Origin of the sequence: Streptomyces sp. SID13666 (genome assembly GCF_010548325.1) — a bacterium.
Taxonomy (GTDB): domain Bacteria; phylum Actinomycetota; class Actinomycetes; order Streptomycetales; family Streptomycetaceae; genus Actinacidiphila; species Actinacidiphila fildesensis.
Genome location: NZ_JAAGLX010000056.1, coordinates 1 through 43,871 on the forward strand (window position 1 = coordinate 1; position 43,871 = coordinate 43,871).

A 43,871-nucleotide genomic window follows, 5' to 3' on the forward strand; every position below is an offset into this window, starting at 1 on the left:
CGGGGGCGGCCCGGCGCGGCCACAGGCTGGCGGTGCTGGCCGCCGCGGCGAGCAGCGGTACGGCGGCGAGCAGCGTCAGCGCGCCCGCGACGGGCAGCGGACGGTCCGAGCCGAACGCGTCGGGGGCCGTTCCGCCGCGCACCTCAAGGAAGACCAGCAGGGCGACGACACTGCCCAGCGCGCACGACAGTGCGGTGGTCGCGGCGGCCAGCAGCGGCACCCCGCCGCGGCCGAGACCGGCCGCGGCGAGCCCGGAGTGCAGCCGTCCGCTGGGCTCGGACCGGGACACGGCCACCGAGAGCTGCAGGGCGGCGGCGAACGGGACCACGCACCAGGCGAGCCGGGCGCCGGCCGCCGACGGGTTCCCGGGGTGCCCCATGGCGTAGCCGAGCGCGGCCAGCAGCAGAAAGCCGGTGCCCGCGGACGTGGCGGCGACCAGCAGCCGGCGGAGCAGGACCGTGGGGGCGGATCCGCGGGCTACACGGAGGCTGAGCACGACGCGGCACCCTCCCGGTCCTGGGCGGGCATGGCGGCCGCCGGCCGCCCGTCGACCAGGGTGATGACCCGGTCGGCCACGGCGGCGACCTCGGGATCGATGGTGGCGAGCACCACGGTGATGCCGTGCGAACGCGCGGCGCTGGTCAGCATCCGCAGGACCTGGGCGCGGTCCGCGCGGTGCAGCGGCGCGGTGGGCTCGTCGGCGAAGACGATTTCGGGGAGGGTGACCAGGGCGCGGGCGATGGCCACCCGCTGGCGCTGCGCCTGGAGCAGTTCTGCCGGCCGTTTGCGGGCCACCGAGCCGACGTCGAGGCGGTCCAGCCACTCCTGTGCGGTGGTCTTGGCCGTGCGGTGCGGAATGCCGCAGAGCAGCAGCGGCAGGGCGGCGTTCTCCCGGGCGGTGAGTTCCGGCAGCAGCTGCGGGGTGCCGCCGATCCAGCCGAAGCGGTCGCGGCGCAGCCGCTCGCGCGCGGCCAGCGGGAGGGTGTGCACCGGTGCGCTGTTGAACCACACCTCGCCCTGGTCGGGCAGCAACTGCCCGGCCAGGCAGCGCAGCAGGGTCGTCTTGCCGGAGCCGCGCGGTCCCAGCAGGCCGAGGATCTCGCCCTCGCGCACACCCAGCGAGACGCCGAGCAGCGCGGGAGAGCCCTGGAAGGAGTGGCGCAGGGCGCGGGCCCAGAGCACATCGTTGTCGGGCGGGGCCACCATTGCCGATTACCTCCGCGAGTCGTTCCCCCTGGCTCGGTCAACGAATGCGGGGGAGACCGGTCACTGCGTTGGCAGGCTAAGGATTTCCCGGACCCGATCGGGTGAGCCACGGCGCCGGGGTCGCCCGAACGGCCGCATATGACGTCTCGTCCCAGGAGCTGACCCCGGAAACGCGGCGGCGCGCCGGGCGCACCCCATGGGGGCCGCCCGGCGCGCCGGGGTGGATCACCGCGAAGCGGTCAGAGCTTGGTCCACGCCTCGGTGAGGACGGCGCGGAGGATGCCCTCGATCTCGTCGAAGGTCTCCTGGGTGGAGATCAGCGGCGGAGCGAGCTGGACGACCGGGTCGCCCCGGTCGTCGGCCCGGCAGTACAGACCGTTCTCGAAGAGCGCCTTCGACAGGAAGCCGTACAGGACGCGCTCGGTCTCCTCGTCCGTGAAGGACTCCTTGGTGACCTTGTCCTTGACGAGCTCGATGCCGTAGAAGAAGCCGTTGCCGCGGACGTCGCCGACGATCGGCAGGTCGTGCAGCTTCTTCAGCGTGTTGAAGAACGCGTCCTCGTTGTCGAGCACGTGCTGGTTGAGGCCCTCGCGCTCGAAGATGTCGAGGTTCGCGATGCCGACCGCCGCGGAGACCGGGTGGCCGCCGAACGTGTAGCCGTGCAGGAAGGTGTTGTCACCCTTGTAGAACGGCTCGGCCAGCTTGTCGGAGATGATGCAGGCGCCGATCGGGGAGTAGCCCGAGGTCATGCCCTTGGCGCAGGTGATCATGTCCGGGATGTAGTCGAACTTGTCGCACGCGAACATGGTGCCGAGGCGGCCGAAGGCGCAGATGACCTCGTCGGAGACGAGCAGCACGTTGTACTTGTCGCAGATCTCGCGGACCCGCTGGAAGTACCCGGGCGGCGGCGGGAAGCAGCCGCCGGCGTTCTGCACCGGCTCCAGGAAGACACAGGCGACGGTCTCCGGGCCCTCGAACAGGATCTCCTGCTCGATCTGGTCGGCGCAGTACCGGCCGTAGGCCTCCGGGTCGTCGCCGAAGATCGGGGAGCGGTAGATGTTGGTGTTGACCACCTTGTGCGCACCGGGGACCAGCGGCTCGAAGGGAGCCTTGAGGGCCGGCAGGCCGGTGATCGACAGGGCGCCCTGCGGGGTGCCGTGGTAGGCGACCGCGCGGGAGATGACCTTGTACTTGGTCGGCTCACCCGTGAGCTTGAAGTACTGCTTGGCGAGCTTCCAGGCGGTCTCGACCGCCTCACCGCCACCGGTGGTGAAGAAGACCTTGTTCAGGTCGCCGGGGGCGTAGTTCGCCAGCCGCTCGGCCAGTTCCACGGCCTTGGGGTGGGCGTACGACCAGATGGGGAAGAAGGCCAGTTCCTGGGCCTGCTTGTACGCGGTCTCGGCGAGCTCGTGGCGGCCGTGACCGGCGTTGACCACGAACAGCCCGGAGAGGCCGTCGAGGTACTTCTTGCCCTTGTCGTCGTAGATGTACGTGCCCTCGCCGCGCACGATGGTCGGCACAGGGGCGTTCTCGTACGACGACATGCGGGTGAAGTGCATCCACAGGTGGTCGTACGCGGTCTTCGAGAGGTCCGCGTTCATGGCTATCTGGTTCCCCAGGTGTAGGTCTGCTTCCGGAGCTTCAGGTAAACGAAACTCTCGGTGGTCCGCACGCCGGGCAGGGCGCGGATCCGCTTGTTGATCATTTCCAGCAGGTGGTCGTCGTCCTCGCAGACGATCTCGATCAGCAGATCGAAGGAACCCGCCGTGATGACGACGTACTCGACCTCGCCCATTTCGGCGAGGGCGTCGGCGACCGGTTCTATGTCGCCCTCGACGTTGATGCCGACCATCGCCTGCCGCCGGAATCCGACGGTGAGCGGGTCGGTCACGGCGACGATCTGCATGACCCCCTGGTCCTGCAGTTTCTGGACGCGCTGCCGTACGGCCGCCTCGGAGAGGCCTACGGCCTTGCCGATCGCGGCGTAGGGCCTGCGCCCGTCCTCCTGGAGCTGCTCGATGATCGCCTTGGAGACGGAGTCGAGCACTCCGGAGCCGGTGGTGCTCTTCGGATCCGTACTACGAGTGGCCACGAGTCCCACTGTGCAGGAGAGGTCGACGGTCCCGCAACCCCTGAACGATGAAATTCGTGGTTCTGGTGCTCGAATCTCACTGATTCCATCGTTCTGGGGATCCGGGTATGTCGAACACGGCAGTGATGCGACTAGGCTCGATTACTCTGGAAGCGTCTCACCCATCGGACACAGGACAGGAGAGGTGCAGTGAGCGAGCTCAAGCGTCTGCGCAACTACATCAATGGAGAGTTCCGCGACGCCGCCGACGGGCGGACCACGGATGTGGTGAACCCTGCCACCGGTGAGGTCTACGCCACCGCGCCGCTGTCCGCCGCCGCCGACGTCGACGCCGCCATGGCCGCCGCCGAGGCGGCGTTCCCGGCCTGGCGCGACGCCACTCCCTCGGTACGCCAGCGGGCCCTGCTGAAGGTCGCCGACGCGATCGAGGCACGGGCGGACGAGCTGGTCGCGGTGGAGAGTGAGAACACCGGCAAGCCGCTCGGCCTCACCGCCAGCGAGGAACTGCCGCCGATGGTCGACCAGATCCGCTTCTTCGCGGGTGCGGCCCGACTGCTCGAGGGCCGCTCCGCCGGCGAGTACATGGAGGGCATGACCTCCATCGTCCGCCGCGAGCCGGTCGGCGTCTGCGCGCAGGTCGCGCCGTGGAACTACCCGATGATGATGGCCGTCTGGAAGTTCGCCCCGGCGATCGCCGCGGGCAACACCGTCGTCCTCAAGCCGTCGGACACCACCCCCGCCTCGACGGTGCTGCTCGCCGAGATCCTCGGCGAGGTGCTGCCCAAGGGCGTGTTCAACGTCGTCTGCGGCGACCGCGAGACCGGCCGCGCCATGGTCGAGCACAAGGTCCCGGCGATGGCTTCCATCACCGGTTCCGTCCGGGCCGGCATGCAGGTCGCCGAGAGCGCCGCCAAGGACGTCAAGCGCGTCCACCTGGAGCTCGGCGGCAAGGCGCCCGTCGTGGTCTTCGGCGACGCCGACATCGCCAAGGCGGTCGAGGACATCTCGGTCGCGGGCTTCTTCAACGCCGGCCAGGACTGTACGGCCGCCACCCGCGTGCTCGTCCACGAGTCGATCCACGACGAGTTCACCACCGCGCTCGCCAAGGCCGCCGCCGACACCAAGACCGGCGCCGCGGACGACGAGGACGTGCTCTACGGCCCGCTGAACAACGCCAACCAGCTCGCCCAGGTCAGCGGCTTCATCGAGCGGCTGCCGGCACACGCCAAGGTCGAGGCGGGCGGCCACCGGGTCGGCGACAAGGGCTACTTCTACGCCCCGACCGTCGTCTCCGGCCTCAAGCAGGACGACGAGATCATCCAGAACGAGGTCTTCGGACCGGTCATCACCATCCAGCCCTTCACCGACGAGGAGCAGGCCGTCGAGTACGCCAACGGCGTCGAGTTCGCCCTCGCCTCCTCGGTGTGGACCAAGGACCACGGCCGCGCGATGCGGATGTCCAAGCGTCTCGACTTCGGCTGTGTGTGGATCAACACCCACATCCCGCTGGTCGCCGAGATGCCGCACGGCGGCTTCAAGAAGTCCGGCTACGGCAAGGACCTCTCCGCCTACGGCTTCGAGGACTACACCCGCATCAAGCACGTCATGACGTCCCTGGACGGCTGACCCGCCCCTGCCCCAGCGGCACCCCGGCCCCGGCCCCGGACGCGCACGCCGCGTCCGGGGCCGTCGCACGTCCCGGCCGCGAGACACAGTGTCAGGCAGTTGGGGGGTACGGCTGACGGATCGCTCGTTGCCCCGGGCATCCGGCGGAAGGGAGGGTGTGCCGCATGAGTGATCTCTCCCGTCGTTCGGTGCTGCGTGGATTCGGGCTGGCAGGGCTGCTGGCAGCCGCCTCGGCATGCGGTGTACCGCCGGCGCACATAGACGCGGCGGACCGGGCGGCCCGCGACCGTTCGGCGCAGGACAAGAAGCTGAACTTCGCGAACTGGCCGCTCTACATCGACGTCGACGAGAAGAACGCGCAGAAGCGTCCGACCCTCGACGCCTTCACCGCGCGCAGCGGGATCAAGGTCCAGTACACCGAGGAGATCAACGACAACGACGAGTTCTTCGGGAAGATCAGCCCGGCCCTCATGAACCACCAGGACATCGGCCGCGACCTGATCGTCGTCAGCGACTGGATGGCCGCGCGGTACGTACGCCTGGGCTGGGTGCAGCAGATGGACCGCTCCCGGCAGCCCAACGTCACCAAGTACCTCGACCCGCTGCTGCGGAACCCCGCCTTCGACCGGGGCCGCCGGTCCGCCGTGCCGTGGCAGTCCGGGATCACCGGCATCGCCTACAACAAGAAGGCGCTCGGCCGCGAGATCAAGCACGTGTCGGACCTGTGGGCCCCGGACCTCAAGGGGAAGGTGACGCTGCTGTCCGGGATGGACGAGGCGTTCGCGCTGCTCATGCAGGGACAGGGCGTCGACGTCACCAAGTGGACGGCGGACGACTTCCACCGGATGACGGACCAGGTGGCTTCTCTGGTGCGCAGCAAGCAGATCCGGCGCTTCACCGGCAACGACTACACCAAGGACCTGTCGTCCGGCGATGTGCTGGCCTGCCAGGCGTACTCGGGCGATGTCGTCCAACTGCAGTCCGACAACCCGGACATCGAGTTCGTGGTGCCCCAGGAGGGCGCGGAACTGTGGGCCGAGAGCCTGATGATCCCGAACCTGGCCGAGCACAAGAGCAACGCCGAGGCGCTCGTCGACTACTACTACGACCCCGAGGTCGCGGCCGAACTCGCCGCCTACGTCAACTACGTCTGCCCGGTGCCGGCCGCACGCGATGTACTCGCCTCGTCCAAGGACGAGGACACCGCAGCCCTCGCCGAGGACCCGCTGATCTTCCCGGACGACGAGATGCGCAAGCGGCTCGTGGTGGCCCGCGACATCACGCCGGAGGAGCGCCCGGAGTTCGAGAACCGGTGGAACCTGATCGTCGGCCTGTGATCAGGGCCGGTGATCCGGGCGGGCCGTCGAGGAGTCCGCGCAGGACGTCCAGGCGGTTGGTGGTGACCGAGTCGACGCCGAGGCCGAGCAGCCGCGCCATGGTGCGGCGCAGGTCGGCGGTCCAGGCCGCCACGAGCAGCTCCCGCTCGTGCGCCCAGCGGACCAGCGGTGGATCGATCAGCCCGAACCGCAGATTGATCCACCGCGGCCGGACGGCGTCGAGCAGTGCCTGCCCGGGCAGCGCCGAGGTCTTCCAGGTCAGGGCGATCTCGGCGGCCGGGTCGTGCCGCCGCACGGCGAGCATGGCGCCGGCCTCGCCGCAGTAGTACGCGCGGGACTCCGCTCCCGCCTCCCGTACGGCGGCCACCGAGGGCCCGGCCTGGTCCGCGGCGGTCAGGTCGAGCAGCGCCCGGCCGGTCCCGTGCCCGGTGACGGCGGTCAGCGCGTCGTGCAGCGTCGGCACGCCGCCGGCCGTGCGCCGCCGCACCTCCTCGGCGGTGAGTTCGGCGACGGCGTCCCGGTGCCCCCACAGCCGCTTCAGCGTCGGGTCGTGCAGGAGCACGGGGACGCCGTCGCGGGTGAGGCGCACGTCGATCTCCACCGCGTCGGCGCCCGCCCGCAGGGCGGAGCGCAGCGACGGCAGGGTGTTCTCGCGGTGGTGGAACGGGTCGCCGCGATGGGCGACGGCTAGGCCCTGTCCGACCCATCCCGCCTGGCCCGGAGCGCCTGGCACGCGCGCTCTCCCCCAGCTACCGCTGGGAGGTGCCCCCAGTTGTCGGCTCATCCACGTACGCCCGGTACGAGGATGACCCTCCGCCTTGCGATCGCACGCACCGGACGCCCCGGGCCCCGCCTTCCGGGCGGACGCCGCCATGTGTCGGACATGACCTAGCGCCACGCCGCCGTGTACGCGTCGATCTCGGCGGTGAGCCGCGTCTTGCCCGGCGCGTCGAGGAACGACGCCTCGACAGCGTTCTTCGCCAGCCCGGCGACGCCGGCCGCGTCCAGGTCCAGCAGGCGGGCGGCGATCGCGTACTCGTTGTTCAGATCGGTGCTGAACATGGGCGGGTCGTCGCTGTTGATGGTGACGAGCACACCGGCCTCGACCATCTGCCGCAGCGGGTGCTCCTCGAGCGTGCGGACCGCGCGGGTGGCGATGTTGGAGGTCGGGCAGACCTCCAGCGCGATGCGGTGCTCGGCCAGGTGCTCCAGCAGCCGCGGGTCCTGGACCGAGCTGGTGCCGTGCCCGATCCGCTCGGCGCCGAGCAGGTTGATCGCGTCCCAGACGGTCTCCGGACCGGTGGTCTCGCCGGCGTGCGGCACGCTGTGCAGGCCGATCGCGCGCGCCCGGTCGAAGTACGGCTTGAACTGCGGGCGCGGCACACCGATCTCGGGGCCGCCGAGCCCGAAGCTGACCAGCCCCTCCGGCCGCAGCTCGGTCGCGATCCGCGCGGTCTCCTCGGCGGAGGCGAGCCCCGCCTCGCCGGGAATGTCGAAGCACCAGCGCAGCACGACCCCGAGCTCGGACTCGGCGGCCTTGCGGGCGTCCTCGATCGCCTCGACGAAGGCGCGGTCCGGGATGCCGCGGTTGGTGGAGGAATACGGCGTGACGGTCAGCTCGGCGTAGCGGATGTTCTGCCGGGCCATGTCGCGGGCGACCTCGAAGGTCAGCAGCCGCACGTCCTCGGCGTCGCGGATCAGGTCGACGACGGACAGGTACACGTCGATGAAGTGCGCGAAGTCACGGAAGGTGAAGTACTCGGCCAGCGCGGCGGGATCGCTGGGGACCCGGGAGTCCCGGTGCCGGGCGGCCAGTTCTGCGACGATCCTCGGCGAGGCGGATCCGACATGGTGGACATGCAGCTCGGCCTTGGGCAGCCCGGCGATGAAGGTGTCGAGGCCGGGTACGCGTCCGGGTGCGGTGTCGGTCATGCGGATCCTCCAGGCAAGTCAGCGGTGGAGCCATCGTAGACGGCGCCCCGGGTCGTGCGAGGGCCTTCCCCCGCCGTACGCAGGCCATAGCATTGCCGGACGTAGTCAGAGGAAGGCCGCAATGTCCGACCAGCCCGACAGCCCCGCGCCCCGCAACCCCTGGGCGCCGCCCGCGGACGTCCCGCCGCAGGCCGGACCGGGGCCGAGCCCGGCGGACACCGGCCCGCCGCTGCCGCCGCTGGCACCGGGAACTGACCATTACGCCGCCGGCCCTCCGTACGACCAACAGGGTCCCCACCCGGGTCAGTACCCGCCGTACGAGCAGTACCCGGGCGCGGGCGGCGGCTACCCGGGCTATCCCGGCTACCCGGGGTACCCGATGGGCCCGTACGGCGGCTGGACCCCCTCGCCGCGCAACGGCTACGGCCTCACCGCGCTCGTACTGGGCATCGTCGGCGCTGTGCTGTCGGTCATGTGCTTCTTCGCGGTCCTCGGCGCTCCGCTGGGCATCGCCGCGATCATCTTCGGGATCGTCGGACGCCGGATCGCCAAGCGCGGCGAGTCGACCAATCCCGGGCAGGCCCTGGCCGGGCTGATCCTCGGCATCGTCGCGACCGTGCTGTCCGCCGGAATGCTGATCACCATAGGCGTGTCGATAGGGAACGGCTGGCTGGACGAGGGCGACGGGATGCGCAAGCCCGACCAGGGCAGCTACGGATCACCGCTGTCCGTCGGCGAGACCGCCGAGTACGACGGCGGGCTGCAGGTCACGGTCGCCGATGTACAGGACCCCGGCCCGGCGCAGACCGCCGAGGGTGCCGCGGGTGCCGAGGGCGGTGACAGCGCGCTGAAGTTCACCGTCACGCTGAAGAACACCGGCGGCGACACGCAGAACCTGGACTACGCGGACGTGTCCGCGTACGCGGACCAGGCGGGGGACAACCCGCTCAAGGACATCTCGGGACAGGACGGCTTCAGCGGCCAGCTCGCCCCGGGCGCCGAGCGGTCGCTGGACTTCATCGTCGTCGTCCCCGACCCCTCCACCGATTCCGTCGAGGTCGACGTGTCCCCGGGCGACTCCTACGACTACGCGTACTGGGACGTGCCCGTTCCCGTACCCGCCTCGTAGGTCCTGACGCGGACCGCGGTCAGCGGCGTACGGCCTCCAGGGCCAGCAGCGCGACGTGCAGTGACAGGCACGACTCCACCTGGTCGAGGTCGACGCCCAGGATCCGTTCCACCCGGTGCAGCCGGTCGTAGAACGAGGGGCGGGACAGGTGTGCGGCATCGGCCGCCGCCGACTTGTTGCGGCCGTTGTCCAGATAGACGGAGAGGATGCGGACCAGGTCGGAGCCGTGTTCCGCGTCATGGGCGAGCAGCGGGCCCAGCTCGCGCTCGACGTAGGTCTGCAGCCGTGCGTCGTCGCGCAGCAGGTGCAGCAGTCCGCGCAGCCGCACGTCGGGCAGCCGGTAGTACGTCCCGGCCCTGCGCCGCTCCGCACCCCCCGGTGAACCGTGCAGCGCCGCGTCGGCGACCTGCGCCGCTTCCAGCAGGGTGCGCCGCGCGTCGCGCAGCGAGCCCACCGAGGAGCCGGCCGCCATCACGAACGCGGGCGCCTCGGACGCCGGGTCGACGATCCGGTCGAGCGCGGCGGCGAAGCCTTCCAGCGACCGGTGCTCCTCGTCGTGCGGGCCCAGCGACACCAGGACGCCGACCGCGCCGTCGTCGAGCGCCCCGGTCAGTGCGGTCAGCCCGCGCTCGCGCACCGCGAGCGCCACGTTCTCGGTGAAGTCCCGCAGCCGGGACTGCGCCTCCAGTGCCGCCGACGCCGGCCCGCCGCGCAGCCGCAGCATGACGCCGACCAGCCGGCGCCCTTCGAGCGGCACGCCCAGCGCCCGAGCGCGCAGCGCCACGTCGGAGACGGTCAGCGCGTGGGTGAGGATCCCGGAGAGCAGGGTGCGGTGGGTCTGGCGTTCCAGCGATTCGCGGTCGCGCTCCAGCAGCCGGTTGAGGGCCAGGGTGGCGGCGCCCCGTTCGAGGAGGACCGCGTGCCGGTGCGGACCGGTCGTCGTGACCGGGCGGCCCTCGCCCGAGGTGCGCGGCGGCGGACCGGGCTCGCCCACCAGCACGAGCCGGCCCCAGTCGCGGCCGCGCGCGCCGACCGAGGTGACGAGCCAGCCGGCCCGCCGGTCGTACCCGGTCCTGCCGGCCGGGGCCACCCCGCGCGAGCGCCGTTCCCAGCCGTCCAGCAGCGCCTCCGGGTCGTGGCCGGCCGGGTCGAAGGCCAGCACCTGGTGCGAGAGGTTCTCCAGCACGACCGGCGCGCCCGCCATCCGGGCCACCTCCCGGACGACCTCGTCGGCCTCCGCGCCCTCGACGGACAGTTCGTTGAAGGTCTGGTGCACGGCCTCCGAGGCGCGCAACTCGGTCAGCTGCGCGTCCACCACATGGGCGTGCACCGCCTGGGTGACGCTCACGAACCGCACCTCGGTGCGCAGCGCCACCAGCGGGAGGCCGCGCCGCTCGGCGGCCCTGACCAGCGGCCGCGGCAGCACATCGGCATACCGCCGGCCCAGCTCCACCACCAGCCCGGCCGCGCCGACGTCCGCGAGGGCGTCGATGTACTGGGCCAGCGACTCCTTGTCCTCCGGGAGCATCACGCCGGTCGTCAGCACCAGCTCGCCGCCCTGCAGCATCCCCGCGATGTCGGCCAGCTCGCTGATGTGCACCCAGCGCACCGGCCGGTGCAGCCCGGCGGCGCCCGCGACGACCCGCGGCGCGCCGCGGCGCAGCGCGTCGAGTTCCAGGACCTGGGCGACGGTGGGAAACACGGTGTGACCTCCGGTCGGGACGGCGTCCGGCGTGGCCTGACGCCACTGCCGGGGGCAGAGTGTAAAGCTCTCCGCGCCACCGGTTGCGGTGTGACGGTTACGCCGCGCGCAGCGCTCCGGCATCGTGCCTCGGGACGCCGGGGAAAGCCACTGTGTGGCAGATCACGGAAGACAGATTTCGTCGCGTAACCAAAAGGCAACAACGGAATCCCTTGTTGGCCCAAGGCTACTCTGCCAGGATCAGCCATCAATCCAGTCTTCGGCCACGGCGCCAAGCGGATGCGAGGAGACACCATGGACCACCGTTTCGACGTGAAGAACCGGTTCGCGGACGGGGCCCAGTACATCGCCGGAGCCTCGCGGCCGGGCACCTCAGGCCACCAGCACTCCGTGGTCGACCCTGCCACCGGTGACGCGGTGTACACCTACGAGCTCGCCGGGGCCGCGGACGTGGACGCCGCCGTCGCCGCCGCGAAGGCCGCCCTCCCCGGCTGGTCCGGTGCCACTCCGGCTGAGCGCTCCACCGCGATGCACCGCTTCTCCGAGGTGCTGGCCGAGCAGGCCGACGACCTGGCCTTCGTGGAGTCGCTGCAGTGCGGCAAGCCGCTGCGGCTGAGCGCCGGGTTCGACGTACCGGGCACCGTCGACAACACCGCGTTCTTCGCGGGGGCCGCCCGCCATCTGGAGGGCAAGGCCGCCGGCGAGTACTCGGCCGACCACACCTCCTACGTGCGCCGTGAGCCGGTCGGCGTCGTCGGCTCGATCGCGCCCTGGAACTACCCGCTGCAGATGGCGGCCTGGAAGGTCCTGCCGGCCATCGCCGCGGGCAACACCATCGTGCTCAAGCCCGCCGAGCTGACCCCGCTGACCTCGCTGATGTTCGCCCGCGCGGCCACCGAGGCCGGTATCCCGGACGGTGTGGTCAACATCGTCAGCGGCGCGGGCAAGGAGGCCGGCGAACACCTCGTCGGCCACCCCGACGTCGCCATGACCTCCTTCACCGGCTCCACCGGCGTCGGCAAGCGCGTCGCCGAGATCGCCATCCGCACCGTCAAGCGGCTGCACCTGGAACTCGGCGGCAAGGCTCCCTTCGTGGTCTTCGATGACGCGGACCTGGAAGCGGCCGTGCACGGCGCGGTCGCCGGCTCTCTGATCAACACCGGCCAGGACTGCACCGCCGCGACCCGCGCCTACGTCCAGCGGCCGCTGTACGACGCGTTCGTCGCCGGGGTGGCCGACCTCTTCGCGGGCATCAGGCTCGGCGACCCGTTCGACCCGTCGACCGACCTCGGCCCGCTCATCTCGCACCTCCAGCGGGACCGCGTCGCGGCGATCGTCGACCGCTCCCGCGCGTACGCCACCGTCGTGACCGGCGGCGAGGCCCCCGGCGACAAGCTCGCGGCGGGCGCGTACTACCGCCCCACCCTCATCACGGGCGCCGCGCAGGACAGCGAGATCGTCCAGTCCGAGATCTTCGGCCCGGTGCTCGTCGTCCTGCCCTTCGACAGCGACGACGAGGGCCTGGCGCTCGCCAACGACACCCCGTACGGCCTGGCCGCGTCCGCCTGGACCCGCGACGTCTTCCGCGCCAGCCGGGCCACCCGCGAGATGAAGGCAGGCTGTGTCTGGATCAACGACCACATCCCGATCCTCAGCGAGATGCCGCACGGCGGCTACAAGGCGTCCGGCTTCGGCAAGGACATGTCCGCGTACTCCTTCGAGGAGTACACGCAGGTCAAGCATGTGATGTACGACAACACCGCGATCGTCCGCAAGGACTGGCACCGCACGATCTTCGGAGACCGATAACCCGGTCGGACCCCGGACTCCGGCCGGACCCCAGGCGGTTCCCGGCCGGCCTCCCGTGAAAGGGCACAGCGCATGGAGCAGTACGAGACACTCTCGCCGCCCCAGCTCGCGGCGATACGGCGCACCATGACCAACGGGCGTGGTGCCCTCGCCCGCCGGTCGCTGCTGCGCGCCGCCGGACTCGGCGCCGTGGCGACGGCAGGGCTGACCGGCCTCACCGGCTGCGGCATCCCCGCCGCGGGCGGCCAGAAGGACGCCGCCGCCACGACCGAGGACCACTCCGGGTCGGAGAAGACGGTCAACTTCTCCAACTGGACGGAGTACATCGACGTCACGGACGACGGGAAGCACCGTCCGACACTCGACGCCTTCGGCAAGCGCACCGGTATCAACGTCAAGTACACCGAGGACATCAACGACAACGTCGAGTTCTTCGGCAAGGTCAAGCCACAGCTCGCCGCCGGCCAGGACACCGGCCGCGACCTGATGGTGCTCACCGACTGGCTGGCCGGCCGCATGATCCGCCTCGGCTGGGTGCAGAAGCTCGACGCGTCCAACCTGCCGCACGCGTACGCCAACCTGGAGCAGCGGTTCCGCAGCCCCGACTGGGACCCGGGCCGCGCCTATTCGTACCCATGGACCGGTATCGCCACCGTCATCGCCTACAACAAGAAGGCGACCAACGGCCGTAAGGTCACCTCGGTCTCGCAGCTGCTGGACGACCCCACGCTCAAGGGCCGGGTCGGGATGCTCACCGAGATGCGGGACACCGTCGGCATGACGCTGATGGACATGGGCAAGAACCCCGCCTCCTTCACCAACGACGACTTCGACGCGGCGATAGCCCGGGTGCAGAAGGCCGTCGACTCCAAGCAGATCCGCCGCTTCACCGGCAACGACTACACCGCGGACCTCTCCAAGGGCGACATGGCCGCGTGTCTCGCGTGGGCCGGCGACCTCGTCCAGCTGAAGATCGACAACCCGGACATCGAGTACGTCTTCCCCGACGCGGGCTACCTCTCGTCGACCGACAACCTCGTGATCCCCAACAAGGCGCGGCACAAGAAGAACGCCGAGCGGCTCATCGACTACTACTACGAGCCGCCGGTCGCCGCCCAGCTCGCGGCCTACATCAACTACGTCTGCCCGGTGGCGGGGGTACGCGACGAACTCGCGAAGATCGACCCGGCGCTGGCCGCGAACACGCTGATCCTCCCGGACGCCGCGATGGCCGCCAAGACGCACTCCTTCCGCCTGCTGTCCTCCGCCGAGGAGACCGCGTACGAGCAGAAGTTCTCCAAACTCATCGGCGCCTGACCGCACCTGACGACTGACGACTTACGGGAAGCGACCCCATGACACACGACTCCTCCGGCGGCGAGGTCATCCTCTCCGGGATCAGCAAGCGGTACGGCGCCTTCACCGCCGTCCACCCGCTCGACCTCACCATCCCGCAGGGCTCCTTCTTCGCCCTGCTCGGAGCCTCCGGCTGCGGCAAGACCACGACCCTGCGCATGATCGCGGGCCTCGAGGACCCCTCCTCCGGCACCGTGTCCCTGTCCGGCGAGGACGTCACGGCCCTCCCGCCGTACAAGCGCCCGGTGAACACCGTCTTCCAGAACTACGCGCTCTTCCCGCATCTGGACATCTACGAGAACGTCGCCTTCGGCCTGCGCCGGCGCGGCATCAAGTCGGTGAAGAAGCAGGTCGAGGACATGCTGGAGCTCGTCGAACTGGGCTCGATGGCCCGCCGCAAGCCGAACCAGCTCTCCGGTGGCCAGCAGCAGCGCGTCGCGGTCGCCCGCGCTCTCATCAACCACCCCAAGGTGCTGCTGCTCGACGAGCCGCTCGGCGCCCTGGACCTCAAGCTGCGCCGCCAGATGCAGCTGGAGCTCAAGCGCATCCAGACCGAGGTCGGCATCACCTTCGTGCACGTCACCCACGACCAGGAGGAGGCCATGACCATGGCCGACACCGTCGCGGTGATGAACGGCGGACGGGTGGAGCAGCTCGGCGCCCCCGCCGACCTGTACGAGAACCCGGGATCGACGTTCGTCGCGAACTTCCTCGGCACCTCCAACCTCATCGAGGCCGAGGTCACCGGCACCTCGGGCGACGATCTGCTGCTCGTCGCGGGCGGCCAGAAGCTCGCGCTGCCCACCGCGCGCTGTTCGGCGAAGACGGCCGTGGGCGGCCGGGTGCTGGCCGGCGTGCGCCCCGAGAAGATATCCGTCGCGCACCGCGACGACGAGGACTCGATCGCCGACGGGCGCAACCGGATACCCGGCCGCATCGTCGACTCCAGCTTCATCGGCGTCTCCACCCAGTTCGTGATCGACAGCCCGGTCTGCCCGGAGCTGGAGGTCTTCGTGCAGAACGTCGACCGTGACTCGCGGCTGGTGCCCGGCGCCCCCGTCGTCCTGCACTGGAACCCCGCGCACACCTTCGGCCTCGACGCGGCCCAGGACATCGACGCCGGTGTGCAGGAGGTGGAAGCCGCATGAGCACCGTCACCGACCGGCCGCCCGCCGCGCCGGAGACCCCGGCGCCGGTCCCGGCCGCGATGCGCCGGGCCGCAGGGCGCAAGCGCCGGGTGCCGTACTGGCTGCTGCTGCCGGGCATCGCCTGGCTGCTGGTGTTCTTCGTGGCGCCGATGATCTACCAGGCGTCCACGTCCGTGCAGACCGGCTCGCTGGAAGCGGGCTTCAAGGTCACCTGGCACTTCGCGACCTACTGGGACGCGCTGACCGAGTACTACCCGCAGTTCCTGCGCTCGTTCGAGTACTCCGCCATCGCGACCGTGCTGTGCCTGGCGATCGGCTACCCGCTCGCGTACACCATCGCCTTCCGGGCCGGCCGCTGGCGCAACGTCATCCTCATCCTGGTCATCGCGCCGTTCTTCACCAGCTTCCTGATCCGCACCCTCGCCTGGGAGACGATCCTGGCCGACGGCGGATTCGTGGTGCAGACCCTCAACCAGCTGCACATCCTGGATCTGACGTCGTCGCTCGGCATCACGCAGGGCGACCGCGTACTGGCCACACCGCTCGCGGTGATCTGCGGTCTGACGTACAACTTCCTGCCCTTCATGATCCTGCCGCTCTACACCTCGCTGGAGCGCATCGACGGCAAGCTGCACGAGGCGGCCGGCGACCTGTACGCCAAGCCCTTCACCGTGTTCCGCAAGGTGACCTTCCCGCTGTCCATGCCGGGCGTGGTCGCGGGCACCCTGCTCACCTTCATCCCGGCGACCGGCGACTACATCAACGCCGAACTGCTGGGCACCACCAACCAGAAGATGATCGGCAACGTCATCCAGTCCCAGTTCCTGCGCGTGCTCGACTACCCGACGGCCGCCGCCCTGTCCTTCATCCTGATGGCGGTGATCCTCGCGATGGTCATGTTCTACATCCGCAAGGCCGGAACGGAGGAGCTGGTCTGATGCGCTGGATACGGAAGAACCTGGTGGTCTTCGCGGGTGTGCTCTGCCTCGCGTACCTGATCCTGCCGAACCTCGTCGTCATGGTGTTCTCGTTCAACAAGCCGAACGGGCGCTTCAACTACGAGTGGACACGCTTCTCCACCGACGCCTGGGAGCACCCCTGCGACGTCGCCGACATGTGCGGCTCGCTCGGCCTCAGCCTGCAGATCGCGCTGTACGCCACGATCGGCGCGACGGTGCTGGGCACGATGATCGCCTTCGCGCTCGCCCGCTACCGCTTCAAGGCGCGCGGCACGACCAACATGCTGATCTTCCTGCCGATGGCGATGCCCGAGGTCGTGATGGCCGCCTCGCTGGGGACGCTCTTCCTCAACATGCGCGTCCCGTTCGGCTTCTGGACCATCCTCATCGCGCACATCATGTTCTGCCTGAGCTTCGTCGTCACCGCGGTCAAGGCCCGCGTGATGAGCATGGACCCGCGCCTGGAGCAGGCCGCGCAGGACCTGTACGCCTCCCCGCTCCAGACCTTCCTGCGGGTTACCCTCCCGCTGGTGGCACCCGGTATCGCCTCCGGCGCCCTGCTGTCCTTCGCCCTGTCCTTCGACGACTTCATCATCACGAACTTCAACGCCGGCTCGACGGTGACGTTCCCGATGTTCGTCTGGGGCTCGGCGCAACGCGGCACCCCGGTGCAGATCAATGTGATCGGCACCGCGATGTTCGTGATCGCGGTCCTCGTCGTCGTCGCCGGGCAGCTGCTCGGCAGCCGGCGCAAGGCCCGCGCGTAACACCGCACGTCCGTACCCGATCGACCGGAACCGAACCGATCACCAAAAGGTGTGAGAACAGATGGACCCAGCCCGTTCGCTCGCAGACGCGCGGCCGACACCCTTCTGGCTGGAGGATCCCGGCAAGCCGCAGCCGCTCGGCGCGCTCACCGGTGACGAGCACTGCGACCTGCTGGTCGTCGGCGGCGGCTACTCCGGGCTGTGGACCGCCCTGCTCGCCAAGGAGCGCGACCCGTCGCGCGACGTGGTGCTGATCGAGGGCAACGAGATCGGCTGGGCCGCCTCCGGGCGGAACGGCGGCTTCTGCGCCGCCAGCCTCACCCACGGGCTGTCCAACGGACTCACCCGCTGGCCCGGCGAGTTCGCCCGGCTGGAGGAGCTGGGCAACCGCAACCTCGACGAGATCGAGGCGGCGGTCGCCCGCTACTCCCTGGACTGCGAGTTCGAGCGCACCGGTGAGATCGACGTGGCCACCGAGCCGCACCAGCTCGAGGAACTGCACGAGGCCGCCGGGCAGGCGATGGAGCACGGCATCGCACTGGAACTGCTCGACCAGGACCAGGTGCGCGCCGAGGTCGACTCCCCGACGTTCCTCGGCGGGCTGTGGGACCGCACCGGCGTCGCCATGGTGCACCCGGCCAAGCTCGCCTGGGGCCTCAAGCGCGCCTGCCTCGGGCTGGGTGTCCGCATCCACGAGCACACCCGCGCCACCGCGCTCACCGCGAACGGCGCCGGCATGGCCGTCCGCACCCCGTACGGCCGGGTCTTCGCCCGGCAGGTCGCGCTCGGCACGAACGTGTTCCCGTCGCTGGTCAAGCGGGTACGGCCGTACATCGTCCCGGTGTACGACTACGCGCTGATGACCGAGCCGCTCAGCGAGGAGCAGCTCGCCTCCATCGGCTGGAAGAACCGCCAGGGACTGGGCGACAGCGCCAACCAGTTCCACTACTTCCGGCTCTCGGCCGACAACCGGATCCTGTGGGGCGGCTACGACGCCATCTACCCCTACGGCGGCCGCCTCTCCGCCGAGCGCGACCAGCGCCCGGAGACCAACCTCAAGCTCGCCCAGCACTTCTACCGCTGCTTCCCGCAGCTGGAGGACGTGCGCTTCACCCACACCTGGGGCGGCGCCATCGACACCTGTTCGCGCTTTTCGGCGTTCTTCGGAACCGCCCACGGCGGAAAGGTGTCTTATGCGGCGGGATACACCGGCCTGGGCGTCGGTGCCACCCGCTTCGGCGCGGACGTCATGCTCGACCTGCTGTCCGGCGAACGCACCGAACGCACCGAACTGAAGATGGTCCGCAGCAAGCCGATGCCGTTCCCGCCCGAGCCGTTCACCTCGGTCGGGATCGGCCTCACGAAGTGGTCGCTGGACCGCGCCGACCGCAACGAAGGCCGGCGCAACCTGTGGCTGAAGGCGATGGACAAGGCGGGACTGGGCTTCGACAGCTAGGGACCGTCGTCGGATCATTCGACGACACGACCTGGGGGAGTGCGCCCGGGGGCACTCGTCGTGTGCGCCTCGCGCCCCCCAGGCGCACCCCTGCCCGGAAGCCGTGAGCCGCCGCACTACCAATCAGTAGCCGAACCCGCGTAATGATCCGCGCTTCCGGCCCTCTCTTCCGTGTCAGCAGTATCAGCTTCACGGAACGGAGGAACCGGCATGGGCAGCGCCGGTGCGAAGAGTGCGGTCGAATGGCTGGTATCCGCGGCACCCGATCCGGAGGCCTGCCGGTGGGACTGGGAACGCAACCCCCTCGGGGTGACGTTGCTGCCCGCCGGCAGGCTCTGGGACGTTCTGATCCTGGCGGGCGAGCTCGGCTATCCGACCCTGGACGTGCTCACCCGGCTCGTCGACCGGCCCGGGCCGGTCCTGTCCGACTTCGGGGACTCCCGCATGGGGTTCTTCGTACCTCCGGGAACGGCCGCCCGCTGGATCGCCACCGGTGTGCGCAGCGCGGGCCGCGGCACCTGGATCGTCGTCCCCTACCCCGGCCGGGCCACCGGCGGCGTCCGCTGGCTCATCCCGCCCGACGGCACCGGGCACCTCACCGATCCGGTGATTCTGGAACTGGCGATGCACGAGGCCGTCGCGCAGCTCGCGGGTGACGGCTGACCCGCCGGGATCCCCGGATTCCCCCCTGGGTTCCCCCTGGACTCCGCTCGGGTTCCCCCCGGAACCGGCCCGGAATCCTTCCGCGGACACCGGCTGTCCGACGATCTGTAAGGCCCCGCGACGCGCCGCCGACACGTTGCTGCTTGTACGCCTCGCCATGCCCTCGCAAGACTGGCAGCAGGCTTACGAGAGAAGGGTCCCCCCGTGTCCACCAAGAACATCACCCACTGGATCGCCGGCCAGGCATGGACCGGCACCGCGGAGCGGCGCGGCGATGTGTACGACCCGGCCACCGGGGCGGTCACCGGACAGGTGGACTTCGCGTCGATCCGTGAGGTCGACCAGGCCGTCAGCGCCGCCGTCGAGGCGTTCCCCGACTGGCGCAGCGCGTCGGTGGCCAAGCGCAGCCAGGTGCTCTTCGCCTTCCGCGAGCTGATCAACTCCCGCCGTGACGAGCTGGCCTCGATCATCGTCTCCGAGCACGGCAAGGTGCACTCGGACGCGCTGGGCGAGATCGCCCGCGGTATCGAGGTCGTCGAGTACGCGTGCGGCATCCCGCAGCTGTCGAAGGGCGGCTTCACCGAGCAAGCCTCCACGGGTGTCGACGTCTACTCGATCCGCCAGCCGCTCGGCCCGGTGGCGATCATCTCCCCGTTCAACTTCCCGGCCATGGTGCCGATGTGGTTCTTCCCCATCGCCATCGCCGCGGGCAACACGGTGGTCCTCAAGCCCTCGGAGAAGGACCCCTCGGCCGCCAACTTCATCGCGGGGCTGTGGAAGGAGGCCGGTCTGCCGGACGGCGTCTTCAACGTCGTGCACGGTGACAAGGTCTCCGTCGACCGCCTGCTGGAGCACCCGGACATCAAGGCCGTCTCCTTCGTCGGCTCCACGCCGATCGCCCGGTACGTGTACGAGACCGGCACCAGCTACGGCAAGCGCGTCCAGGCCCTCGGCGGCGCCAAGAACCACATGCTGGTGCTGCCCGACGCGGACCTCGACCTCGCGGCCGACGCCGCCGTCAACGCCGGGTTCGGCGCGGCAGGCGAGCGCTGCATGGCCATCTCCGTCCTCGTCGCCGTCGACCCGGTCGGTGACGAGCTCGTCGAGAAGATCAAGGAGCGCATCGCCGGTCTGAAGGTCGGCCCCGGCTGCAACGGCGACTCCGAGATGGGCCCGCTGGTCACCGGCGTGCACCGCGACAAGGTCACCTCCTACCTCGACGCGGGCCTCGCCGACGGCGCCACGCTCACCGTCGACGGCCGCAAGCACCCGATCTCGGGCGAAAACACCGCCGATGGCTTCTGGCTCGGCCCGACGATCTTCGACAACGTCAAGCCGGGCATGTCCGTGTACGACGACGAGATCTTCGGCCCGGTGCTGTCCGTGGTGCGGGTCGACTCGTACGACGAGGGTCTGGAGCTCATCAACAGCAGCCCGTACGGCAACGGCACCGCGATCTTCACCAACGACGGGGGCGCGGCCCGCCGCTTCCAGTACGAGGTCGAGGTCGGCATGGTCGGCATCAACGTCCCGATCCCGGTCCCGGTCGCCTACTACTCCTTCGGCGGCTGGAAGAGCTCGCTCTTCGGCGACACGCACGCCTACGGCGAGGACGGCGTCAAGTTCTTCACCCGCGGCAAGGCGGTGACGCAGCGCTGGCTGGACCCGAGCCACGGCGGCATCAACCTGGGCTTCCCGACGAACAGCTGAACCGCTCGCTGGCCGTCAGCGCCGGGCAGGTCCGTACTCCGGGCCTGGCCGGCGCTGCTGTCGGATGAGCCGGCCGGGGTCATGGCCACTCCCGACAGCAGCGCCGCGCACAGGCACCAGCTGCCCAGGACGTCCAGCGGCCAGTGGTACCCGCACCACACCAGCGACACCCCGACGGCGGCCACCACCAGCAGGACCGCGGCGGCGAGCAGCCGTCGCAGGGCGGCGTTCCGGACGAGCGGGAGTACGAGAAGAGCGGCGGCGCCGAGGGCGACCGACGCCGACGCCGTGTGCCCGGACGGGAAGAAGCCGGGGTAGGAGCCGGGGCCGAGGCGGCGGTGGCCGGGGGAGGGGCGGGCGACGAGGGTCTTGGTGACGCTGACGATCAGCGGGACCGCGGCCATGGCCAGCGCCGCGGCCAGCGGGCGCGCCCACCACCGCGACAGCCCGGCCCGGCGGCCGCGCCAGGCGCTTGCGCCGATGGCGGCGGCGAGGAGCGGCACCGCGATCTGCGCGTTGCCGAGGTCGCAGAAGAACTGCCCGGTGCCGTGCAGGCCCCGGTGCCGCGCGGCGGCGTGCTGGAAACGCCGGAGCAGCCACCGGTCGGCGTCCACCAACGGGCCACCGGCGACGACCTGCCAGGTGATCAGCGCGAAGAGCAGCAGGCTGACGGCCAGGACCAGGTTCAGGGCAAAAGTCGGCCGCCCCGGAACAGGGGGGAGAGTTCCGAGGCGGCCAGGTCGATCTCCGTGCCGCTCGGCCCGGGGGGTTTGGGACGAGCGGTCGATCGATCGGCGAAGAGTGCCGAAACGCTTCGTTCCGGCGCTGTCGTGCGCGAGGGCACTGCTGTGCCGGCAATGGGGGGTCGCCGGCGCGGTGTCGCCCATGGTCACCCACGAGCGGGATGGTGCGGTGTATCTGCGGAAACCGTACGTCACCGGCGAGGCTGCCGGGAGAGCGATTACCCCTCCGCCATCAGGCCCGCACACCTTCTTCACCGATGCCGCCCCCTTACCCAGAGTTACACCGGGAGTCACACCCGGGTGAGGGCCTCCTCGATGATGTCCAGGCCCTCGTTCAGGAGATCTTCGCCGATGACCAGCGGCGGCAGGAAACGCAGCACGTTGCCGTAGGTGCCGCAGGTCAGAACGACCAGGCCCTCGGCGTGGCAGGCCTTCGCCAGGGCGGCGGTCACCGCGGCGTTCGGGGTCTTGGTGCCCGGCTCCACGAGCTCGACGGCGATCATGCCGCCGCGGCCGCGTACTTCACCGATCACGTCGAACTTCTCCTGCATCGCGTGCAGACGGCCCTTCATGACCTCCTCGATGCGCCGCGCGCGGGCGTTGAGGTCGAGCTCCTTCATGGTCTCGATCGCGCCGAGCGCCGCGGCGCAGGCCACCGGGTTGCCGCCGTAGGTGCCGCCGAGGCCGCCCGCGTGCGCGGCGTCCATGATCTCGGCGCGGCCCGTGACGGCGGCGAGCGGCAGACCGCCCGCGATGCCCTTGGCGGTGGTGATCAGGTCCGGGACGACGCCCTCGTCGTCACAGGCGAACCACTGGCCGGTGCGGCAGAAGCCGGTCTGGATCTCGTCCGCGACGAACACGATGCCGTTCGCCTTCGCGAACTCGGCGATCTTCGGCAGGAAGCCCTTGGCCGGCTCGATGAAGCCGCCCTCGCCCGCGATCGGCTCGATCACGATCGCGGCCACGTTCTCGGCGCCGACCTGCTTGGTGATCATGTCGATCGCCTGGGCCGCGGCCTCCTCGGCGCAGTTCTCGGCGCCGGTCAGCCAGCGGTAGCCGTAGGCCAGCGGTACGCGGTAGACCTCGGGTGCGAACGGCCCGAAGCCCTCCTTGTACGGCATGTTCTTGGCGGTGAGGGCCATCGTCAGGTTGGTGCGGCCGTGGTAGCCGTGGTCGAAGACGACGACCGCGGTGCGCTTGGTGTACGAGCGGGCGATCTTCACCGCGTTCTCGACGGCCTCGGCGCCGGAGTTGAACAGCGCGGTGCGCTTGTCGTGGTCGCCCGGGGTCAGCTCATTGAGCTGCTCGGCGACCTCGACGTAACCCTCGTACGGGGTCACCATGAAACAGGTGTGGGTGAAGTCCGCGAGCTGCGCGGTCGCCCGCCGCACCACGGCCTCGGCGCTGTTGCCGACCGAGGTCACCGCGATGCCGGAGCCGAAGTCGATGAGCGAGTTGCCGTCCACGTCCTCGAGCACGCCGCCGCCGGCGCGCGTCACGAAGACGGGGAGGGTGACGCCGATGCCGTTGGGGACCGCGGCGACCTTGCGGGCCATCAGCTCCTGCGACTTCGGGCCGGGGATCGAGGTGACGAGCCGGCGCTCCTGGGACAGTTCGGTCATGGCGGGCGTACTCCTCTTATATGTCCACGGGCTTTTCCCGCAGGCTAAGCGGGGGCCGCGCGGACCCGCTTACTCCGATAGGGCGCAGTGGCGGGTGATCATTCGACACGGCGGACAGTCCGCTTCCCGGCAGACCGTAGTCCTGGCGGCCGATTTCGGCACCCGCGCCTCGCGAAGCGCCATGATCCTTATGGACCGGTGTCCGCTCCACTACATTGAGTTCCGTCGCTGGCGACGAGGCTGAGGGGCGGCCGGTAGTGGATATCGAGGGTACGCAGGGATTCCGGAAGGCCGCGCCCGCGACCCCGGTACCGAGGCCGGCGGGACCGCCGCCGATGCCACAGGCGCCACCGGTGTCCGCGCTGGAGACCTGGCTGCGCACCCCGCGCCACCACGACGCCCCGGGGATCTTCGCGTACGGCCACGTCCCGCGTCCCCCGGAGGACCCGGGCCGGCTCGCCGGCCGCCGGCTGATCGGCGGCGCGCTGCTGGCCCTGCTGTGCGGGCTGCTGGTCTGGTCGCTGCTCTGGAACTACTTCGGCAGCCTCTGGCTCAAGCCGATGTTCTGGCTCATCCCGGACGACTGGGCGTACACCGGCGACCGGGTCGCCTACACGATCGTCTCCAACACCTACTACCTGATCTGGATCGGTCTGCTGGCCTATGTGTTCGGCCGGGCCGGGCACTGGCCGGACGTCTGGCGCCGGTATGCCGCGCCCGCTCTGAGCCGGCTGTGGGACGAGCCGGCGCAGCCGGGGCTGCGGCCCGACGGGCAGCCCGTCGAGGACGATCCCGTCCAGTGGCCCGAGCTGCGGGCGGCCGGGCAGCACGCGGTGGCGGACCGGCTCGCGGGCGAGATCCGCAGCGGGCGGATGAACGACGTCGACTACACGCGGATCCAGCGGGCCTGGACGTCGGTACTGGCGGACCCGCGGCGGATCGACGCGTTCGCCGACACCGTGCTGCGGCAGGGCGCCGCGGCGTGTCTGCATCCTTCCGGCGCGCGCGATCTGCCGTTCCGCTCCGCGACGCACGATCTGCTCGGCGGCCAGGTGCGGATCGGCCTGGCACCGGCCGACGACCGCAATCCGTACCAGCACCGGGGCGCGGGGCTGGCGCTCGACCCGTCGCTGCTCGGCACCGGCCTGGTCGCCGTCGGCCCGCCCGGCTCGGGGAAGACCCGGCAGCTGGTCCGGCCGGTCGTCGAGTCGCTGTGCCTGCAGGCGCTGTCCGGCACCGCCGCGGTGATCGCCGTGGGCTCCGCGGGCACCGACCTGGGACCGGCCGACGCGTTCGACGTCGTCATCTCGCTCGGCGACCCCTCCTCGCGCTACGACCTGGACCTGTACGGCGGCAGCCCCGACCCGGACGCGGCCGGGAGCACCCTCGCCGAGGCGCTCATCGACGACGGCCCCACGCACGAGGCCGACATCCGGCGGGCCGCCACCGCGCTCTCCCAGCTGCTCGGCCCCTACCGCGCCGCCCACGGGCGCTTCCCCGCCGTGACCGAGCTGCGCGAGCTGCTCGACGGCATCCCGCACGCGTTCGCCGCGCTGCGCGGCGCGCTGGACCTGGCCGGGGAGCCGGGTCCGGTCCGTGAGCTGGAGGCACGGCAGCGGCAGGCGGGGCGGCCCGACGACATCGGCACCCTGCTCGCCGACCGGATCGCGCTGCTCGACCGGCCGGCCTTCGCGGGCTTCTTCGACGTCACCGGCCGGACCCGGCCGTTCTCCATGCACACCCTGGAGCACCCGCTGCGGGTCCGTATCGACCTGCCCGAACGCGGTCACGCCGAGGCGTCCCGGATCCTCGCGCGGCTCGTGCTGGCCCAGTTCACCGCCGCGGTCACCGGCCGCCGCGACCGGTCGCTCTTCGCCTGCCTGGTCCTCGACGACGCCGCGCACACCATCACCGGAGAGTCGGTGCGCGGACTGCAGCGGCTGCGGTCCGCCAACGCCGGGGCCGTGCTGGCGCTGCGGACGCTCGACGACGTCCCCGAGGCACTGCGCACCGCGCTGCTCGGCGCGGTCGGCTGCCGGATGGCGCTGTCCGGGATCACCACGTGGGACGGGAAGCGGTTCGCCGAGGCCTGGGGCACCACCTGGGTCGAGACCCGGGACGTGACGCGCACGCCCGACCAGTCCGGCGGTCTGCTGCGCCGCCTCAACCGCGGGGTGCGGCGGCTGTTCACCGGGGAGGCCGTCACCACCGAGTCGGTGACCGTCCGCAGCGTCGAGCGCGAGCGCTGGTCCGCCTCCGAGCTGGCCCATTCGGTGCCGGCCGGGCATGCCGTCGTCTCGCTCACCGCCACCGACGGCGAGCACGCCCCGCCGATACTGGTCGACCTCCGCGGCTGACGCCTGCTCCCGGCTGTCCGACACCTGATTCCTGACATCGCACGTGCGATATCGGACGGCTGATGCCGGGATCTGGACGGTGAGGCAGAATCGGAACCGGTCACCACTACCGGTCGGCCAAAACCCGAGTCCTTTGGGCCTTCCGGGCCCGGTGGGTCCCCGCGACCCCGCCGGCGCCGCCGGAAGCCCCCCGCCGGAGGCGACAGCGCGTCATGCCCCTCACTCTCGCCTCTCTCGTCCACCATTCGGCACTCAAGCTCGTGGTCCTGGCCGGCGGCGACCATCTGGACGCCACCGTGCGCTGGGTGCACACCAGCGAGCTGGACGACCCGGGACCGTATCTCGAAGGCGGCGAGCTGCTGCTCACCACCGGACTCAAACTCGCCGTCGACGACCCGGACAGCCTGCGCGGCTACGTGCGGCGGCTGGCGGACGCCGGGGTGGTCGGGCTCGGCTTCGGCGTCGGGGTGGGGCACGACGCGGTGCCGCCCGCGCTGGTCGACGCCGCGGCGGAACTGGATCTGCCGCTGCTCGAAGTGCCGCGCCGCACGCCGTTCATCGCGATCAGCAAGGCCGTGTCGGCGGCGGTCGCGGCCGACCAGTACCAGGCCGTCACCGCCGGCTTCGAGGCCCAGCGCGATCTGACCCGGGCGGCCCTCGCCCCGGACGGCACCTCCGCGCTGCTCGGCCGGCTCGCGCACCACCTCAACGGCTGGGCCGCGCTCTACGACGCGTCCGGCGCGGTGCTCGCCGCCGCCCCCGAGTGGGCGGGCCGCCGCGCCGCCCGGCTGACCGGCGAGATCGACCGGCTGCGGGACAAACCGGCGCCCGCCAGCGCGGCCGTGGCGGGCCCCGCGGGCACCGAGGACCGCGTCGAACTGCAGTCGCTGGGCACCGCGCGCCGGGCCCGCGGGTTTCTCGCCGTCGGCACCGAGGAGCGCCTCGACACCCCCGCCCGCTATGTCGTGCACGCCGCCGTCGCGCTGCTCACGCTCTCCCTGGAGCAGTCGCGGGCGCTCCAGGACACCGAGCAGCGGCTCGCGGCCGCCCTGCTGCGGATGCTGCTCACCGGGGAGAGCGAGCACGCCCGTACCGTCGCGGGCCGGCTCTACGGCGATCTGCTGGCGCAGCCGGTGCGGCTGCTCGTCGTGGAGCCCGCAGAACTCACCGCCAAGCCCGCGAAGGCGGCCAGGCCCGCCGCCCGTACCGGCCGCCCGGCGGTGGCGCTGGACTCGGTGGCGCTGCTGGCCGAGCGCGCGGAGGCCGCCGGCGCCCGCTCGGGCGAGCCGGTCATCGCCGTACGGGAGGGCCCCCGGCTGGTGGTGCTCGCCGCCGACGGTTCGGCCGTGCTCAAGGCCTGCACCGACTTCGCCGAGGCCGACGACACCCTGGCCGCCGGGCTGTCCGGGGCCGTCCCGGTGGCGGAGCTGCCGGACGCCAACCGGCAGGCGGAACGGGCGCTGGCTGTCGCGCTGCGGCGCGGCCGCAACCTGGTCGAGCACGGCGAGGTCGGTGCAGGATCGGTTCTCCCGCTGCTCGGCGACGACGCGGTCCGGGCGTTCGCCGAGGGGCTGCTGCGCCCGCTGCGCGAGCACGACGCGACCAGCCGCGGCGACCTCGTCGCCTCCCTCCAGGCATGGCTCTCGCGGCACGGCCAGTGGGACGCGGCCGCGTCCGACCTGGGCGTTCACCGGCACACCCTGCGCTACCGCATGCGCCGGGTGGAGGAGATCCTCGGCCGCTCGCTGGACGATCCCGACGTCCGGATGGAGCTGTGGCTGGCGATGAAGACGCTGCCGCCCGGCGAGTGACACAACGGAGTACCCGCCACGAGCGGTACTCCGCAGTGGACAAACGCCCCCGCGCCCCGCCCGGCCTACCGTGGACGTACGTGATCGATCACCACCCATCGGGATCACCACCCCATCGGAAGGGCCGGGCCGCTGTGAGCACCCCCACCGCATTCTGGCTCGCCGGCCGCAAGGCGACCGGCGAGGACAGCTTCGACGTCACCAACTCGTGGGACGGCCGGGTCGTCGGCACGGTCAGCGTTCCCACCGAGGCCCAGGTCGAAGAGGCCGTCGCGGCCGCCGAGGCCGTCCAGGCCGAGTTCGCCGCGACCCCGGCCCACGTGCGGTCCGCCGCGCTCGACCTCGTCGCCCAGCGGCTCGCGGAGCGCACCGAGGAGATCGCCCGGCTGATCACCGCCGAGAACGGCAAGCCGATCAAGTGGGCCCGCGGCGAGGTCGGCCGGGCCGTGTCGGTCTTCCGCTGGGCCTCCGAGGAGGCCCGCCGCTTCAACAGCGGCGAGGCGCAGCGGCTGGACACCGACGCCGGCGGCGTCGGCCGGCTGGCGCTGACCCGGCGCTTCCCGCGCGGCACCGTGCTCGGTATCGCGCCCTTCAACTTCCCGCTGAACCTCGTCGCCCACAAGGTCGCCCCGGCGATCGCGGTCGGCGCGCCGATCATCCTCAAGCCCGCCCCGGCGACCCCGCTGTCGGCCCTGGTGCTGGGCGAGATCCTCGCCGAGACGGGTCTGCCGGCCGGCTCCTGGAGCGTCCTTCCGGTCCCCAACGACCGGATGCCGGCCCTGGTGCAGGACAAGCGGCTGCCGGTGATCTCCTTCACCGGTTCCGACAAGGTCGGCTACCAGATCATGGATTCGGTGCCGCGCAAGCACACCACCCTCGAACTGGGCGGCAACGCCGCGGCCGTGGTGCTGGCCGACTGGTCCTCCGAGGAGGACCTGGAGTGGGCGGCCACCCGTATCGCCACCTTCGCCAACTACCAGGGCGGCCAGTCCTGCATCTCGGTGCAGCGGGTCATCGCCGACGCGTCGGTCTTCGACGTGCTCGCCGAGAAGGTCGTCGCCAAGGTCGCGGCCCAGGTCACCGGTGACCCGTCCGACGACGCCACCGACGTGGGCCCGCTGGTCGACGAGAACGCCGCGAAGCGCGTCGAGTCCTGGGTCGACGACGCGGTCGCCAAGGGCGCCAAGCTGCTCACCGGCGGCACCCGCGAGGGCGCCTCGTACGCCCCGACGGTGCTCACCGAGATCCCCGCGGACGCGATCCTCGCCACCGCGGAGGTCTTCGGCCCGGTCCTGTCGCTGCAGAAGGTCGACGGCGCCGACGAGGCGTTCGCGGCCGTCAACGACTCGAACTACGGCCTGCAGACCGGTGTGTTCACGCACGACCTGCAGACCGCCTTCCGGGCCCACCGCGAGCTGGAGGTCGGCGGCGTGATCATCGGCGACGCGCCCTCCTACCGCGCGGACCAGATGCCGTACGGCGGCGTGAAGGACTCCGGTGTCGGCCGTGAGGGCGTCTCGTACGCCATGGCCGACTACACCTACGAGCGGGTCCTCGTCCTGACCGGCCTGGACCTCTGAGACCGACGGACCACCCTCCACCGGCCGGGGCGCATGTGCGGTGCGCCCCGGCCGGTTTTTTCCTGCCCTGCCCTGCCCCGTTCCGGTCCGATCCGGTCAGGAAGGGATCGGTACGACCATCACCGGCGGTCCCGACGGGGTCGGTGAGCCGCCGGACGGTTCCACCGTCACCCCGACCGCGTCGGCGCCCCTCGGGCCGCCCGCCAGGAGCTGTGCGCCGTCGGTGCGGCCCGGAGTGACGAGACCGGCCGGGATCATCGAGCCGTTCTGGCTGTACCAGAGCTGGTAGACCCGCGCAGTGCCCAGCGGCGGCAGGTCGTGGTAGACGAACGCCGTCCGTCCGAGCCGCTGGGAGGAGACCACGGTCGCCCCACCGCCGCCCCGCATCGAGCCGGTCCGCAGGGTGGCATCGGGCGCCGCCATCAGCGTCTCCAGGTCGGAGGCGCGCTGCTCCGCCTGGATGTTGCCGTCCCGTGCCCGGTCGGCGTCCCGCTGGGCCTGGACGGCCCAGACCCCGGCGCCCGCGGCGATGGCGAGACAGGCCGCGGCGGCCAGATAGGGCAGCCGCTGCCGCCGGCGCGGGCCGCGCAACGGCACCACGACGGGTTCGACGACCAGCGGCGGCAGCTGCCGTACCTCGGGCAGCGACCACATGACGCGGTCCCGCAGCCCTGGCGGCGGCACCTGCGCCACCGCGAAGGCCAGCCGGGTCGCGGTCTCCCGCAGCTCACGCACCTCCTGGGAGCAGGCGGGGCACTCGGCGAGATGCCGGGCGAACTCCGCCGCCTCCGCGGGGGATAGGGCGTCCAACGCGTAGGCGCCGGTCAGTGTGTGCAGATCGGCGGAATCGTTCACGACGTCACCCCCAAGCAGTCCCGCAGACGGATGAGCCCGTCCCGGAGACGGGTCTTGACCGTGCCGAGTGCCGTTCCCAGCACATCGGCGGTTTCCCGGTAGGTATATCCCCGGTAGTAGGCCAGGTTCACCGACTCACGCTGGAGTTCGGTCAGCTGTCCCAGACAGCGGCGCACCTGTTCGCGCTCCAGCCGCCGCTCGACCTGCTCCGACACCTCGTCGAAGGCGGGGGAGTGGTCGCGGACCGCGGCCCGCTGCTCGCGGTCGGCGGAGGCCTGTGCCGAGCGCACCCGGTCGACCGCCCGCCGGTGGGCGAGCGTCATGATCCAGGCCATGGCACTGCCCCGGCCGGCGTCGAAGCGGGCGGCGCTGCGCCACACCTCGATCAGCACCTCCTGGGTGACCTCCTCGGACTGCGCGGGATCGCGCAGCACGCGGTGGGCCAGCCCGAGAACGGAACCGGCAACGGCCGTGTAGACGCTGTCGAACGCCTGCTGGTCCCCCCTGGAGACCCGTTCGAGCAGGGTCTCCAGGCTTCCGGGTCCCGGCGCCACGGGTCCGTTGTCGCGGGCTACCGCGTGCATGCGCACCTCCGAGCAATGGTTGTCACCATTGATTCGTAGCCGGGGCCCCGGCGGATTGGCCGTTCCGGTCAGGAAACCGGCGGCATCAGGACGGTGTCGATGATGTAGACGTTGGCGTTGGCGGTCTTGACGTTGCCACAGATCACGTTGGCGGTGTCATTGACCATGTACGAATCGCTGGAGCCCTTGGTCATGAGGGGCTCTTTCTCCAGGGTGGGGAACATACCGTTAGTGAGCTGGTTCGGGGTCAGCGGCTGTCCTACCACGTGGTAGGTCAGGATCTTGGTGAGCGTCTCCTTGTCGGCCAGCACCTTGTCCAGGTCCGCCTTCGGGATCTTGGCGAAGGCTTCGTTCGTCGGCGCGAAGACCGTGATGTTCTGCGCGCTGTTGAGGGTGTCGACCAGACCCGCCTGCGTCACGGCGGAGACCAGGGTGGACAGCGCGGGGTTGTGGGACGCGGCGGTGGCCACGGGGTCCTTGGCCATGCCCGCGAAGCTGCCCGCGCCGTCCTTGGGCACGCCGGCGCAGGCGTAGCCGAAGGGCGCGGACGCCTTCGTCGTGCCGTTGCCGGCGGCCGGTGCGACGGCGTTGCTGTTCGCCGCGTTGCTCTTGTCGCTGCCGCTGTCGGAACAGGCGGACGCGGTGACGGCGAGGACGGCGGCGGCGGCCGAGGCGAGGGCGGCACGACGGAAGCGGGTGGTGGTGTACATGACAGGTCTCCTCATGAGGGTTCCCGGTGGGACCGGGTGGTGATGGGTGGGGATGCCGGTGACGTGGTGCGCGGAGCTCACTCCACGGTGACCACCACCGAGTGCCAGCCCGTCGAACCGTCGGGCACGGTGCCCTGCCGGTCGCCGGTCTGGGTCCGGCCGGTGCGGTCCGTCGCGCGGACCTCGATACGGTGCGAACCGGGCTTGGCGTCCCAGAGGTACGACCACTGGCGCCAGGTGTCGGCGGTGTCCTCCGTGGCGGGCCTGGCGGCCTGCCACGCACCCCCGTCGATCCGCACCTCCGTCTTGTCGATGCCCCGGTGCTGGGCCCAGGCGACGCCCGCGACGGGCACGGGTCCCGCCTTCAGGGAGGCGAAGGGCCGGGGGGTGTCGATCCGGGACGACGTCTTGATGGGGGCCTGCGGGGACCAGCTGCGCCGGACCCAGTAGGCGTCGAAGTCGGCGAAGGTGGTCAGTTCCAGGTCGGTCAGCCACTTGCAGGCCGACACGTAGCCGTAGAGCCCGGGGACGAGCATCCGGACCGGGAAACCGTGGGTGAAGGGCAGCGGCTCGCCGTTCATCCCGACCGCGAGCATCGCGTCCCGGCCGTCGAGGACCGTCTCGACCGGGCTGCCGAGCGTCATCCCGTCCACCGAGCGCGCCACCAGCTGATCGGCGGGTCCGCCGGCGGACGGCGGACGGACCCCGGCCTCCTTCAGGAGTGCGGCGAGCGGCACCCCGATCCACCGGGCGTTGCCGGCGTACGGTCCGCCGACCTCGTTGGACACACAGGTCAGGGTGATGTCCCGCTCGATCAGCGGGCGCCGCAGCAGGTCCTGATAGCTGAACTCCAGCGGCTCGGTGACGCCCTTCCCATGGATCCGCAGCCGCCAGGTGTCGGCATTCACCTGGGGAACGGTGAGGGCGGTGTCCACCCGGTAGAAGGACGGATTGGGTGTCGTGAAGGGCTGCATCCCGGGGATCCGGAGATCGGCGCCCGCGGGTACCCGCCCCGCCGCCGACTGCGGGGCGGGCAGTTTCACGGAGTCGCGGGACGCGACGGCCGCGGCATCGGTGGAGTTCAGCCGCCGTCCGACGGTGCCGCCGACGGCGGAGAACGCGGCGGCCGCGGACGCGGCGACCAGGAACCCGCGCCGGTCGAAGGCACCGACGGGCCGCACTGGGCTCCCGGCGTCGTCCGTGGCAGGCGGGCCCTGGCCGTGGATCCGGCCGGCCAGCACCCACAGCACCGCCGCCCCGGCCAGTGCGCCGACGAGCGAGGGAAACGCGTCCGTCCACACCCCCACCGGCCGCCGGACCGCCGCCACCGCGCCGACCGCGCCGAAGACCGCCACACCGGCGACTCCCGCCGGCCGGTGGTGGACGGCGATCACGCCGATGACCGCGGCGAACAGCGCCAGCGCGGCCACGATGCCCAACTGCAGCACCAGCTTGTCCGAGGTGCCGAAGTGCCGGATCGCCCAGTTCTTCACCTCGACCGGAGTCGCGTCGATCGCCGTTCCGCCGATCGCCGTCACCGGCGACGCCTGTGGTCCGACGGCGATGGCCACCAGCTCGGCGGCGGCGAGCGAGACGGCAGCCGCCAGTTCTCCGCTCACCGCGCCGAGCAGCAGCTCGCGCATCCAGTTCCGTTTCACACAGGGCATTCGGAGCGGGTGGTGAGCCGGATTGGTCCCTCACCCGATCGGGTGAGCCGACGTGCCCGTGCTCCCGGCCGGTGCTGCGCGGGGGGTGGTGGCCGCACGGGAATTGGGGTAGATACGGGCAAGTAGCACCGATCGGTAACCCGGCGACCCCGGTAGCTCGCTGACCGGGTCTCCCGGCGGCCGACCGCGCCCGTACATCCCGACTCCGCGGCGAGGTGAGCCCTCTTGACCGCACCATCCGCACACAACGTTTCTGAACGCGAGGCCCGGCAGGTGGCCGAGGCCGCCCGCGAACAGGACTGGCGGAAGCCCAGCTTCGCCAAGGAGCTGTTCCTGGGCCGCTTCAGGCTCGATCTGATCCATCCCCATCCCATGCCGGCGCCCGACGACGTCCAGCGCGGCGAGGAATTCCTCGCCAAGCTCCGGGACTTCTGCGAGACGAAGATCGACGGGGCCCGCATCGAACGCGAGGCGCAGATCCCCGACGAGGTCATCAACGGGCTCAAGGAGCTCGGCGCCCTCGGTATGAAGATCGACACGAAGTACGGCGGCCTGGGCCTCACCCAGGTGTACTACAACAAGGCCCTCGCGCTCGTGGGCTCCGCCAACGCCTCGATCGGCGCGCTGCTCTCCGCGCACCAGTCCATCGGCGTACCGCAGCCGCTCAAGATGTTCGGCACCACGGAGCAGAAGGAGACCTTCCTCCCGCGCTGCGCGCGCACCGACATCAGCGCCTTCCTGCTCACCGAACCCGACGTCGGCTCCGACCCGGCCCGGCTGGCGACCAGCGCGGTGCCCACCGAGGACGGTTCCGCCTACGTCCTGGACGGCGTCAAGCTCTGGACGACCAACGGCGTCGTCGCCGACCTGCTGGTCGTCATGGCCCGGGTGCCGAAGTCGGAGGGGCACAAGGGCGGCATCACCGCCTTCGTCGTCGAGGCGGGCTCCGAGGGCGTCACCGTCGAGCACCGCAACGCCTTCATGGGGCTGCGCGGCCTGGAGAACGGGGTCACCCGCTTCCACCAGGTCACCGTCCCCGCCGACCACCGCATCGGCCCCGAGGGCGCCGGCCTCAAGATCGCCCTCACCACCCTGAACACCGGCCGCCTCTCGCTGCCCGCGATGTGCGTCGGCGCCGGGAAGTGGTGTCTGAAGATCGCCCGCGAATGGTCGCTGGAGCGCGAGCAGTGGGGCAAGTCCATCGCGAAGCACGAGGCGGTCGGCTCGAAGATCGCCTTCATCGCGGCGACCACGTTCGCCCTCGAAGCGGTTCTCGACCTGTCGTCGCAGATGGCCGACGAGGACCGCAACGACATCCGGATCGAGGCCGCCCTCGCCAAGCTCTACGGCAGCGAGATGGCCTGTCTGATGGCCGACGAACTCGTGCAGATCCGCGGCGGCCGCGGCTTCGAGACCGCCGCGTCCCTCGCCGCCCGCGGCGAGCGCGCCGTCCCCGCCGAGCAGGTGCTGCGCGATCTGCGCATCAACCGCATCTTCGAGGGCTCGACGGAGATCATGCACCTGCTGATCGCCCGCGAGGCGGTCGACGCCCATCTGTCCGTCGCGGGCGACCTCATCGACCCCGACAAGAGCCTCGGCGACAAGGCGAAGGCCGGCGCCAGGGCCAGCGGGTTCTACGCCCGCTGGCTCCCCAAGCTCGTCGCCGGCGCCGGCCAACTGCCCACGTCGTACGCCGAGTTCCACCCGGACGGCTACCCGGACCTGGCCACCCACCTGCGGTACACCGAGCGCAGCGCGCGCAAGCTCGCCCGTTCGACGTTCCTGGCCATGGCGCGCTGGCAGGGCCGGATGGAGACCAAGCAGGGCTTCCTCGGCCGCATCGTCGACATCGGGGCGGAGCTCTTCGCGATGAGCGCGGCCTGCGTACGCGCCGAGATGCTGCGCTCGTCCGGCGAGGAGGGCCGGGCCGCGTACCAGCTCGCCGACGCGTTCTGCCGGCAGTCCCGGATCCGTGTCGAGGAGCTCTTCACCCGGCTGTGGTCCAACACCGACGACCTGGACCGCAAGGTCGTCGACGGCGTGCTCGGCGGTACCTACACCTGGCTGGAGGCCGGCATCGTCGACCTCAGCGGCGACGGCCCCTGGATCGCCGACGCCACCCCCGGCCCCGCCACGACCGAGAACGTCCACCGCCCCATCCGCTGAGCCCATCCGCTGACCCGGCTCCCGCGTACCGCTCCGCCCGCGGACCCGCCCGGGACCCGGCACCCGCATCCCCTGTCCGAGCTGACAGGGGATGCGGCCACAATGGGGGGATGACGGACTCCCTCGCAGACCCGCATCACCGCGAATTCGTGGCCGCCGCCGACACCGACGGGCCCCGGGACATCGTGATCCTCGGCTCCACCGGTTCGATCGGCACCCAGGCCATCGACGTGGTGCTGCGCAACCCCGACCGCTTCCGCGTGGTGGCGCTGTCCGCCGCCGGCGGCCGGATCGAGCTGCTCGCCGAGCAGGCCCACCAGCTGCGGGTACGGACCGTGGCCGTGGCGGACGAGGACGCCGTCGAGCCGCTGCGGCAGGCGCTCGGCCGGCAGTACGGCGCCGGCGGGACGCTCCCCGAGATCCTGTCCGGCCCCGACGCCGCGACCCGGCTCGCCGCGAGCGAGTGCCACTCGGTCCTCAACGGCATCACCGGTTCGATCGGGCTCCGCCCGACGCTGGCGGCCCTGGAAGCCGACCGGGTGCTGATCCTCGCCAACAAGGAGTCGCTGATCGTCGGCGGCCCGCTGGTGAAGGCGCTCGCGAAGCCCGGGCAGATCATCCCGGTGGACTCCGAGCACTCCGCGCTCTTCCAGGCGCTGATGGGCGGCACCCGCGAAGAGGTCCGCAAGCTGATCGTCACGGCCTCCGGCGGCCCGTTCCGCGGCCGCACCAAGGAGGAGCTCGCCGGCGTCACCCCCAAGGACGCACTCGCGCACCCGACCTGGGACATGGGCCCGGTCATCACGATCAACTCCGCGACCCTGGTCAACAAGGGTCTGGAGGTCATCGAGGCACATCTGCTCTACGACATCCCCTTCGACCGGATCGAGGTCGTCGTCCATCCGCAGTCGTACATCCACTCGATGGTGGAGTTCGCCGACGGCTCGACCCTGGCCCAGGCGAGCCCGCCCGACATGCGGATGCCCATCGCGCTCGGCCTCGGCTGGCCCCGGCGGGTGCCGGATGCCGCACCCGCGTTCGACTGGTCGAAGGCGTCGACGTGGGAATTCTTCCCGTTGGACGACGACGCGTTCCCAGCGGTGGCTTTGGCGCGACATGTAGGTAGCCTCGGTGGCACCGCACCCGCGGTGTTCAACGCGGCGAACGAGGAATGCGTCGATGCCTTCCTCGCCGGCCGGCTGCCCTTCACGGGGATCGTGGACACCGTCGCCCGGGTGGTCGAGGAACACGGCCATCCGGATCCGGGAACTCGGCTGACCGTCGAGGACGTCCTTGAAGCGGAAGCGTGGGCACGGGCCCGCGCACGGGAACTGGCTACGGAGGCTGCACGGGTATGACGGCACTCATGTGGGGCGTCGGGATCGTCATCTTCGTCGTCGGTCTGCTGTTCTCCATCGCCTGGCACGAGCTCGGCCATCTCTCCACCGCCAAGCTCTTCAAGATCCGTGTGCCGCAGTACATGGTCGGCTTCGGGCCGACGATCTGGTCGCGGCACAAGGGCGAGACCGAGTACGGCTTCAAGGCGATCCCGCTCGGCGGCTACATCCGCATGATCGGCATGTTCCCGCCCGGCGCGGACGGCAAGGTCAGCGCCCGTTCCACCTCGCCGTGGCGCAGCATGATAGAAGACGCCCGTTCGGCCGCCTACGAGGAGCTGCAGCCGGGCGACGAGACGCGGATGTTCTACACGCGTAAGCCGTGGAAGCGCGTCATCGTCATGTTCGCCGGGCCGTTCATGAACCTGATCCTGGCGGTGGCGCTCTTCGCGGTCTCCCTGATGGGGATCGGCGGAAACGTCACGACCACGTCGATCGGCAGCGTCTCGGAGTGTGTGGTCAAGGCCTCCGCGGCGACCGACAAGGCCACCAAGGCCGATGTCTGCCCGAAGAACGCCGTGGCCCCGCCCGCCAAGGCCGCCGGCTTCAAGGCCGGGGACAAGATCGTCTCCTTCAACGGCAAGCCGGTCAGCGACTGGGACGACCTGTCGGACCAGATCCGCGACACCATCGGCCCGGCCACCGTCGGCGTCCTCCGGAACGGGCAGCAGCTCACCCTGCACCCGACCCTGGTCAAGAACACGGTGAACAAGAAGGACAGCGACGGCTTCCCGATCAAGGGCCAGTACGTCGACGCCGGATTCCTCGGCTTCAGCCCGGCCAACGGCGTCAGGACGCTGACCTTCGCCGAGTCCACCGATCGCATGGTCTCGATGACCAAGAACTCGATCCGCGGTATCGCCGACATCCCCTCGAAGATCCCCGCGCTGTGGGGATCGGCCTTCCAGGGCAAGGAGCGCACCGTCGACCAGCCCGTCGGCATGGTCGGTGTCGCCCGGATCGGCGGCGAGGTCTTCTCGCTGAAGATTCCCGCGACGCAGCAGATCGGCGTCATGATCAACCTGCTCGCCGGGGTGAACCTGTCGCTGTTCCTGTTCAACATGCTGCCGCTGCTCCCGCTCGACGGCGGTCACATCGCCGGCGCACTGTGGGAGTCGCTGCGCCGCAGGCTGGCCAAGCTGACCCGGCGCCCGGACCCGGGCCCCTTCGACGTGGCCAAGCTGATGCCGGTCGCCTATGTCGTCGCAGGCATCTTCATCTGCTTCACGGCATTGGTGCTCGTCGCCGATGTCGTCAATCCGGTGACGCTCTCCTGACGGATGCGGGAGACGTGGGCGGGTTGCCGTAACCTCGGTAAACGGAGCCCGCCCACGCCGGGACCTTGTTCCACACCCTTGGGGATGCCAAGCACATGACCGCGATTTCGCTCGGAATGCCCGACGTTCCGATCAAGCTCGCCGACCGCCGCCACAGCCGCAAGATCCAGGTCGGGTCGGTCGCGGTGGGCGGGGACGCGCCGGTTTCGGTCCAGTCCATGACGACGACGGTGACGGCGGACATCGGGGCGACGCTCCAGCAGATCGCCGAGCTCACCGCTTCCGGCTGCCAGATCGTGCGGGTGGCCTGCCCCACGCAGGACGACGCCGACGCGCTCGCCACCATCGCCAAGAAGTCGCAGATCCCGGTGATCGCGGACATCCACTTCCAGCCGAAGTACGTCTTCGCGGCGCTCGACGCCGGCTGCGCGGCCGTCCGCGTCAACCCCGGAAACATCAAGCAGTTCGACGACAAGGTCAAGGAGATCGCGAAGGCGGCGGCTTCGGTCGGCACCCCGATCCGGATCGGCGTCAACGCGGGCTCGCTGGACCGCCGGCTGATGGAGAAGTACGGCAAGGCCACCCCCGAGGCGCTGGTCGAGTCGGCGCTGTGGGAGTGCTCGCTGTTCGAGGAGCACGGCTTCCGTGACATCAAGATCTCGGTGAAGCACAACGACCCGGTCGTGATGGTCAACGCCTACCGGCTGCTCGCCGCCAAGTGCGACTACCCCCTCCACCTCGGTGTCACCGAGGCCGGTCCCGCGTTCCAGGGCACCATCAAGTCCGCCGTCGCGTTCGGCGCGCTGCTGTCCGAGGGCATCGGCGACACCATCCGCGTCTCGCTCTCCGCCCCGCCGGTCGAGGAGATCAAGGTCGGCCTGCAGATCCTGGAGTCGCTGAACCTCAAGCAGCGCCGCCTGGAGATCGTCTCCTGCCCGTCCTGCGGCCGTGCCCAGGTCGACGTCTACAAGCTCGCCGACCAGGTCTCCGCCGGCCTGGAGGGCATGGAGGTGCCGTTGCGCGTCGCCGTCATGGGGTGCGTCGTCAACGGCCCCGGTGAGGCCCGCGAGGCCGACCTCGGTGTCGCGTCCGGAAACGGCAAGGGCCAGATCTTCGTCAAGGGCGAGGTCATCAAGACCGTGCCGGAGTCGAAGATCGTGGAGACCCTGATCGAAGAGGCGATGAAGATCGCCGAGCAGATGGAAGCGGACGGCATCGCGTCCGGCGAGCCCCAGGTCAACGTGAGCTGACCGGGGAAGGCCGCTGAGGCCACCTCCGCGAAACTCCCCTCCGCGAGGTAAAGTGCGAAGATCTACCCCCGGCTGTGTGGCCGGGGGTACCCCCGCCCCCCGCGGCCTGTAGGTGAGGCGCACACGTGTTGACGACGACGACCGCGAAGGTCCTGGAGGCCGGCGAACTCGACGCCGCCCTCGAAGTGCTCGACCGCGACCCCGTGTCCAACGCGTTCGTCGCCTCCCGTGTGAACGTCGCGGGCCTCGACCCCTGGCGCCTCGGCGGCGAGATGTGGGGCTGGTACTCCGGCGGCCGGCTCACCTCCCTGTGCTACGCCGGCGCCAATCTGGTGCCGATCTGCGCGGGCCCGGAAGCCGTCCGCGCCTTCGCCGAGCGGGCCCGCCGGGCGGGCCGCCGCTGCTCGTCGATCGTCGGACCCGCCGAGCCCACCACCGAACTGTGGTCGCTGCTCGAACCCAGCTGGGGCCCGGCCCGGGAGATCCGCAGCCGTCAGCCGCTGATGACCACCCGGGCGCTGCCCGCCGGCATCACCCCCGACCCCCTCGTCCGGCGCGTCCGCCGTGACGAGATGGATGTGATCATGCCCGCGTGCGTGGCCATGTTCACCGAAGAGGTCGGCGTCTCCCCGCTCGCGGGGGACGGCGGGCTGCTCTACCAGGCCCGGGTCGCCGAACTCGTCACCGCCGGACGGTCGTTCGCCCGCATCGAGAACGGCCGGGTGGTCTTCAAGGCCGAGATCGGCGCCGTCACCCGGCACGCCTGCCAGATCCAGGGCGTCTGGGTGGCGCCGGAGTACCGGGGGCAGGGTTTGTCGGAGGCGGGGATGGCCGCCGTGCTGCACTACGCGCTGCGGGATGTGGCCCCGGTCGCCAGCCTGTACGTCAACGACTTCAACGCACCCGCCCGTGCCTCCTACCGCCGGGTGGGATTCACCGAGGTCGGAGCCTTCATGAGCGTGCTGTTCTGACGTAATGTCCCGTCCCATGGAAGATGTCGTGGTCGGCCGTCTGGACCTCGAGGAACGGGTCGACGAGGCGCTCGCCGTACAGGCCCTCGCCTTCGGTCTCGACGACGACGAGATCGCCATCCGCCGCCAGATCGTCGTGCGGCATCTCGCCTGCCCCGGCGCCCGCGCCCTCGGCGCCACCACCGAGGACGGACGGCTCGTCGGCTTCGTCTACGGCATGCCCAACGACCGCGCGCACTGGTGGTCCACCGTCGTCGAGCCTTATCTGCGGCACCGCGGCACCGAGCAGTGGCTCGACGGCTCCTTCGTCATCACGGAGCTGCACGTACTGCCCGCCTTCCAGGGGCTGGGCATCGGACGGCAGCTGATCACCACCATCACCGACACGGCCACCGAACCGCGCAGCACCCTCTCCGCGATCGACGTCGAGAGCCCCGCCCGCCGGCTCTACCGGGCGCTCGGCTACCAGGACCTGGCCCGTCCCGTGCACTTCCCCAGCGCGACGAGCCCGTACGCGGTGATGGGCGCGCCCCTGCCGCTGCGCCGCCCGGACCGGCCCCGGGATCCGGCATAACGCATTTCCGTGCCGCCGGACGGGCTGGATATCCTCGCGGGAATCCCCGTCAAGCCCCTGGAGAGCCACCATGGTCCTGCGCATGTCCCGTCTGATGCTCAAGACACTGCGCGACGACCCGGCCGACGCCGAGACCGCCAGCCACAAGCTGCTGGTCCGCGCCGGTTTCGTCCGCCGCTCGTCGGCGGGCGTCTGGATCTGGCTGCCGCTCGGCAAGCGGGTCCTGGAGAACGTCTCCCGCGTCGTCCGCGAGGAGATGGACGCGATCGGCGGCCAGGAAGTGCTGCTGCCCGCGCTGCTGCCGCGGGAGAACTACGAGACGACCGGCCGCGCGGGCGAGTACGGCGACCTGCTCTTCCAGCTCAAGGACCGCAAGGGCGCGGACTACGTCCTCGGCCCGACCCACGAGGAGATCTTCACCCAGGTGGTGAAGGACCAGTGCACGTCCTACAAGGACCTGCCGGTGATCCTCTACCAGATCCAGACGAAGTACCGGGACGAGGCCCGCCCGCGCTCCGGCGTGCTGCGCGGCCGTGAGTTCCAGATGAAGGACTCGTACTCCTTCGACACCACGGACGAGGGGCTGGCCGAGGCGTACCGGGCGCACCGTGACGCGTACATCCGGATCTTCACGCGGCTCGGCTTCGACTACCGCATCGTCTCCGCGGTCTCCGGCGCGATGGGCGGCTCGGCGTCCGAGGAGTTCCTCGCTCCGGCCGCGGCCGGCGAGGACACCTTCGTGGACTGTCCGGCTTGCGAGTACGCGGCGAACACCGAGGCCGTCACCACGGTCGTGCCGCCCGTCGAGGGCGTGGAGCACGGCCCCATCGAGCAACTCGACACCCCCGACACCCCGACCATCGAGACCCTCGCCGCGCACCTGGGCGTCCCGGCGTCCGCGACGCTGAAGAACCTGTTGGTGAAGGTCGACGGCAAGATCACCGCCGTCGGCGTCCCCGGTGACCGCGAGGTCGACCTCGGCAAGCTCGGCGAGCACCTCGCCCCGGCCGTCGTCGAGCTGGTCACCGCCGAGGACTTCGAGGGCCGCCCGGAGCTCGTCCGCGGCTATGTGGGACCGCAGGGCCTGGGCATCGACTACATCGCCGATCCGCGCATCGCCCCCGGCACCGCCTGGATCACCGGCGCCAACACGAGCGGCAAGCACGCCCGCAACGTCGTCTGCGGCCGGGACTTCGAGGTGGACCGCTACCTCGACGTCGTCACCGTGCGGCCCGGCGACCCCTGCCCGCGCTGCGGCGCCGGACTGCGGCTGGACCGTGCGATCGAGATCGGTCACATCTTCCAGCTCGGCCGCAAGTACGCCGACGCCTTCCAGCTCGACGTACTCGGCCAGCAGGGCAAGCCGGTGCGGGTGACCATGGGCTCCTACGGGATCGGCGTCTCCCGTGCGGTCGCCGCCCTCGCCGAGCAGACCGCCGACGGCCAGGGCCTGTGCTGGCCGCGCGAGGTCGCCCCCGCCGATGTGCACCTCGTCGCGGCCGGCAAGGCCCTGCAGACCGAGCTGGCGCTGGAGGTCGCGGAGAAGCTGCACGCCGCAGGTGTCCGGGTGCTGCTCGACGACCGCGCCGGGGTCTCGCCGGGCGTGAAGTTCACCGACGCGGAACTCATCGGTGTCCCGCAGATCCTCGTCGTCGGCCGCCGCGCGGCCGAGGGCGTCGTGGAACTGAAGGACCGCCGGTCGGGCGAGCGGGTCGAGCTGACGGTCGACGAGGCGCTCGCCCGGCTGACCGGCTGACCGGCGACACGGACTAGAGCCAGCTGGCGAACTCCAGCAGGAGTTCGCCGGCCTGGCTGTCGCCGACCGACAGCGCCCAGACGCCCGCCTCGACGGCCCGGAAGTGGCTCCAGCCGCGCAGCCGCTCCGGGTCCACGTCGAGCGCGGCGCCGAGCTTGGCGACCCGGCGGCGGGCCGCCGCCTGCGGGCCAGGGGACGCGGCCAGCGTCTCGACCCGGTCCCGGACCAGCCAGGCGAGGTCGTACGCCCGCTCGCCGACCAGCGGCTTGGGGTCGATGGCCAGCCACGGGCTGCGCTCGGCGGCCAGGACGTTGCCGTGGTGGTAGTCGCCGTGCAGCAGCACGTCCTCGGCCGGACCGGCCAGCAGCTGCTCGCGCAGCGCCAGCGCCTCGTCGATGAGCGGGCGCACCTCCGCCGCCCAGGGCTGCTCACGGCGCTCCCGCAGGTGGTCGGCGAGACCGGCGGTGCAGTCGGCGACCGAGGTGAACGGATGGCCCTCGGCCGGCGCCACCCACAGCCGCTGCAGGGTGGCCGTCGCCTCGAGCATCGCCTTGGGCTCCGGCAGGGAGCGCAGGGACACCTCGCCCTGCAGCCGCTCCAGCAGCATCGCGCCCAGGGCGGGCTCCGCGCGCAGCAGCCGGACCGCGCCGCGGCCGTCCCAGTGGGCGAGCGCGGCGTGCTCGTGCTCGGTCTCGGGGGTGACCATGCCCAGCTTGAGCACGGCGGGGGTGCCGTCCGCCGTCCGGACGAGCACGATCATGCTGATCTGGCCGCCGGGGGTGAACACCCGCTCCGGCCGCAGTTCCCACCGCTCCAGCGTTCCGGCCACCCGGCCCGGCAGCGCCGCGAGCCACTCCCGGCCGGCGTCGCCCTCCCAGGCCCCGATCGTGCGGACCAGCCGGTCGGGCGGGTCCAGCGGAATGGTGCCGGGGCCGCCGGGCTGCGGTGCTGAAGCCATGGTTGTGCTGTCCCTCCGTGGATCTTTCGCGGGCGGGCGTCCCCGCGGGGGGATGCCTTCCCGTTCTGCCGTGTCCTACAGCCCTGACACGGCTCCTTGCGGTGCGGCTCTCACGGTGCGCTCCGCTCGGCCAACCCGGGGAAGGCTACGCTGCCGCCGCGCCACCGCACGGCACGCACCGCCGCCTCACGCAGCGCTCCGGCCGCGTCCCGGCGCGGCTCCCCGGTGGCCGCGCGCACCACATCCCCGTACACACCGGCGACCCGGTCCTCGATCACGGCGGCCAGCCGTACGGCCGCCGCGCTGTCGGTGACCGGGAACGGCAGTGCGTACCCGGCGTCCGCCGGCACCGGTTCCGCGCCGAGGTCCCGCACGGTGCGACTCAGCGCGTCGCGGCGGGCGCGGTGCGAGTCGTAGGCCGCGCGGGCGTCGGCGGCGCGCGGCTTCGCGACCCGCGCACCTATCACCCCATAGGCGTAAACCGCGGCGTGTTCCGCGGCGAGCGCCGCCTGGACCGCGTCCAGGGTCCGCTGTGTCATTTCGTCAGCCCTTCCCCGTCAGCAGGACGACGTGCGCCGCCCCGGCGGCGGCCACCGAGGCGAGCAGCCGGGCCAGCTCGGGCGGTGCGTCGAGCAGCGCGGTCGCGCGGGCGTCCGCGAGCCGGCGTTCGGCGGCGGCGAGCGCCCCGAGCGTGGGGGGAG

35 protein-coding genes and 1 pseudogene are annotated in these 43,871 nt (G+C 71.2%); 21 read left to right on the top strand and 15 right to left on the bottom strand.

The features are described 5' to 3' along the window. From G3I60_RS38705 to G3I60_RS38720, 4 genes and pseudogenes are all read right to left on the bottom strand, one after another. Positions 1-496 (bottom strand): annotated as a pseudogene (locus tag G3I60_RS38705) (hypothetical protein); the annotation flags it as partial. Then, positions 478-1,206, bottom strand: coding sequence for an ABC transporter ATP-binding protein (locus G3I60_RS38710; protein ID WP_138356728.1), 729 nt, complete (start codon positions 1,204-1,206; stop codon positions 478-480). The gene G3I60_RS38710 and the pseudogene G3I60_RS38705, both read right to left, overlap by 19 nt. A gap of 239 nt (positions 1,207-1,445) precedes the next feature. Beyond that, on the bottom strand, positions 1,446-2,807 hold the full coding sequence (locus tag G3I60_RS38715) for an aspartate aminotransferase family protein (RefSeq protein ID WP_138356727.1): 1,362 nt from the start codon (positions 2,805-2,807) through the stop codon (positions 1,446-1,448). 2 nt (positions 2,808-2,809) lie between these two features. Continuing rightward, a complete protein-coding gene (locus G3I60_RS38720) occupies positions 2,810-3,298 on the bottom strand; it encodes an Lrp/AsnC family transcriptional regulator (RefSeq protein WP_138356726.1) in 489 nt (162 codons plus the stop codon). 189 nt (positions 3,299-3,487) lie between these two features. Between G3I60_RS38720 and G3I60_RS38725 the strand changes: the two genes are divergently transcribed. Together G3I60_RS38725 and G3I60_RS38730 are read left to right on the top strand one after the other, a co-directional pair. After that, on the top strand, positions 3,488-4,924 hold the full coding sequence (locus tag G3I60_RS38725; protein WP_138356725.1) for a gamma-aminobutyraldehyde dehydrogenase: 1,437 nt from the start codon (positions 3,488-3,490) through the stop codon (positions 4,922-4,924). Between the two features lie 164 nt (positions 4,925-5,088). Then, positions 5,089-6,261 carry a spermidine/putrescine ABC transporter substrate-binding protein gene (locus G3I60_RS38730; protein WP_164298100.1) on the top strand — a complete coding sequence of 391 codons (1,173 nt, stop codon included), beginning with the start codon at positions 5,089-5,091 and terminating at the stop codon, positions 6,259-6,261. Here the strand turns inward: G3I60_RS38730 and G3I60_RS38735 are convergent. Together G3I60_RS38735 and G3I60_RS38740 are read right to left on the bottom strand one after the other, a co-directional pair. Then, positions 6,203-6,994, bottom strand: a complete 792-nt coding sequence (locus G3I60_RS38735) for a glycerophosphodiester phosphodiesterase (protein ID WP_343241830.1) — start codon at positions 6,992-6,994, stop codon at positions 6,203-6,205. The two genes, G3I60_RS38730 and G3I60_RS38735, sit on opposite strands and share 59 nt — an antisense overlap. 155 nt (positions 6,995-7,149) lie before the next feature. Further along, on the bottom strand, positions 7,150-8,193 hold the full coding sequence (locus tag G3I60_RS38740; RefSeq protein WP_138356722.1) for an adenosine deaminase: 1,044 nt from the start codon (positions 8,191-8,193) through the stop codon (positions 7,150-7,152). Positions 8,194-8,314: 121 nt separating this feature from the next. On the opposite strand from G3I60_RS38740, the gene G3I60_RS38745 reads away from it, so the two are divergent. Beyond that, positions 8,315-9,322, top strand: coding sequence for a DUF4190 domain-containing protein (locus tag G3I60_RS38745; RefSeq protein ID WP_164298102.1), 1,008 nt, complete (start codon positions 8,315-8,317; stop codon positions 9,320-9,322). A 19-nt stretch (positions 9,323-9,341) separates the two neighbouring features. Here the strand turns inward: G3I60_RS38745 and G3I60_RS38750 are convergent, their stop codons facing one another. Continuing rightward, positions 9,342-11,024: a PucR family transcriptional regulator gene (locus G3I60_RS38750; protein WP_164298103.1), complete on the bottom strand. Its 1,683-nt coding sequence runs from the start codon at positions 11,022-11,024 to the stop codon at positions 9,342-9,344. Between the two features lie 294 nt (positions 11,025-11,318). Here G3I60_RS38750 and G3I60_RS38755 point away from each other — a divergent pair, with 294 nt between their 5' ends. The 8 genes from G3I60_RS38755 (at position 11,319) to G3I60_RS38790 (ending at position 20,892) form a co-directional block, all read left to right on the top strand. Next, positions 11,319-12,833 carry a gamma-aminobutyraldehyde dehydrogenase gene (locus G3I60_RS38755; RefSeq protein WP_164298104.1) on the top strand — a complete coding sequence of 505 codons (1,515 nt, stop codon included), beginning with the start codon at positions 11,319-11,321 and terminating at the stop codon, positions 12,831-12,833. A 72-nt stretch (positions 12,834-12,905) separates the two neighbouring features. After that, the gene (locus G3I60_RS38760) at positions 12,906-14,150 is read left to right on the top strand and encodes a spermidine/putrescine ABC transporter substrate-binding protein (protein ID WP_138356718.1); all 1,245 of its coding nucleotides are present in this window, start codon (positions 12,906-12,908) and stop codon (positions 14,148-14,150) included. Between the two features lie 38 nt (positions 14,151-14,188). Beyond that, positions 14,189-15,337 (top strand): ABC transporter ATP-binding protein, encoded by a 1,149-nt coding sequence (locus tag G3I60_RS38765; RefSeq protein WP_138356717.1) that lies wholly within the window; start codon positions 14,189-14,191, stop codon positions 15,335-15,337. Continuing rightward, positions 15,334-16,275: an ABC transporter permease gene (locus G3I60_RS38770; protein WP_164298105.1), complete on the top strand. Its 942-nt coding sequence runs from the start codon at positions 15,334-15,336 to the stop codon at positions 16,273-16,275. Before G3I60_RS38765 ends, G3I60_RS38770 begins: the two co-directional genes overlap by 4 nt. Beyond that, a complete protein-coding gene (locus tag G3I60_RS38775) occupies positions 16,275-17,063 on the top strand; it encodes an ABC transporter permease (protein WP_138356715.1) in 789 nt (262 codons plus the stop codon). Before G3I60_RS38770 ends, G3I60_RS38775 begins: the two co-directional genes overlap by 1 nt. A gap of 61 nt (positions 17,064-17,124) precedes the next feature. Next, on the top strand, positions 17,125-18,519 hold the full coding sequence (locus tag G3I60_RS38780) for an FAD-binding oxidoreductase (RefSeq protein WP_164298106.1): 1,395 nt from the start codon (positions 17,125-17,127) through the stop codon (positions 18,517-18,519). Positions 18,520-18,729: 210 nt separating this feature from the next. Next, positions 18,730-19,182: a hypothetical protein gene (locus G3I60_RS38785; RefSeq protein WP_138356713.1), complete on the top strand. Its 453-nt coding sequence runs from the start codon at positions 18,730-18,732 to the stop codon at positions 19,180-19,182. A gap of 204 nt (positions 19,183-19,386) precedes the next feature. Further along, the gene (locus G3I60_RS38790) at positions 19,387-20,892 is read left to right on the top strand and encodes a CoA-acylating methylmalonate-semialdehyde dehydrogenase (protein ID WP_138356712.1); all 1,506 of its coding nucleotides are present in this window, start codon (positions 19,387-19,389) and stop codon (positions 20,890-20,892) included. Here G3I60_RS38790 and G3I60_RS38795 read toward each other — a convergent pair. Together G3I60_RS38795 and gabT are read right to left on the bottom strand one after the other, a co-directional pair. Further along, positions 20,784-21,779: a phosphatase PAP2 family protein gene (locus G3I60_RS38795; protein ID WP_164298107.1), complete on the bottom strand. Its 996-nt coding sequence runs from the start codon at positions 21,777-21,779 to the stop codon at positions 20,784-20,786. The genes G3I60_RS38790 and G3I60_RS38795 overlap by 109 nt on opposite strands. A gap of 146 nt (positions 21,780-21,925) precedes the next feature. Beyond that, entirely contained in the window at positions 21,926-23,257 is a 1,332-nt protein-coding gene (gene gabT, locus G3I60_RS38800) for a 4-aminobutyrate--2-oxoglutarate transaminase (RefSeq protein WP_138356710.1), read from the bottom strand. A gap of 335 nt (positions 23,258-23,592) precedes the next feature. On the opposite strand from gabT, the gene G3I60_RS38805 reads away from it, so the two are divergent. From G3I60_RS38805 to G3I60_RS38815, 3 genes are all read left to right on the top strand, one after another. Next, complete coding sequence (locus tag G3I60_RS38805) at positions 23,593-25,614, top strand: ATP-binding protein (RefSeq protein ID WP_232485857.1); 2,022 nt, start codon at positions 23,593-23,595, stop codon at positions 25,612-25,614. Between the two features lie 212 nt (positions 25,615-25,826). After that, a complete protein-coding gene (locus G3I60_RS38810) occupies positions 25,827-27,425 on the top strand; it encodes a PucR family transcriptional regulator (protein ID WP_164298109.1) in 1,599 nt (532 codons plus the stop codon). A gap of 134 nt (positions 27,426-27,559) precedes the next feature. Next, entirely contained in the window at positions 27,560-29,005 is a 1,446-nt protein-coding gene (locus tag G3I60_RS38815) for an aldehyde dehydrogenase family protein (protein WP_138356707.1), read from the top strand. A gap of 96 nt (positions 29,006-29,101) precedes the next feature. On the opposite strand, the gene G3I60_RS38820 is transcribed toward G3I60_RS38815, so the two are convergent. From G3I60_RS38820 to G3I60_RS38835, 4 genes are all read right to left on the bottom strand, one after another. Beyond that, positions 29,102-29,860 (bottom strand): anti-sigma factor, encoded by a 759-nt coding sequence (locus G3I60_RS38820; protein WP_164298111.1) that lies wholly within the window; start codon positions 29,858-29,860, stop codon positions 29,102-29,104. Continuing rightward, positions 29,857-30,444: a sigma-70 family RNA polymerase sigma factor gene (locus G3I60_RS38825; RefSeq protein ID WP_164298113.1), complete on the bottom strand. Its 588-nt coding sequence runs from the start codon at positions 30,442-30,444 to the stop codon at positions 29,857-29,859. Before G3I60_RS38825 ends, G3I60_RS38820 begins: the two co-directional genes overlap by 4 nt. A gap of 68 nt (positions 30,445-30,512) precedes the next feature. Then, a complete protein-coding gene (locus G3I60_RS38830) occupies positions 30,513-31,154 on the bottom strand; it encodes a fasciclin domain-containing protein (RefSeq protein ID WP_164298115.1) in 642 nt (213 codons plus the stop codon). 77 nt (positions 31,155-31,231) lie between these two features. Next, the gene (locus G3I60_RS38835; protein WP_239070818.1) at positions 31,232-32,797 is read right to left on the bottom strand and encodes a molybdopterin-dependent oxidoreductase; all 1,566 of its coding nucleotides are present in this window, start codon (positions 32,795-32,797) and stop codon (positions 31,232-31,234) included. Positions 32,798-33,046: 249 nt separating this feature from the next. Here G3I60_RS38835 and G3I60_RS38840 point away from each other — a divergent pair, with 249 nt between their 5' ends. From G3I60_RS38840 to G3I60_RS38870, 7 genes are all read left to right on the top strand, one after another. Beyond that, positions 33,047-34,987 (top strand): acyl-CoA dehydrogenase family protein, encoded by a 1,941-nt coding sequence (locus G3I60_RS38840; protein ID WP_164298117.1) that lies wholly within the window; start codon positions 33,047-33,049, stop codon positions 34,985-34,987. A 110-nt stretch (positions 34,988-35,097) separates the two neighbouring features. Further along, complete coding sequence (gene dxr, locus G3I60_RS38845; RefSeq protein WP_164298119.1) at positions 35,098-36,345, top strand: 1-deoxy-D-xylulose-5-phosphate reductoisomerase; 1,248 nt, start codon at positions 35,098-35,100, stop codon at positions 36,343-36,345. Next, positions 36,342-37,661: an RIP metalloprotease gene (locus G3I60_RS38850; protein ID WP_138356700.1), complete on the top strand. Its 1,320-nt coding sequence runs from the start codon at positions 36,342-36,344 to the stop codon at positions 37,659-37,661. Before dxr ends, G3I60_RS38850 begins: the two co-directional genes overlap by 4 nt. Positions 37,662-37,756: 95 nt before the next feature. Then, positions 37,757-38,911 carry a flavodoxin-dependent (E)-4-hydroxy-3-methylbut-2-enyl-diphosphate synthase gene (ispG, locus tag G3I60_RS38855; RefSeq protein WP_164298121.1) on the top strand — a complete coding sequence of 385 codons (1,155 nt, stop codon included), beginning with the start codon at positions 37,757-37,759 and terminating at the stop codon, positions 38,909-38,911. 125 nt (positions 38,912-39,036) lie between these two features. Beyond that, the gene (locus tag G3I60_RS38860; RefSeq protein WP_164298123.1) at positions 39,037-39,882 is read left to right on the top strand and encodes a GNAT family N-acetyltransferase; all 846 of its coding nucleotides are present in this window, start codon (positions 39,037-39,039) and stop codon (positions 39,880-39,882) included. 16 nt (positions 39,883-39,898) lie between these two features. Further along, positions 39,899-40,456 (top strand): GNAT family N-acetyltransferase, encoded by a 558-nt coding sequence (locus G3I60_RS38865; protein ID WP_164298125.1) that lies wholly within the window; start codon positions 39,899-39,901, stop codon positions 40,454-40,456. 70 nt (positions 40,457-40,526) lie between these two features. After that, the gene (locus G3I60_RS38870; protein WP_164608344.1) at positions 40,527-42,212 is read left to right on the top strand and encodes a proline--tRNA ligase; all 1,686 of its coding nucleotides are present in this window, start codon (positions 40,527-40,529) and stop codon (positions 42,210-42,212) included. Between the two features lie 13 nt (positions 42,213-42,225). Here the strand turns inward: G3I60_RS38870 and G3I60_RS38875 are convergent, their stop codons facing one another. Both G3I60_RS38875 and G3I60_RS38880 read right to left on the bottom strand, forming a co-directional pair. After that, a complete protein-coding gene (locus G3I60_RS38875) occupies positions 42,226-43,170 on the bottom strand; it encodes an aminoglycoside phosphotransferase family protein (RefSeq protein WP_164298129.1) in 945 nt (314 codons plus the stop codon). A 110-nt stretch (positions 43,171-43,280) separates the two neighbouring features. Then, entirely contained in the window at positions 43,281-43,709 is a 429-nt protein-coding gene (locus G3I60_RS38880) for a ferritin-like domain-containing protein (protein ID WP_164298131.1), read from the bottom strand. Positions 43,710-43,871 lie beyond the last annotated feature (162 nt).

Coding starts and splice junctions, on each gene's coding strand:
- G3I60_RS38880 (WP_164298131.1), bottom strand. CDS start 43,709: ATGACACAGCGGACCCTGGACGCGGTCCAGGCGGCGCTCGCCGCGGAA.
- G3I60_RS38715 (WP_138356727.1), bottom strand. CDS start 2,807: ATGAACGCGGACCTCTCGAAGACCGCGTACGACCACCTGTGGATGCAC.
- G3I60_RS38805 (WP_232485857.1), top strand. CDS start 23,593: ATGCCACAGGCGCCACCGGTGTCCGCGCTGGAGACCTGGCTGCGCACC.
- G3I60_RS38710 (WP_138356728.1), bottom strand. CDS start 1,206: ATGGTGGCCCCGCCCGACAACGATGTGCTCTGGGCCCGCGCCCTGCGC.
- G3I60_RS38745 (WP_164298102.1), top strand. CDS start 8,315: ATGTCCGACCAGCCCGACAGCCCCGCGCCCCGCAACCCCTGGGCGCCG.
- ispG (WP_164298121.1), top strand. CDS start 37,757: ATGACCGCGATTTCGCTCGGAATGCCCGACGTTCCGATCAAGCTCGCC.
- G3I60_RS38835 (WP_239070818.1), bottom strand. CDS start 32,797: ATGCGCGAGCTGCTGCTCGGCGCGGTGAGCGGAGAACTGGCGGCTGCC.
- G3I60_RS38850 (WP_138356700.1), top strand. CDS start 36,342: ATGACGGCACTCATGTGGGGCGTCGGGATCGTCATCTTCGTCGTCGGT.
- G3I60_RS38870 (WP_164608344.1), top strand. CDS start 40,527: ATGGTCCTGCGCATGTCCCGTCTGATGCTCAAGACACTGCGCGACGAC.
- G3I60_RS38730 (WP_164298100.1), top strand. CDS start 5,089: ATGAGTGATCTCTCCCGTCGTTCGGTGCTGCGTGGATTCGGGCTGGCA.
- G3I60_RS38775 (WP_138356715.1), top strand. CDS start 16,275: ATGCGCTGGATACGGAAGAACCTGGTGGTCTTCGCGGGTGTGCTCTGC.
- dxr (WP_164298119.1), top strand. CDS start 35,098: ATGACGGACTCCCTCGCAGACCCGCATCACCGCGAATTCGTGGCCGCC.
- G3I60_RS38770 (WP_164298105.1), top strand. CDS start 15,334: ATGAGCACCGTCACCGACCGGCCGCCCGCCGCGCCGGAGACCCCGGCG.
- G3I60_RS38795 (WP_164298107.1), bottom strand. CDS start 21,779: ATGGGCGACACCGCGCCGGCGACCCCCCATTGCCGGCACAGCAGTGCC.
- G3I60_RS38760 (WP_138356718.1), top strand. CDS start 12,906: ATGGAGCAGTACGAGACACTCTCGCCGCCCCAGCTCGCGGCGATACGG.
- G3I60_RS38780 (WP_164298106.1), top strand. CDS start 17,125: ATGGACCCAGCCCGTTCGCTCGCAGACGCGCGGCCGACACCCTTCTGG.
- G3I60_RS38810 (WP_164298109.1), top strand. CDS start 25,827: ATGCCCCTCACTCTCGCCTCTCTCGTCCACCATTCGGCACTCAAGCTC.
- G3I60_RS38740 (WP_138356722.1), bottom strand. CDS start 8,193: ATGACCGACACCGCACCCGGACGCGTACCCGGCCTCGACACCTTCATC.
- G3I60_RS38785 (WP_138356713.1), top strand. CDS start 18,730: ATGGGCAGCGCCGGTGCGAAGAGTGCGGTCGAATGGCTGGTATCCGCG.
- G3I60_RS38875 (WP_164298129.1), bottom strand. CDS start 43,170: ATGGCTTCAGCACCGCAGCCCGGCGGCCCCGGCACCATTCCGCTGGAC.
- G3I60_RS38830 (WP_164298115.1), bottom strand. CDS start 31,154: ATGTACACCACCACCCGCTTCCGTCGTGCCGCCCTCGCCTCGGCCGCC.
- gabT (WP_138356710.1), bottom strand. CDS start 23,257: ATGACCGAACTGTCCCAGGAGCGCCGGCTCGTCACCTCGATCCCCGGC.
- G3I60_RS38865 (WP_164298125.1), top strand. CDS start 39,899: ATGGAAGATGTCGTGGTCGGCCGTCTGGACCTCGAGGAACGGGTCGAC.
- G3I60_RS38825 (WP_164298113.1), bottom strand. CDS start 30,444: ATGCACGCGGTAGCCCGCGACAACGGACCCGTGGCGCCGGGACCCGGA.
- G3I60_RS38765 (WP_138356717.1), top strand. CDS start 14,189: ATGACACACGACTCCTCCGGCGGCGAGGTCATCCTCTCCGGGATCAGC.
- G3I60_RS38755 (WP_164298104.1), top strand. CDS start 11,319: ATGGACCACCGTTTCGACGTGAAGAACCGGTTCGCGGACGGGGCCCAG.